The 57671-nt window shown below is 72.9% G+C and carries 47 protein-coding genes and 1 pseudogene (2 of these 48 cut by a window edge); 29 read left to right on the top strand and 19 right to left on the bottom strand.

Annotation, left to right across the window (positions count from 1 at the left end; translation table 11 throughout):
- Positions 1-206, bottom strand: the start of a protein-coding gene (locus SCA03_RS05645; protein WP_141275236.1) for a lipase family protein. The gene continues 1036 nt to the left of window position 1, outside the view; 206 of the gene's 1242 nt are visible here — the first part of the coding sequence; its start codon is at positions 204-206; the stop codon falls past the left edge of the window.
- A 230-nt stretch (positions 207-436) separates the two neighbouring features.
- On the opposite strand from SCA03_RS05645, the gene SCA03_RS05650 reads away from it, so the two are divergent.
- On the top strand, positions 437-1000 hold the full coding sequence (locus tag SCA03_RS05650; RefSeq protein WP_030880359.1) for a GNAT family N-acetyltransferase: 564 nt from the start codon (positions 437-439) through the stop codon (positions 998-1000).
- A 13-nt stretch (positions 1001-1013) separates the two neighbouring features.
- Here the strand turns inward: SCA03_RS05650 and SCA03_RS05655 are convergent, their stop codons facing one another.
- The gene (locus SCA03_RS05655; RefSeq protein ID WP_371863895.1) at positions 1014-1184 is read right to left on the bottom strand and encodes a DUF397 domain-containing protein; all 171 of its coding nucleotides are present in this window, start codon (positions 1182-1184) and stop codon (positions 1014-1016) included.
- Positions 1185-1224: 40 nt separating this feature from the next.
- Positions 1225-2082, bottom strand: a complete 858-nt coding sequence (locus SCA03_RS05660) for a helix-turn-helix domain-containing protein (protein WP_086815097.1) — start codon at positions 2080-2082, stop codon at positions 1225-1227.
- Positions 2083-2202: 120 nt separating this feature from the next.
- Between SCA03_RS05660 and SCA03_RS34990 the strand changes: the two genes are divergently transcribed.
- Complete coding sequence (locus SCA03_RS34990) at positions 2203-2379, top strand: hypothetical protein (RefSeq protein WP_169729621.1); 177 nt, start codon at positions 2203-2205, stop codon at positions 2377-2379.
- 211 nt (positions 2380-2590) lie between these two features.
- Here the strand turns inward: SCA03_RS34990 and SCA03_RS05665 are convergent, their stop codons facing one another.
- The 6 genes from SCA03_RS05665 to SCA03_RS05690 form a co-directional block, all read right to left on the bottom strand.
- Entirely contained in the window at positions 2591-3544 is a 954-nt protein-coding gene (locus tag SCA03_RS05665; protein WP_170298145.1) for a TauD/TfdA dioxygenase family protein, read from the bottom strand.
- Positions 3545-4005: 461 nt separating this feature from the next.
- Positions 4006-4596, bottom strand: a complete 591-nt coding sequence (locus SCA03_RS05670) for a thioesterase family protein (protein ID WP_030880353.1) — start codon at positions 4594-4596, stop codon at positions 4006-4008.
- On the bottom strand, positions 4593-5588 hold the full coding sequence (locus SCA03_RS05675) for a 3-hydroxyacyl-CoA dehydrogenase NAD-binding domain-containing protein (protein ID WP_030880352.1): 996 nt from the start codon (positions 5586-5588) through the stop codon (positions 4593-4595). The genes SCA03_RS05670 and SCA03_RS05675 overlap by 4 nt, the downstream gene beginning before the upstream one ends.
- Positions 5589-5855: 267 nt before the next feature.
- Positions 5856-6749, bottom strand: coding sequence for a beta-keto acid cleavage family enzyme (locus tag SCA03_RS05680; protein WP_030880351.1), 894 nt, complete (start codon positions 6747-6749; stop codon positions 5856-5858).
- 241 nt (positions 6750-6990) lie between these two features.
- Entirely contained in the window at positions 6991-8154 is a 1164-nt protein-coding gene (locus tag SCA03_RS05685) for a TetR/AcrR family transcriptional regulator (RefSeq protein ID WP_141275237.1), read from the bottom strand.
- Between the two features lie 258 nt (positions 8155-8412).
- Positions 8413-9363, bottom strand: coding sequence for a MurR/RpiR family transcriptional regulator (locus SCA03_RS05690; protein WP_141275238.1), 951 nt, complete (start codon positions 9361-9363; stop codon positions 8413-8415).
- 109 nt (positions 9364-9472) lie between these two features.
- Here SCA03_RS05690 and SCA03_RS05695 point away from each other — a divergent pair, with 109 nt between their 5' ends.
- The 6 genes from SCA03_RS05695 (at position 9473) to SCA03_RS05720 (ending at position 16624) form a co-directional block, all read left to right on the top strand.
- Entirely contained in the window at positions 9473-10786 is a 1314-nt protein-coding gene (locus SCA03_RS05695) for a C45 family autoproteolytic acyltransferase/hydrolase (protein WP_107429188.1), read from the top strand.
- A gap of 82 nt (positions 10787-10868) precedes the next feature.
- Positions 10869-12617, top strand: coding sequence for an ABC transporter substrate-binding protein (locus SCA03_RS05700; protein ID WP_141275239.1), 1749 nt, complete (start codon positions 10869-10871; stop codon positions 12615-12617).
- Positions 12618-12623: 6 nt separating this feature from the next.
- On the top strand, positions 12624-13574 hold the full coding sequence (locus tag SCA03_RS05705) for an ABC transporter permease (RefSeq protein WP_030880345.1): 951 nt from the start codon (positions 12624-12626) through the stop codon (positions 13572-13574).
- Entirely contained in the window at positions 13571-14449 is an 879-nt protein-coding gene (locus tag SCA03_RS05710; protein ID WP_030880343.1) for an ABC transporter permease, read from the top strand. Before SCA03_RS05705 ends, SCA03_RS05710 begins: the two co-directional genes overlap by 4 nt.
- A gap of 64 nt (positions 14450-14513) precedes the next feature.
- Positions 14514-15761: an ABC transporter ATP-binding protein gene (locus SCA03_RS05715; protein ID WP_107429182.1), complete on the top strand. Its 1248-nt coding sequence runs from the start codon at positions 14514-14516 to the stop codon at positions 15759-15761.
- Positions 15758-16624 (top strand): ABC transporter ATP-binding protein, encoded by an 867-nt coding sequence (locus SCA03_RS05720; protein ID WP_030880338.1) that lies wholly within the window; start codon positions 15758-15760, stop codon positions 16622-16624. The genes SCA03_RS05715 and SCA03_RS05720 overlap by 4 nt, the downstream gene beginning before the upstream one ends.
- A gap of 273 nt (positions 16625-16897) precedes the next feature.
- On the opposite strand, the gene SCA03_RS05725 is transcribed toward SCA03_RS05720, so the two are convergent.
- The 4 genes from SCA03_RS05725 to SCA03_RS05740 all read right to left on the bottom strand — a co-directional run bounded on the left by SCA03_RS05725 (position 16898) and on the right by SCA03_RS05740 (position 22305).
- A complete protein-coding gene (locus tag SCA03_RS05725; protein ID WP_308697580.1) occupies positions 16898-17626 on the bottom strand; it encodes a DUF5701 family protein in 729 nt (242 codons plus the stop codon).
- A gap of 260 nt (positions 17627-17886) precedes the next feature.
- Positions 17887-19383 (bottom strand): MFS transporter, encoded by a 1497-nt coding sequence (locus SCA03_RS05730; RefSeq protein ID WP_230988506.1) that lies wholly within the window; start codon positions 19381-19383, stop codon positions 17887-17889.
- Positions 19384-19925: 542 nt separating this feature from the next.
- Entirely contained in the window at positions 19926-21275 is a 1350-nt protein-coding gene (locus tag SCA03_RS05735) for an MFS transporter (protein WP_030880330.1), read from the bottom strand.
- Between the two features lie 142 nt (positions 21276-21417).
- The gene (locus SCA03_RS05740; RefSeq protein WP_086815424.1) at positions 21418-22305 is read right to left on the bottom strand and encodes a DeoR/GlpR family DNA-binding transcription regulator; all 888 of its coding nucleotides are present in this window, start codon (positions 22303-22305) and stop codon (positions 21418-21420) included.
- A 253-nt stretch (positions 22306-22558) separates the two neighbouring features.
- Here SCA03_RS05740 and SCA03_RS05745 point away from each other — a divergent pair, with 253 nt between their 5' ends.
- The 5 genes from SCA03_RS05745 (at position 22559) to SCA03_RS05765 (ending at position 28254) form a co-directional block, all read left to right on the top strand.
- Positions 22559-23230, top strand: coding sequence for an HAD family hydrolase (locus SCA03_RS05745; protein ID WP_030880322.1), 672 nt, complete (start codon positions 22559-22561; stop codon positions 23228-23230).
- A 17-nt stretch (positions 23231-23247) separates the two neighbouring features.
- Positions 23248-24309 carry a 2-hydroxyacid dehydrogenase gene (locus SCA03_RS05750; protein WP_086815425.1) on the top strand — a complete coding sequence of 354 codons (1062 nt, stop codon included), beginning with the start codon at positions 23248-23250 and terminating at the stop codon, positions 24307-24309.
- Positions 24306-25766: an FGGY-family carbohydrate kinase gene (locus SCA03_RS05755; RefSeq protein ID WP_086815423.1), complete on the top strand. Its 1461-nt coding sequence runs from the start codon at positions 24306-24308 to the stop codon at positions 25764-25766. Before SCA03_RS05750 ends, SCA03_RS05755 begins: the two co-directional genes overlap by 4 nt.
- A gap of 130 nt (positions 25767-25896) precedes the next feature.
- The gene (locus SCA03_RS05760; RefSeq protein WP_086815422.1) at positions 25897-27633 is read left to right on the top strand and encodes a dihydroxyacetone kinase family protein; all 1737 of its coding nucleotides are present in this window, start codon (positions 25897-25899) and stop codon (positions 27631-27633) included.
- 90 nt (positions 27634-27723) lie between these two features.
- Complete coding sequence (locus SCA03_RS05765; RefSeq protein WP_086815421.1) at positions 27724-28254, top strand: RpiB/LacA/LacB family sugar-phosphate isomerase; 531 nt, start codon at positions 27724-27726, stop codon at positions 28252-28254.
- A 48-nt stretch (positions 28255-28302) separates the two neighbouring features.
- Here SCA03_RS05765 and SCA03_RS05770 read toward each other — a convergent pair whose 3' ends face one another.
- From SCA03_RS05770 to SCA03_RS05780, 3 genes and pseudogenes are all read right to left on the bottom strand, one after another.
- A complete protein-coding gene (locus SCA03_RS05770) occupies positions 28303-29445 on the bottom strand; it encodes a tetratricopeptide repeat protein (RefSeq protein ID WP_086815420.1) in 1143 nt (380 codons plus the stop codon).
- Positions 29442-30791 (bottom strand): annotated as a pseudogene (locus SCA03_RS05775) (ATP-binding protein). The gene SCA03_RS05770 and the pseudogene SCA03_RS05775 overlap by 4 nt, the downstream one beginning before the upstream one ends.
- Positions 30792-30959: 168 nt before the next feature.
- Entirely contained in the window at positions 30960-31163 is a 204-nt protein-coding gene (locus SCA03_RS05780) for a cold-shock protein (protein ID WP_030880301.1), read from the bottom strand.
- Positions 31164-31651: 488 nt separating this feature from the next.
- On the opposite strand from SCA03_RS05780, the gene SCA03_RS05785 reads away from it, so the two are divergent.
- The 7 genes from SCA03_RS05785 to SCA03_RS05815 all read left to right on the top strand — a co-directional run bounded on the left by SCA03_RS05785 (position 31652) and on the right by SCA03_RS05815 (position 43629).
- Positions 31652-32512 (top strand): menaquinone biosynthetic enzyme MqnA/MqnD family protein, encoded by an 861-nt coding sequence (locus tag SCA03_RS05785; protein WP_030880298.1) that lies wholly within the window; start codon positions 31652-31654, stop codon positions 32510-32512.
- Positions 32513-32670: 158 nt separating this feature from the next.
- Positions 32671-34503: a serine/threonine-protein kinase gene (locus SCA03_RS05790; protein WP_086814902.1), complete on the top strand. Its 1833-nt coding sequence runs from the start codon at positions 32671-32673 to the stop codon at positions 34501-34503.
- Between the two features lie 110 nt (positions 34504-34613).
- Positions 34614-35825, top strand: a complete 1212-nt coding sequence (mqnC, locus tag SCA03_RS05795) for a cyclic dehypoxanthinyl futalosine synthase (protein WP_030880292.1) — start codon at positions 34614-34616, stop codon at positions 35823-35825.
- Between the two features lie 58 nt (positions 35826-35883).
- The gene (locus tag SCA03_RS05800) at positions 35884-36579 is read left to right on the top strand and encodes a demethylmenaquinone methyltransferase (RefSeq protein ID WP_030880290.1); all 696 of its coding nucleotides are present in this window, start codon (positions 35884-35886) and stop codon (positions 36577-36579) included.
- Between the two features lie 526 nt (positions 36580-37105).
- Positions 37106-38722, top strand: a complete 1617-nt coding sequence (locus tag SCA03_RS05805; RefSeq protein ID WP_141275240.1) for a hypothetical protein — start codon at positions 37106-37108, stop codon at positions 38720-38722.
- A 223-nt stretch (positions 38723-38945) separates the two neighbouring features.
- Positions 38946-40241: a geranylgeranyl reductase family protein gene (locus tag SCA03_RS05810; protein ID WP_086817882.1), complete on the top strand. Its 1296-nt coding sequence runs from the start codon at positions 38946-38948 to the stop codon at positions 40239-40241.
- A gap of 328 nt (positions 40242-40569) precedes the next feature.
- Positions 40570-43629 (top strand): Tn3 family transposase, encoded by a 3060-nt coding sequence (locus SCA03_RS05815; protein ID WP_030892139.1) that lies wholly within the window; start codon positions 40570-40572, stop codon positions 43627-43629.
- Between the two features lie 229 nt (positions 43630-43858).
- Here SCA03_RS05815 and SCA03_RS05820 read toward each other — a convergent pair whose 3' ends face one another.
- The 3 genes from SCA03_RS05820 to SCA03_RS05830 all read right to left on the bottom strand — a co-directional run bounded on the left by SCA03_RS05820 (position 43859) and on the right by SCA03_RS05830 (position 47132).
- The gene (locus SCA03_RS05820; RefSeq protein WP_030892136.1) at positions 43859-44734 is read right to left on the bottom strand and encodes an AraC family transcriptional regulator; all 876 of its coding nucleotides are present in this window, start codon (positions 44732-44734) and stop codon (positions 43859-43861) included.
- A 252-nt stretch (positions 44735-44986) separates the two neighbouring features.
- Positions 44987-45961 carry a tyrosine-type recombinase/integrase gene (locus SCA03_RS05825; protein ID WP_030892133.1) on the bottom strand — a complete coding sequence of 325 codons (975 nt, stop codon included), beginning with the start codon at positions 45959-45961 and terminating at the stop codon, positions 44987-44989.
- Between the two features lie 349 nt (positions 45962-46310).
- Positions 46311-47132 carry a C40 family peptidase gene (locus SCA03_RS05830; protein WP_030880281.1) on the bottom strand — a complete coding sequence of 274 codons (822 nt, stop codon included), beginning with the start codon at positions 47130-47132 and terminating at the stop codon, positions 46311-46313.
- An 867-nt stretch (positions 47133-47999) separates the two neighbouring features.
- Here SCA03_RS05830 and SCA03_RS05835 point away from each other — a divergent pair.
- The 9 genes in view from SCA03_RS05835 to nuoI are tightly spaced (at most 14 nt apart) and all read left to right on the top strand, a layout consistent with a single transcriptional unit that may run on beyond the window.
- Entirely contained in the window at positions 48000-48359 is a 360-nt protein-coding gene (locus tag SCA03_RS05835) for an NADH-quinone oxidoreductase subunit A (RefSeq protein ID WP_030880278.1), read from the top strand.
- Positions 48360-48373: 14 nt separating this feature from the next.
- A complete protein-coding gene (locus SCA03_RS05840) occupies positions 48374-48928 on the top strand; it encodes a NuoB/complex I 20 kDa subunit family protein (protein ID WP_030880276.1) in 555 nt (184 codons plus the stop codon).
- Positions 48925-49656 carry an NADH-quinone oxidoreductase subunit C gene (locus tag SCA03_RS05845; protein ID WP_030894014.1) on the top strand — a complete coding sequence of 244 codons (732 nt, stop codon included), beginning with the start codon at positions 48925-48927 and terminating at the stop codon, positions 49654-49656. The genes SCA03_RS05840 and SCA03_RS05845 overlap by 4 nt, the downstream gene beginning before the upstream one ends.
- Positions 49656-50996 carry an NADH-quinone oxidoreductase subunit D gene (locus SCA03_RS05850; protein ID WP_030880269.1) on the top strand — a complete coding sequence of 447 codons (1341 nt, stop codon included), beginning with the start codon at positions 49656-49658 and terminating at the stop codon, positions 50994-50996. The genes SCA03_RS05845 and SCA03_RS05850 overlap by 1 nt, the downstream gene beginning before the upstream one ends.
- Positions 50993-51748 (top strand): NADH-quinone oxidoreductase subunit NuoE, encoded by a 756-nt coding sequence (gene nuoE, locus SCA03_RS05855; protein ID WP_051846896.1) that lies wholly within the window; start codon positions 50993-50995, stop codon positions 51746-51748. The genes SCA03_RS05850 and nuoE overlap by 4 nt, the downstream gene beginning before the upstream one ends.
- Entirely contained in the window at positions 51748-53136 is a 1389-nt protein-coding gene (gene nuoF / locus SCA03_RS05860; protein ID WP_086816786.1) for an NADH-quinone oxidoreductase subunit NuoF, read from the top strand. The genes nuoE and nuoF overlap by 1 nt, the downstream gene beginning before the upstream one ends.
- Positions 53133-55661, top strand: coding sequence for an NADH-quinone oxidoreductase subunit G (locus SCA03_RS05865; RefSeq protein ID WP_030880262.1), 2529 nt, complete (start codon positions 53133-53135; stop codon positions 55659-55661). The genes nuoF and SCA03_RS05865 overlap by 4 nt, the downstream gene beginning before the upstream one ends.
- Positions 55658-57022 (top strand): NADH-quinone oxidoreductase subunit NuoH, encoded by a 1365-nt coding sequence (nuoH, locus tag SCA03_RS05870; protein WP_030880261.1) that lies wholly within the window; start codon positions 55658-55660, stop codon positions 57020-57022. The genes SCA03_RS05865 and nuoH overlap by 4 nt, the downstream gene beginning before the upstream one ends.
- A gap of 2 nt (positions 57023-57024) precedes the next feature.
- Positions 57025-57671, top strand: the 5' portion of a protein-coding gene (gene nuoI / locus SCA03_RS05875; RefSeq protein ID WP_030880256.1) for an NADH-quinone oxidoreductase subunit NuoI. 25 nt of this gene lie beyond the right edge of the window; the window shows 647 of its 672 coding nt (coding positions 1-647); it begins with the start codon at positions 57025-57027; the stop codon falls past the right edge of the window.

Consider the following 57671-nt stretch of genomic DNA (forward strand, 5'->3'; position numbering starts at 1 on the left):
GTGCTGGGCTCCGCCGTCACGATGTCGCCCGGGTTCTGCTCCTGGCCTTCCGGCGCCGCCTGGGCGCCGCCCGGTGCGAGCGCGAGGGCCGACAGCGACAGCGCCGCGACGGCCAGGAAGGCCCCCGCCCGGCCGCGCGCCCGGGAGTGACCCGATCTGTGCGTCCGCCGCGCCCCGCCCGGCGGTAACGGAGATACCGATCGCATGCGACTCTCCCAACTCTCCTGTGTGCAGGGGTGGTTGAGGAGCAACGTACTGACGCGTCAGTAGCTCCGGCCATGGGGCGGACGCGCCCTTTTCCGGCCATGTTCGCGCGTCGTCCCCGCGCCCGTGCGGGCCGAGTGTGCCGTCCCCCGAAATCGTGTAGGACCGGGAAACCGTTCGTGCGAGGATCCCTCCGCACGTGTGAACGGGTGAACAAGGCTGGAGGCTGAGGATGTTCGCGATTTCCCTGGGGGACGACGGCGCCGAACTGCGGCCGCTCGAACCGAGCCACGCGGAGGAGTACCTGGCCCACATCGAGCGCGGCCGGGAGTACCTCGGCCGGTACATCGGGCTCGCCGACGCGGCGAAGGATCTCGACTCCGCCCGCGCCTTCCTCCAGTCGTACGCCGAGAAGGCCGCGAGCGACACCGGCCGGATCTACGGCATCTGGACGGACGGAAAGCTCGTCGGCGGTGTGCTGTTCCGGACGATGGACGTGCCGCAGGCGGTCGCCGAGGCGGGCTGCTGGCTGGAGCCCGCCGCCGTCGGGCGCGGACTGGTGACCCGTGCCGCCCGCGTCATCATCGACTGGGCCGTCGAGGAGCGGGGCATCCACCGCGTGGAGTGGCTGGTGGCCGCCGCCAACACCCCGAGCATCGCCGTCGCCCGGCGGCTCGGGATGACCAGGGAAGGGGTCCTGCGGGAATACCGCATCCACCACGGCGCACGCTTCGACGTGGAGATCTGGTCCGTCCTCGCCCCCGAATGGCGCGCCCACCGCGACCAGCTGTCCTGACGCGCCCGTCCGCCTACCGCTTCAACTCAGCGAGGAAGGTGCCCCACGCCGCCCGGGAAAACCCCGGCGTGGGCCCACCCTCCACCTTGCTGTCCCGCACGAACACGTCCGCCTCCACGGGGATGGCGACCTCGACGCAGTTGCCGCCGTCGGCATTGCTGTAGCTGGACTTCCGCCACGCCACCTCGACACAGTTGCCGCCTTGCGCGTTGCTGTGGCTGGACCTACGCCAGTTCGTGGTTCTCGGCTCGATGGGCATGCGTCGTTTCCTCCAAGGCGCGCTGAATGTAGGCGAGGGATTCCCGCGGCGAGAGTGATGCATCGCGCAACGGATCGTAGGACAGTCGTAGTTCGGCGACTTCGTTCGGCGCATCCACCCAGCTCGCGGTGTGGCTGCTCTCCTGGTAGGCCAGGTTGGTGCCGTCCGGCTGCCACAGGAGCATCAGATTCCCGCCGGTGAGGTCGTGGAGTCCGGCCGTGAACGGCAGAAGTTGGACCGTGACGTTCCACAGCCTTGCCACCTGCTCAAGGTGGACGAGTTGTTCGTGCCACACCTCCGGTGACGGGCGCCGGGCGAAGCACGCCTCGTCGAGCACGGTGCGGTAGTGGACCGCAGGTCCCTCACCAGTGACCCGGCCCTGGCGAGCGATGCGGCGCTTGAGCTGTTGCTCCAGCTCGTCCGGGTCCCAGTGCGGTGCCGTCCGGAGAACGGTGTCGGCATACGCCTCGGTCTGGAGCAGTCCAGGCATGACAGCTGACGCGTACTCGTGTAGGACGATGGCGCCTTCCTCCAGACTGATGTACGCCCGGTACCTCTCGCGGATGCCCTCTTCCTTGGCCAGGGCGAGCAGCATGCTCAGTTGGTCGCCGGTCCCGTAGAGCGCGTCCAGCTTTCCGATCACGTACTCGGAGCACAGCTTGGTCCCCTGCTCCAGTTTGTGGAGATCGGCACGGTCGTAACCGATCTTCAGGGCGAGCTGGGCGTACGAGAGTCCCTTTGCCTTGCGGAGCTCCGCGAGCTTTCGGGTGAGCAGCCCGAGCGCGGTGGGCTTCCGCTTCTTGCAGTTCGGCCGTGACGGCATCCGCGAGCTCCTGTAGGCAAACGCGAAAAGGACTACAGCTACTGCCTGTTCACAGTAGTAGGCGGAATGCAGGGTGAGTAGCCGTCCAAGTACGAACGGTGACCAAGAAGGGACGGCCTCATGCTGCTGCAACCCACCCCCACGCCCCCTCCCCGCTGGCCGGAACCCGTCGACGGGGGCTCCCCGTGCGCGGCATACGCGCAGGAGCGGCGGACGGCGTACGAGGCGCGGGACTACAGCGCGGCCACGGACGCGAACGTGCGGCTGACCCGGCACAAGCGGGAGGTGCACCGGTGAGCGGCGAGTGGCACGCGATGGTCTGCCCGAAGGCGCCGCACGACATGGTGCCGTTCGGGGGCAGCGGGCACATCTTCCACTGCCCGGTGCACGGCGTACTGGCGATCGTCCGCCGGGGCGGCGGAGACAGCGGTCGGCCCGCGCCGGGCCGTTCCCCGGAGTCGGGGAGCGGCGCTCGGCGCGGGCCGGAGCCGGACGGTGGGGCCGGCCGTCAGAACGGGCGGTCGCCGACGACGGCGACCCGCTCGGCGACACGGCGCTGCCCGGCGTAGTCGAACAGCGCGTAGTGCTGGGTGGCCCGGTTGTCCCAGAAGGCGATGTCACCGGGCTGCCAGGCGAACCGCACCTGGTACTCCGGGACATGCGCCTGCCGGGTGAGGAACGCGAGCAGGCGGTCGCTCTCGTCGCGGTCCATCCCGACGATGTGCGTGGTGAACGAGGTGTTCACGAACAGCATCTTGCGGCCGGACTCGGGGTGCGTCCGCACGACCGGGTGCTGCACGGGCGGGAACTGGTCCTGGAGTTCCAGCAGCTTCTCGCGCGGGGTGAAGCGGTCGAAGCCGGGGATGAAGTCGTGCACGGCCACGGCACCGTCGATGCGCTGCTTCACCTCGTCGGGGAGGTTGTCGTACGCGGCGGCCATGTCGGCCCACATGGTGTGGCCGCCGATCGGCGGCACCTCCCGCAGCTGCAACACCGCGCCCATGGCGGGGCGTTCACGGAAGGTGACATCGGTGTGCCACACGTTCTCGTAGGTGGGGCGGCTGCCCGCCGCTCCCTTCTCGAAGCGGACGATCTCGTCGCTCGCGCCGCGTGCCAGCAGCGGGTTGGTCTCCAGCTCGCCCCAGTGGCGGGCGAACGCGGCCTGCTGCTCGGGGGAGAGGTTCGCCCCGCGGAAGAAGAGGACCTTCCACTCCAGCAGGGCCCGGTTGATCTCCTCGCGGACGGCCAGGGCGAGCGGCCTGGACAGGTCGGCGCCGCGGATCTCGGCGCCGATCACGCTCGTCTGCGGCGTGACCTCGATGTGCTCGTACGGGCGCTCCTCCCAGCCTTCGGGGAAGGGGCGGAGGACGCGGACGCCCTCGTACATGCCGCCCTGCGGAACGCGGGCGTCACGGAGGGTAGTTGACTGTGTGGTGGTGGGGTTGTCGGCGGTGATGCTCATGGGGTCCTCACGATCGGTCCGGTGGTACGGAGTCGTCCTGGCACCACGGCACGGTGGGGTGCGGGCCCGCGGGCGCTGCTGCGCCGGGCGGGGCGCGGTGGCCCACGCGTCACGGTTGTCAGGTGATGAGTACGTGCTGCTGCCCCGGGAGGCGCCTCGCGCATACGGGGCGAAGGCGGAAACAGAGGCCGGCGGCAGCTAGAGACCGGATCGCTCGCACCCGCGCCGCCAGGGGACGCCGTGGCGTCCGAGCGGAGAGGTGGAGTGCGCGACCATGCGCCCATTTTGAGAGAACGTGCGTGCGTCGTCAATGTGGCGGACATCGCCCCGCGCGGGCACCCGGGAGGGGCTCGGGCGCCGCCGCGCGGGGCGATGACCTGCGGGGGCGGCACCGTCGTTGCGGGGACGGTGCCGCCGGGCCCGGCACCTCGGGGGTACCGGGCGACTGGGGGCGCGGGGCGTCAGACCCGGGGCACGGGCCCGATCGCACGCCCCGCCCAGGAGGGCGGTTCCTCGCTGAGCGCGGCGAGCCGCTCGTGCACCTCGTCGGGGAACGGCAGGCCGCCGTCCGGGCCGACGTGCAGTGCGAACAGCTCCGTCGTGGCGACGGGCGCCGCGTCCTCGGGCACGCTGCCCGCACCGGCCGTCCCGTCGGCTGCGGCGGCCTCTTCCTCGGCCTCCGGCCGCGTGCCCGCGAACATCTCGTGCGCGAACCGCAGTTTCCTGCCGTCCACGCCGAGGATCCGGGTGCGCAGGACGAGCGGGGTGCCCACGGACACCTCGCGCAGATACCGCACATGCGCCTCGACGGTGTAGAGCGAACAGCCGGTGTCCTCGCGGTAGACCGGGCCGAGGCCGACCTCGTCCATCATCGCGTCCGTGGCGTGCCCGAACACGAGGACGTAGAACGCCTCGCTCATATGGCCGTTGTAGTCGATCCACTCCGGCTGGACGGTCCGGTGGAAGTCCGGCAGCCGCCCGGGGGCCTCCGCCGCGGCCTGGGCGCCGTCGCTCGTGGCCGTCCCCGTGCGCTCGTTGGTGCCCGCGCTCATGCCGCGTCGCCCCGCTGCGCGTCCTTCTGGCCGGGGAGGCGGCCGGTGGCCCGGAGGACGTCGATCACGCCCTGGTCGCGCTCCGCCACCAGATCGGCGATCGACCGGCCCGCCGCGGCCTCGTCACAGCCGTCGACCATCGCGTCCCGCAGTGCCTTGTCCAGCTCCGGGGCCTCCAGCCGGGTCCACGGCGACTTCAGCGACGGACCGAAGTGGTCGAGCATGTGCCCCATGCCGCCCTCGCCGCCGGCCAGCGCGAACGTCAGGCACGGGCCCATGAACGCCCAGCGCAGCCCGGGCCCCTCGGTGATCGAGTCGTCGATCTCCTTCACCGTGGCCTCGCCGTTGGCGACCATGTGCAGCGCCTCGCGCCACAGCGCCTCCTGGAGGCGGTTGGCGATGAAGCCCGGCAGCTCGCGGTCCATCGTGATCACGGACTTGCCGGCCACCTCGTAGAACCGCGAGGCCCACGCGACGGCGTCCGCGGCGGTCCGCTCCCCGCCGGCGACCTCCACCAGCGGAATCAGATACGGGGGGTTGAACGGGTGCCCGACCAGCAGCCGCGAGGGGTCGGCCGCCTCGGTCTGCATGTCCGTCATCGGGTAGCCCGACGTGGAAGAGGCGATCACCACACCCGCGGGCGTGGCCGCGTCCAGCTGCGCCAGCAGCGAGCGCTTCAGCTCCAGCTTCTCGGGGGCGCTCTCCTGGACGAACTGCGCCTCGGCGCACGCCTCTTCAAGGCTCGGCGCCACGGTGAGCCGGTCGCGGGAGGCGCCCTCCGCGAGGCCGAGCTGGGTGAGCGCGGGCCAGGCGGCGTCGACCAGCCGGCGGAGCTTGGCCTCGCCGTCGGGTGCCGGGTCCCAGGCGGTCACGTCGTAACCGCGCGCCAGGAACTGCGCGACCCAGCCGCCGCCGATCACACCGGCCCCGATACAGGTGACGCGGCGGACGTCCTCGGGGGCGACGGGGTGCACGGAATCGGTTGTCGTCATGGGAAACCTCTGTGGGGGAGTCGTCGGAGGGGAGCGCCGGGGCCCGCGGCACGTCGGTCGTGCGGGGCGGGCCCCGGCGGTACGGCTCACACGCGCGTGTTGTGCCGGTGCGCGGTACGGCTCACGCACGGATGGGCCGGTGCGCCGATGCGCCGTACGGCTCACGCACGGGGTGCGCCGACGCGCGGTACGGCTCGCGCGTGGGATCGGCGGACGGCCTGTGCGCGGGGCGTCCCGTGCGCGGGGCCGCTTGCGCGTGGGGTCCGCTTACGCGCGGGGCTTCAGACCGAGGCGGACGCGGGCCTCGTCGGGCGTCGCCACGGAGGCGCCCAGCGACTCGGTGATCTGCACGGCGCGCTCGGTGAGCTGGCCGTTGGTGGCCTTGACCCCCTTGCTGAGGTACAGGTTGTCCTCCAGGCCGACCCGCACGTTCCCGCCGAGCAGGATGGACTGCGCCACCCACGGCATCTGCATCCGGCCCAGCGCGAAGCTGGCCCACTGCGCGCCCTCGGGCAGGAAGTTGACCATGGACTGGAGCACACCCGGGTCGGCGGGCGCGCCCCACGGAATGCCCATGCACAGCTGGAACACGGACGGGTCGTCCAGCAGCCCCTCCGACTGGAGCTGCTTGGCGAACCACAGCTGACCGGTGTCGAAGATCTCCAACTCGGGCCGCACACCCAGCTCCTGGATGCGCTTGGCGCCCTTCCTGAGCATCTCCGGCGTGGAGATGTAGAGGTTGTCACCGAAGTTGAGCGAGCCGCAGTCCAGGGTGCAGATGTCCGGGAGCAGGTCCTCGACGTGCGGCAGCCGGTCCAGCCCGCCGACCAGGTCGGTGCCGGGCTGTGCGCCCTTCTCCAGCGGCTGGTCGGCGTCGAGCACCAGGTCACCGCCCATACCGGCGGTCAGGTTGATGACGACGTCCGTCCCGGTCTCCTTGATCCGCTCGACGACCTCGCGGTACAGCTTCGGGTCGCGCGAGGGGTCGCCCGTCTCGGGGTCGCGGACATGGATGTGGACGACGGCCGCGCCCGCCTCGGCGGCCTCCACGGCGGAAGCGGCTATCTGCTGCGGCGTGACGGGCACGTGCGGGCTGCGGCCGACCGTGTCCCCGGCGCCGGTCAGAGCGCAGGTGACGATGACGCTGTCGTTCATGGGCATGCGGAACCTCCGTGCAGAGGGGTGGGGTTACGGGATGGGAGAGGTATGTGTCGGTTCGTCCCGGGCGTGCGGGCGTGCCGATGTGCCCGGCGTGCGGGTGCTGTGTGCAGGTGTGCGGGGCGCTTCGGGCTCGGTGTGCGGGGTGCTTCTGCCCGGCGTGCGGGTGTGGTGTGCGGGGGCGGGTGCGTTTGTGCGGGCGCGGTCGGCTCGGCTCGGGCCCGGTGGCCGGGCGGGTGGTCGGTCAGTCCGTCGGGGCCGGGGCCGGGGCCGGGGCCGGGGACGCGGCCGCGGCGGGGGTCGTGGTGGCCGCCTCGGCGGTGACCGGGGTCGTGGTCGTCGCCTCGGCGGTGACCGGGGCCGTCGTCCCAGCCGTGGGCGGGGCCAGCTCGGCGGAGACATAGGCGAGCAGCGCCTCGTGCATCGCGTCCGGGCCGGTGCCGTCCGGGTCGTCCGGGGTACTGGCCAGCACCTGGGTGGCGAGGCCGTCGATGAGGGCGGTCAGCCGCAGCGCCGCGAACTCCGGGTCGACCGGCCGGAAGACGCCCTGGGCGATGCCGCGCCGGATGACCTCCGCGACCGTCGTCCGCCACTGCCGGTAGTAGTCGACGTGCAGCCGGCCGATCGCCGTCGACCGGGCCGCCTCCGCCCACAGATCGAGCCACACCCGCCACTGGCGGCGCTGCTGCTCGCTGCGGGGCGTCTGCAACGCGATCAGCTCGCGCAGCTCGGCGGCCGCGTCCTCGGCGCCCGCCTCCCGGATCCGGGCCGCCCGGCTCGCGGTGTCCTCGTCCATGCACCAGCGGACCGACGCCTCCAGCAGCTCGGCGCGACCCGGGAAGTGGTAGTGGATCGCTGCCGTGCTGGTGGCGCAGGCGGTGGCGATGTCGGCGACGCGGACCGCGTGGAAGCCGCGCTCGGCGATCAGGCGGACCGTCTCGCGGACGATCTGGAGGGGGCGGCCCGCGGACGGGGGCGCGGCCGGGGCCGTGGCCGGGCCGCCGGATGCGGTGGGCCCCGCGGGCCCGGTGGCTCCGGCGAGCCCGCGGGGCTGTCTGTCCGTGCCGCCGGGGCCGCGGCCGCCCGCGTCGGTGTCCGTGCCCGTGCCCGTTTCCGTGGGGATGCCGGAATCCGGCTGGGTTTCCGGGGCGCGGGAGCCCAGCAGCCAACCCGGGTCGACCTCGCCCGCGTCCGCGATCCGGGCCAGTTCGGCCACGGTGAAGCGGCGGGTGCCGCTCAGCGAGCGGGACAGCTTCGACGGGTCCATCACGATCCGTCGGGCGAATTCGCGCTGGCTGCACCCGGCGGCCTCCACCACGGCGCGGACCCGGGACGCGACCTCGCCGGTCTCGTCGTCGGGCCTGCGGCCGGGGGTGGCTGCGCTCTTGGGGTCGGCCTCGTGCTGCATGGGGACCACCGTATGACGCTGTTGAGGTCATCGCAATGCCTGGGTTGGATTGCGCCTGGTTTCCTCCCGTTGTGTACAGGTATTTCCTGGGTGTTGCGATCCTGACTGGCGCATCAGTCAGTGCCTCATGTGGTGCCTCTTGTGGCGCCTCTCCCTCTTGTTTTCCGGGTTTCCGTCCGTGGTGGTGCCTTGCGCTGTGGCTGGCGCCCCCGTGCGGTTGTCGTCCCTCTTGCGGTCGGTTCGTTTTTCGGGTTCAGGTCATTTTTTTCGGGAGGTTCGGCGTGTGGGGGTGGGGCGGGGGTCGAGCAACTGTTCGCGGAGGGTGGTGAGTTGGTGGGAGGTGTCGACGGCTCGGGGCTCGTCCAGGGTGGTGAGGGCGAGGAGCAGTGCGTCGGCGACGACCAGGCCGGTCAGGCCCTCGGCGGTGATGCCGGTGGGGGTGTGCGGGGCGGTGATCACGACCTCCACGCGGTCGGCGAAGGCGTCCCCCAGCTCGTCGGTGACGAACACGACCTTGGCGCCGACGGCCCGGGCCCGCTCCACCAGGACGGTGAACTCCGTCAGCGCCCGGCCCGGCTGGAAGACGACGACCGCGTCCCCGCGCCCGATGGCCAGCAGTTCGTCGGCGAACGCGAAGCCCGTGGCGCCGAGGAAGCGGGAGCGGCGCCCGGTGCGGGCCAGTGCCAGCGCCAGGTGCCGGGCGGCGGTCTCGGAGGCGGCGATGCCGTAGCAGAACACCTCGCCGGCCTCGGCGAGCACGCTCACCGCTCGCTGGAACGTCTCCCCGTCGGTGAGTCTGCGGCAGTGCTCCAGCCGCTCCTGCGCCTCGGTGAAGACGTCGTTCCAGATGCCGCTCAGGTCGTGCCCGACGTGTGCGATGCGCTGCTGGAGGCGCACCTCGGGCGCGACGGCCGTGGTGAAGTCCGCCGCCAACTCGCGCTTGAGGGCCGGGAGTCCGGTGTAGCCGAGGCGCTGGAGGGCGCGGACGACCGTGGCGTTGCTGGTGCCGCTGGCCGAGCCCAGTTCCTGTGCGCTGGCGAACAGCAGGCCCTGCGAGGGGGTGTTCGTCAGGTACTGCGCCACGGCCCGTTCCGCGCCGGAGAGTTCCTCCCAGGAGCCCCGCACGGCGGCACGCAGCCGCTCGGCGCCCCCGGCGTCCTCCTCGGGTGCGTCGCGGTCCGGGGTCACCTGTTCTTCTGAATCCGCCATTACAGCCATTGACTTCCGTGTGAGGTGGATTACGATCCGTTCAACGCGTTCCAACGAGTCCGCGTCACGTAATGGATGTTACAGCAGGCGGGCCGCCGCGAGGAGTGACATGGCGACGAGTACGACGCAGCAGGAGGGGCAGCACCCGGAGCCCGGGCTTCCGCAACAGGCCCCGCGGGGGCCGGAGTCGGGCGCTCACGGGGGAGGCGAGCCCGCTCGGGTGCTGCCGGTCGTCGAGATCTCCGGTACGCCCGCGGAGCGCGGCCGGCAGTACGGGGAGGCGGCGCGCGGCAGGATCCACGCCGCCATGGCGTACTACGAGGCCGCGTTCGGCGCCTCCGCCGGGCTGACGTGGCCGCAGGTGACCGCCCGTGCGGCCCGCTGGCTGGAGCCGGTGCGGGAGTACGCCCCGCATCTGGCCGAGGAGATGGCGGGCATCGCCGAGGGCGCCGGGCTCGGCCTGCTCGATGTGCTGGCGCTCAACGCCCGGGGCGAGGTGCTGTACGACAAGTCGTTCGCCGCCATGGGTGAGGGTGTCGGGACGGGGGACGCCGGGCCGGGAGACGCGTCCGCCTCGGATTCCCCCACCGCACCGGCGGAGGACGAACTCCCGGACGGCTGCACCTCGTTCGCGCTCTTCGGCCCGGCGAGCGGGGACGGCCATGTGTACGCGGGCCAGAACTGGGACTGGCGGGCGGGTGTCGCCGACACCCTGGTGCTGCTGCGTGTGGTCCAGCCGCCCGCGCCCACGCTGATCATGCAGGTCGAGGCGGGCCAGATCGGCCGGCAGGGCGCCAACTCGGCGGGGATCGCGCTGAACGCCAACGGTCTGGGCGGCCGGTTCGACGAGCGGATCGGGCTGCCGCAGACGGTCGTGCGGCGCAGCGTGCTCGATCAGTCCTCGGTGACGGACGCGCTGGACGTGCTGTGCCGGGCCCGGGCCCATATCGCCAGCAATGCCCTGGTCACCTGCCGCGAGGGCTTCGCGATCGATCTGGAGACGACCCCGGCGGGGCACGGCTGGATGTATCCGACCGACGGCCTGCTGGTGCACGGCAACCACTACCAGGCCGGTGTCCCCGCCCCGCTGGCCGCCGGCGGGTACCGGCCGCTGTCCGCGGACTCCCTGGTGCGGGTGCCCCGCGCCGAGCAGGGGCTGCGCGCGGTGCGCGGGGCGCGCGGGCCGCAGGAGTCCCGGGCGCTCATCCGCCGCGCCATGTCCGACCACCTGGGCCACCCCGAGGGCCTGTGCACCCACCCCGACCCCCGCACGCCCGAGGTGAAGCACTGGATGACGCTCATCTCCTCCCTGGCCGACCTGACCACGGGCGACTACTACGCCACACCCGGCACCCCCTGCGCGCACGCCTACCAGCACGCCCCCTGGAACCTCTACGACGGCCCGCACGCCCCGGCGGGCTGAATCCCGGCCCCGCCGTCCCGGCCGCCCGCCGGTCCCGTCGTCCCCGAACGTGAGGCAGACCGACCTTCAGGAGAGCACCGCCATGCGACCGTCCCGCACCCCGCCGGGCCGAGGCCCCACGGCCCGGCCCCGCGTCCGGCCACCCGTCCCGCCGCGCCCCCGCTCCCCGCGTGCCCGTGCCCGCGCGGCTCTCGCCGTGTTCGCCGTCCTCGCGCTCGCCGCCGTGACCGCCTGCGCCGGTGCGCCCGCGCTGGGCCCGGGCGGGCCCGGCCGCGCGGGCGATCTCCCGCTGAAGGCGACGACGCCGAAGGCCGGGCGGCCGGTGGACACGGCGCGCTGGCTGCTGGAGGACGAACCTGCCTCGCTCGATCTCGACACCCAGGGCAGCAGCGCCGGCCGGATCGTCCTCACCAACGTCTGCGAGCGGCTGTACCAGTTGCGGCCGGACATGTCGGTGAAGCCGTGGCTGGTCACCCGGGAGTCCCGGCCGGACCCCACCACGCTGGTCCTCGGCCTGCGCAAGGGCGTCACCTTCCACGACGGCTCGCCCATGACCGCCGGGGACGTGCTGTGGAGCCTGAAGCGGCACGCCGACCCGGACATGGAGCAGGCGGACGAGTTCGAGAACGTCCGGAAGATGTCGGTCACCGGGCGGCACGAGATCACGGTCGAGTTCCGCAGGCCGGACGCCCTGTTCACCAAGGCGCTCGCCGGGGACGCGGGGCTGGTCTACGACCGGGAGGCGGTGCGGCGGGCCGGCAAGGACTTCGGCACCGCCGGGCAGCGGGACGCCTGTTCGGGTCCGTACCGGCTGACGAACTGGCGGTCCGGGGACTCGATCACCATCGAGCGGTACGCCGGGTACCACGGGCGCAAACCCCTCACCCGCCGGGTCGAGTTCCGCTGGGCCACCGACAGCGCACTGGTCAACGCGATGACGACCGGGGCGGCGGACGGGGTGTACGCGGAGTCGCCCAACACGGCGGCGGCCCTCTACGGCAAGAAGAAGCTCACCCAGTACTACGGCCCCAGCACCTCCACCCTCACCCTGATCCCCACCGAGCGCGGCGGGCTGGCGGATCCCTCGGTCCGCAAGGCCCTCTCGCTGGCGCTGGACCGCAAGGGGATCGCCCGGTCCGGGTACGGCGGCTTGGTGGAGCCGTGGGCGGCCAACGTCGGCTCCGGCGCCTGGGGTTACGAACGGCCGGTCTTCGCCGCCGCGCAGCGCAAGCTCGCCTCCCTCGCCCCCGAGCGTCCGGACGCGGAGGATCTGGCCCGGGCGAAGAAGCTGGTCAAACAGGCGTCCAAGGCTCCGCAGGAGCCGGTGGTGATCGGCACCGACGCGAGCCAGGGCCGCACCGTGGTGGCCAACGCGGTGCGCGCCGCACTCCAGCGCATCGGGCTCAGAGGACAGATCAAAACGGTGCCCACGGCCCAGTTCGAGGAGTTCTACAGCTCGCCGGAGGCCCGCTCGGACATCGATGTGCTGGTCGGCGACTGGTACATCTCCAAGAGCGATCCGCTCGGCTTCTACGACAACGGTCTCTCGAAGAGCCCCAACAACTGGGTCGGCTTCCGCGACAGAAGTTACGACGCGGCCCTCACCAAGGCCCAGCGCACCCTGGACGACGCCCGGCGGGCGCGGCTGACGGTCGCCGCACAACGGGAGTTCGCCGAGGCGGCGGTGTGGATCCCGGTGGCCCAGGTGCCCTCGGTGCTGGTGCTGCGCGGGGATCTGACGGGCCCGCCCGCCTCGATGGCCTATCTCTACTACCCCTGGGCCGCGGACCTCGGCAGACAGCCGGCGTCCCGCCCGGGAACGGGGGAGTGAGCGCACATGCTCGGCAGACTGCTGCGCCGCCTGGCGGGACTGGTCGCCACGCTGTTCGCGGCCTCCTTCGTGATCTTCGCCGCGGTGTATGCCGCGCCCGGCGATCCCGCGGTCTTCCTCGCCGGCGGCCGCGACAAGCTCACCCCGGAGAAGCTCGCCGCCGTCCGCGAGCAGTACCACCTGGACGAACCCCTGGTCGTCCAGTACGGCCGCTGGCTGTGGGACTGCCTGCACGGCGACCTCGGCCGCTCCTTCAAGTACACCGACCAGGTGGCGGATCTGCTCACCTCCCGGCTGCCGACCACGCTGGAGCTGGTCGCCTACGCGACGGTGCTGTTCGTGGTGTTCGGCGTGGGCGCGGGCATCGTCGCCGCGGTCCGGCGCGGCTGGGCGGACCAGGCCGTGGTCGGCGGCACCACGCTCGCCGCTTCCGTGCCGAACTTCGTCGCCGCGATCGGCCTGGTGGCACTGTTCGGGGTGCGCCTGGGCTGGTTCCCGGTCACCGGGCAGGGCTCCGGCTTCACGGGCACGCTGCACCATCTGACGCTGCCCGCCGTGTCGTTGGCGCTCGGCGCGCTGGCGGTCATCAGCCGGGTCACCCGCCAGTCGATGCTGGACGCGGCGGCATCGGACCATGTGGCGGCGGCCCGTGCCTCCGGCGTCCCCGAACGCACGCTCGTGCGGCGGCATGTGCTGCGCAACGCGCTCGGGCCGATCGTCACCATGTGCGGGCTGGTCACGGCGGGAATGCTGGCGGGAACCGTGGTGGTGGAGACGGCGTTCGGGCTCAGCGGCGTCGGCTCCCTGCTGGTCAACGCCATCAACACGCACGACTTCCCCGTCGCGCAGGCGGTGCTGCTGCTGATGGTCACCGGATACGTCGTCGTCACCAACCTCGTGGATCTCGTGCATCCGCTGCTCGATCCACGGGTGCGCGCGGAAAGGAGCGCGGCATGACCGGTCCCACCGCACCGGCACTCCCGGCCGCCCGGACGCGGCTGCGGGTCCGCGGCACCGTCCCGGCCGGCGGACTGCCCCTCGGGGTCCGCCTGGGCGCGGGGTTCCTCGCCCTCGTCGTGCTCGCCGCCGTCCTGGCGCCGCTGATCGCGCCCTATCCGCCCGACGCCATCGATCTGGACGCCTCCCTCGCGGGCACCGGCCACGCCCACTGGCTGGGCACGGACGCCTCCGGCCAGGACCTCCTGTCCCGGGTGCTGCACGGGGCGCGCACGAGCCTGGTCGCGCCGCTGCTGCTGCTCGCGCTGGCGGCACTGCTCGGCGTCACGCTGGGCACCCTGGCGGCCTGGCGCGGCGGCTGGGTGGACACGCTGGTCTCCCGGCTGACGGATGTGATGTACGCCTTCCCCGGGCTGCTGTTCGTCGTGCTGATCATCGCCGTCTTCGGTGCCGGGATGACGACCTCGGTGCTGGCGCTCGCGCTCGCCTACGCGCCGACGATCGCCAAGTACACCCGCAGTGTGGCCCTCGCGGAACGCACCAAGCCGTATGTGGACGCCTACCGCGTCCAGGGCATGGGAGGCGCGCGGATCTGCGCCTTCCATCTGGTGCCGAACCTGTCCCGGGCGGTCGTCGGCTATCTGGTGGTGCTCTTCGGCGAGGCGCTGATGAGCCTGGCCACGCTCAGCTATCTCGGTTTCGGCGCCCAGCCGCCCAGTTCGGACTGGGGCCTGATGGTGCAGGAGGGGCAGGCGGCCGTGGTGCAGGGGGCGCCGCTGCCCGCGCTGGTGCCCGGTACGGCCATCGCCGCCGTGGTGGTGGCGTTCAACATCGTCGGCGTCTGGGCCGCCGACCGGCTCGGCAGCAGGAGGTGACGTCATGACGGACACACACGGGCACCGTCCGGCGGCCGGGGCACAACCGGCGGCCGGGGCACGGATGCCGTCGGCCCGCGCCGAGCAGCCCGGCGCGGAACCGGCCCCGGCAGGATCGGCCGCGGCGGAACCGGAGGCGGCGGCCCGGGGTGCTTCGGGCGGTGCGGAGCCGCTGCTCGACATCGTGGGCCTGGGCCTCGAACTGCCGGGAGCCGCCCGCCCGTTGCTGGCGGACGTCTCGCTGCGGGTGCGGCCCGGGGAGGTGGTCGGCCTGGTGGGGGAGTCGGGCTCCGGCAAGTCGACGACGGCCAAGGCGGCGCTGGCCCTGTTCCCGGACGGCGCGCGGCCCACCGGCGAGGTCCGGGTGGCCGGAACCGATGTGCTGGCACTGCGCGGTGAGGCGCTGCGAGCGCACCGGGCGCGCACGGTCGCGATGGTGCACCAGGATCCGCGCGCCGCGCTCAACCCGGTGCGCCGCGTCGGCGACTTCCTCACCGAACGCCTCGCGCTCGCGGGCTTCGCGGGAAACCGGGCGGCGGTGCGGGGGCGCGCGGTCGAGCTGCTCGCCGAGGTCGGCCTGCCCGACCCGGCCCGTCGGCTGCGGCAGCGTCCGCACGAGCTGTCCGGCGGCATGCTGCAACGGGTCGTCATCGCCGGGGCGTTGGCGGTCGGCCCCCGCCTCCTGCTGGCCGACGAGGCGACGAGCGCGCTGGACGTCACCACCCAGGCCGAGATCCTCGATCTGCTGCGCACGGTGCGCCGCGAGCACGGCACGGGCCTGCTGTTCATCACCCACGATCTCCAGCTGGCGGCGGCGTACTGCGACCGGGTGCTGGTGATGTACGCGGGCCGCCTCGTCGAACACCGCCCGGCCGAGGCCCTGTTCACCGATCCGCGGCATCCCTACACCCGTGGCCTGCTGGAGTGCTCGCCCACGCTGGACGAGGCCGCGGCGGGGGTCCGCCCGATCCCCGGGCGCCCGCCGTCCCTCGCGGACGCCTTCCCCGGCTGCCCGTTCACGGCCCGCTGCCCGGGCGCGGAACCGGAGTGCGAGCGGTGGCAGCCGCGTCCCGTCCCCCTGCCCGGGGACGGCATGGCCGCCTGCCGCCGCCTGGCCGAGTACGAGCCGGACGGCGCGGAGAGCGGCGGCGCGGACGCCGGTACGGACGCCCGGGGCGCGGCGGCCGGTGCCGAGGGGGTGGAGAGGGCGGGAGCGGATCCGTCTCCCGGCCCGGTGGCGGTGAGCGCACCGGCACGGCGCGACGCGGCGCCGGGCCCGGTGTCCGGGACGACGGAAGGAGGCGCGGGATGACGGCGCACGGGCCGGTCGCGGGGCCGGAGGCCGCCGGGGGCGCACCCCCGGTGCTGACGGTGGACGCGCTGAGCAAGACGTATCCGCTGCCCGGCGGCGGTCGGCTCACCGCCGCCGACGCCATCGGGTTCACGGTGCCGCGGGGCGGCTCCCTCGGCATCGTCGGCGAATCGGGCTCGGGGAAGACGACGGTGGCGCGGATGCTCGTCGGTCTGGTCCGCCCGGACGCCGGCACGGTCACGGTCGACGGCCGGGCGCGCCCCGCGCGGCCCGCGCGCGGCCGGGCGGCGCGGCTGGCCAGGGCGCGGGAGATCCAGATGGTCTTCCAGGATCCGTATGTCTCGCTGGATCCGCGGTTGACGGGCCGGCAGTGCCTGCTGACGGCGCTGCGGCTGCACGGCGCGTCGGGCGCCGCGGCGGAGGAGAAGGCGGAGCGGCTGCTCGGGCAGGTCGGGCTCGGGTCCCGCGAGGGGGCGGCCCGGCCGCACGCGCTCTCCGGCGGCCAGCGTCAACGCCTCGCCATCGCACGCGCGTTGGCGGTGGAGCCCCGGGTGCTGGTGCTGGACGAGGCGGTGGCGGCGCTGGACGTCTCCATCCAGGCGCAGATCCTCCAGTTGCTGGGGGAGGTGCGCCGGGAGACGGGTGTGGCGCTCGTGTTCGTCAGCCACGATCTGGCCGTCGTCCGGCACATCACCGAGGCGACGCTGGTGATGCGGCGCGGCACGGTGGTCGAGCAGGGCCCGACCCGCAGCGTGCTGGCCGCTCCCGTGACGCCCTACACCCGGGCCCTGTTGGCCGCCGTCCCCCGCCCCGGCTGGGACCCGGCGGCGGCCCTCCGAGCCGCCGCCCCGGACACACCATGACCGGCCCGGACCTTGTGTCCCCCCCCTGACCGTGAGCGCCTGGCTTCGTGATTGCCCGGACGCACCGTGACCGCCCGGCCTCGTGACCGCCCGGACACACCGTGCGCCCGGCCTCGTGACCGCCCGGACGCACCGTGCGCCCGGCCTCGTGACCGGCCCGGCCTCGTGCCCGCTCCGGCATCACGATCGCCCCGCCCCGTAAGCGGCCCGACGTGGGCCGGGGCCCGGCCGGTGGGTGCGCCGGGCCCCGACTGCCGTACGGCCGGGCCCGGTTCAGGCCGCCACGCGGGTGGCCGCCGAGGCCATGCCCAGCCAGGAGTGCGGATTGCCCTCCCAGCACCAGCCCAGCTTGGGGGCGCGTTCGCTGATCCAGAGGGCCGGGACGCGGCGGTCGCCGCACCGGGAGGCGCCCAGGGAGAAGCACCGGTTCTTGGCGAGGGCGCCGGGGAAGTGGGTGACGAAGGCCAGTCCCTCCTCGATGGTGAGCGGGGTCCGGCCGCGTTCGGCGAGCGTGGTCAGCGCACCGCGGGGCACGGCTCCGCAGAACTCCTCACCGCGGTCGGCGTCGAGCAGGAGGTAGGCGGCGGCGGGCGGCTCGGTCTTCTCGACGGGGACGAACTTCTCCAACGCCCCTTCCTCGTAGTGCCGGTCGATGACGCCGGGCTTCCGCCCGCCGCTCAGTCGCAGCAGCGGGACCGTCTCCTCCACGGGGGCCAGCTCCCGGGTGACGACGAGGAGGAACGGGGCGTGCCCCGTCGTCTCGTCGCCGGGGTCGCCGGTCTCCCGCAGCCCCGGCGCGTGCCGCGCGACGTCCTCGACGACGTCGCGCAGGGGGTGCACCAGGGCGGAGAACTCCTCCTCGGTCCGTCCGGAGAGGGCCGGAAAGCCCTGTGTCAGCAGGGTGTTGAGCTGTCGGTCGAACTCACGCGTGGCTTCGGTGACGTTCAGGGGGTCTCCTCCCGCGCGGCCTCGACGGCCGTTCCGCTCCCGCTCCCGGTGCAGGTGTCGGCATCGGTTCGGGTTCCGTTCCCGGCTCTTCCCCGGGCTCTCTTCTTACGTCGGCGGTAAAAATAAGCACGGGCCCCCGTGGCGTCAAGAGAAATATACGTCCGGTGTAAGGAGGGCGGCTCGACTCGTCCGGAGCCCGCCCGGTCCCCGCCGTCCGCGGCGCGCCCCAGCCCCGTTCCGCCCCGCCCCGGGCCCGTCCCGGCGCGGGACCGGAACGGGCAGGGGCGAGGCGGTGAGACAGGGGGGGCAGGCGGTCAGCTGTGCACGGCGTCGGCGTCGGCGTCCGGGTCCGTACCGGTGGGGGCGGCGGACCGGCCGACGGCCCGCATGCAGAGGGCCACGAGCGGGACCGCCGCGAGGACACCGACCGTGGCCCAGGTGAACGCCGTCCGGTACCCGGCGGCCGAGCCGGCCGAGGAGCCGGCGGCGGGGGCGAGGGCGGCGCCGACGAGGACGGCCAGGCCGAGGGAGCCGCCGAGCTGGTCGACGGAGCGCTGGACGCCGGAGGCGAGCCCGGCGTCCTCCTCGGTGACCCCGTGCAGGGCGGCGTTCTGGAGGGCGATCAGTCCGAGCCCCATCCCGACGGCCATGGCGAGCATGCCGGGCACGAGGTCGGTCCACAGCTCGCCCTCGTCGGGCAGCAGCGCCAGCCAGCCGCCGCCGGCCGCTGCACACAGCAGCCCGGTGACGGCCGTCCCGCGCAGCCCGAGCACCGGCACGATCCGGCCGACGACCGAGACGCTGAGCAACAGGGCCGCGCAGAACGGGAGATACGCGAGCCCGGCGTGCAGCGGGCTCATGTCGAGCACCCGCTGCATATAGAGGGTGGCCAGGAAGAAGGTGGTGGACAGCGCGGCGCTCAGCAGGACGGTGGCGGCGTTGGCGGCCGTCCGGGTGCGGTGGGCGAAGAACCGCAGCGGCACCAGGGGCTGCGGCGAGCGGGCCTGGGCCAGGGCGAACAGGGCGAGCGCCGCGAGCCCGCCGGCCAGCGGCAGCAGCACTCCGGCGGAGCCCCAGCCGTGGTCGGCGGCGCGCAGGACGCCGTACACCAGCGCGAGCGGTCCCACGGTGAGGAGCCCGGCCGAGGGGAGGCCGAGGCGCCGGCCGCGGGGGAGGGCCCGCGCCTCGCCCGGGTCCGCTGCCGGGTGCCGCGGGTCGGCCGGGACGACGAGCGGGGTCAGCAGGAGCACGGCGGCGGTGAGCGGGACGTTGACGAAGAAGATCCAGCGCCAGTGCAGCAGTTCGGTCAGCACACCGGACAGCAGGACGCCGCCGACCAGGCCGAGGCTGGAGATGCCGCCCCACACGCCCAACGCACGGGCGCGGTCGGCGGGTTCGGGGAAGAGCAGCGCGATGAGCGCCATCGCGGCGGGTGCGGCCAGCGCCTCGCCGGCACCCTGGCCGAACCGGGCGGCGAGCAGCACGGCCGTGCCGTCGGCGACCCCGGCCAGCAGCGAGGAGGCGCCGAACAGCAGGGCGCCGAGGAGGAACATCCGGCGCCGGCCGAACAGGTCGCCGAGGCGGCCACCGAGCAGCAGGAGGCCGCCCCCGGCGAGCATGTAGCCGGTGACGACCCAGGTCAGGGCGGCGGGGTCGGCGTCGAGGTCGGCGCCCATGGACGGCAGCGCCACATTGACGACGGTCACGTCGAGTGCGATCAGGCACTGGAGGACGGACAGCACGGCGAGCGCGTACCAGCGGTGTGCGGGCGCGCGCAGGCCGGAGGAGGGTACAGAGGACGAGGAAGGCACGGAAGGACTCCCGGAACCGTGAGTGCCGGCCGGAGCCCGGAGCGGGCGGGGCCGGTGAAGTGGACGGGGCAAGCACCTGACGACCCGCGTACGGCGGGTCGGAGCACGCCTGCGGCACCGCGTCCGCGCAGGGGTGCGCGGGCAGCGCGCGCGGATGTGCGCGGGCTGCGGACGGCGGTGCCGGAGCGCCGCGGAGTCAGTCCGTGACGGCGACGGCAGCTGTGGCGGCGCTTGCCATGGGAGCCCTTCCTGATCGGCCGGCGGTGTCCGCTGCCGCCGGGGCGGGAGCGGGGCCGGAAGTGCGGGTGCGGCGGCGGTACTTGGCCGCCGCCGGTCGGCGGGGCGAGTGTACGGACGCGGCCGTGGCTCCCGCAATCCGCCCGTGCGCTGCGGGTCCGTCGCCGGGGTGGGCGGCCCGTCCGGCGGGGTGCGGTCCCCGACGCACCAGCGCCCCGTCGGCCGCTGGCGGACCAGTCGGCCGACGGGGCGTCCGGCGACCCGCACGAGGCGGGAGGGGAGCCGGGTCGATAAGACGCGGGGGATCAGGCGGGGGTCGGGGCGGCGTCGGTGCCCTTCTCCAGGCTCCGGCCGGACGGGCCGGGGGAGTCCGGGGCGCCCGGGCCGCTCTTCTCCTCGGGCATCTTGAGGAAGAAGGTCAGCACGAGGGCGACCAGGTACAGCGCGAGGAAGACGATCGTCACGCCGCCCGCGCCGACCAGCGGCAGGAAGAGGCTGGCGATGGCGGGGCCGACGAAGGTCGCGCCGCCCGCGCCCAGGTTGAGCAGGGCCATCGCGCCGCCCTTGTTCTCCGGGGCCATGTTGGGGATGAGCGCGGAGATCGGCACGAAGCCGGCGAGGGTGGCGCCGTAGAGCATGCCGGCGAGCACCGCGACCCAGTAGTAGTCCGGGCCGAGCCACGTGGGCACGAAGTACAGGACCGTGACGCTGATCGCGCAGCCGAGGGCGCCGAAGGTCGCGATGGTGGTGCGCCAGCCGATCCGGTCGGAGATGGCGCCGAAGAAGAGATTGAAGAAGATGTTGGTGCCGTAGATGATCGCCAGCAGCTGGAGCCACTTGTCGGTGCCGAAGCCGACGTCGTCGGAGAAGATCCGCGGCAGGTAGACCAGCATGCCGAACTCGGGCGCCGTGTTGATGACCCGCACCAGGCAGCCGACGAGGACGCGGGGGTGCGTCCAGATGATCGAGACGCTCTCGTAGAGGCTCTGCCCGGTGGTGACCTCCGGCGCGGCCAGCCGCTCGCCGCCCTCCCGCTTCTTCGCGCCGAGCAGGGCGATGCCGCCGCCGACGAGGATGAGCCCGAGCGCGCTCCACAGGGTCCCCATGTGCCCGATGCCGGGGATGGTGAAGCTGGACCACAGCGAGCCGAGCGTGGGCAGACCGCCGGTGAAGGCGAAGTAGAACCAGCCGACGGCGGTGCCGAGGCGTGCCTTGGGCGCGGTGCCGGTGATCCAGACGAGGAAGCCGAAGGCGAACAGCGGGTAGCCGAAGCCGCGGATGCCGTAGAAGACGAGCATCAGCGCGTAGTTCTCGGTGCCGAGCGCGAACAGCAGGTAGAGCGCGTCGAAGACGGCCCAGATGGCCAGGCCCACCCACATCACCTTGCGCGGGCCCCACACCTGGGAGAGCGCGCCGGAGAACCAGGAGGCGAGCATCACGGCGATGCCGTAGACGGTGATGACGTAGCCCGCCTTCACGTCGGTGCCGGCGCCGTGGTCGGCCATGTACGGCGAGATGAAGCCGCTCTCCACGCCGTCGCCGATCATGAACAGCAGGACGCCGATGTACCCGAGCAACAGGGGCTTCGGGATTCCTATCCGGTCGAGCAGTCCTCTCCCGCCGGCTGTGCCCAGCGCCGTCGCTTGGTCCGGCATCACGGCCTCCACTCCGAGGTAACCACTTGGTGCACCGGAGATACTCAGCCGCTCCGCAATAAATATCAAGAGGGATGTTAAAGATAACCGCGTCTCGTGTTAAACCACGAGAGGAGGCCGCGGGCCGGCGCACCGGCCGTGATCAGCTCTTCTCCGCCCCGGCGGCCCCGGCGGCCCCGGCGGCCCCCGGCTCCCGGCCGGAATCCGCGGCGGAGCGGGGACGCTGCCGCCCGCCCGCCTCGCCGGCGACCCGCACATCGGTCAGCTTCCGCATCTCGGCCAGGACGTCCTCGTCCACCGGGCCGGTCAGCACCACGTGGTCGAAGCTGTCCACGGGCTCCAGCCGGTGCAGCGCGCTGCGGCCGACCTTGCTGTGGTCCATCATCAGCACGCTCACCGAGCCGGCCTCGCACATGGCCCGCTTGAGCGCGACCATCTCCTGCTCCTGGTGGTAGGTCATCGCACCCGTCATCGCCGAGGTCGACACCAGCGTCAGGTCCACCGAGAAGCTGCTCACCATCTCCAGGGCCGACAGGCCGATCCAGGAGTCGTGGGTGCGCGAGTACTCGCCGCCGACGCCGATCAGCCGGATGTCCTCGGCGGCCCGCAACTCCTCGGTGATCAACCGGTAGTTGGTGACCACCGTGAGCGGTCCGACCTGCGGCAGCTGACGGGCGAGGGCGAGCGCGGTGGTCGAGTCGTCCAGCATCAGCGACATCCCCGGCGTGACGAACCGCAGCGCCGCGCGCGCCAGCGCGTTCTTCTCGCCGGAGTGCGCGTGCAGCCGGAAGTCGGAGCTGGACTCGAACACGGTGGACGGCTGGGCCGAGACCCCGCCGTGGTACTTGCGCAGAATGCCGCGGTCGGCCAGCTCGGCGATGTCCCGGTGCACCGTCATGAGGCTCACGCCGGTCAGCTCGGTGAGTTCCGCCACGGAGGCGTCCCCCTGCGCCAGCACGTGGTCGACGATCAGTTGCTGGCGCTTCTGGCGCGTGACGCGGCCCTGCCGCCCCGATTCCTGGGAGCTCATACGGCCATCCTGCACCGTGCCCGGGGCGCTGTGTGCGGCGGACCGGGACGAGACTCCCATCAGCACTGTTGCGGGTACCACCACACTCGTGACAGATAACAACACCGGTGTTAAATTCACAGAGACCGCGACGGAAGCGATCCCCGGAACCCCGGGCCCGGTGCCGGGCAGCACCGTGCAGGGGCACGGTCCGTGGGCCGGGGGCGTGATCGGATGAACCGCGCGCGGGCGTAGATACGAAGGGGTACCGGCCGTGGCCGAAGCAGTGGTGTTTGACATGGACGGAGTGCTCGTCGAGAGCGAGCATCTCTGGGAGGGCCTGTGGACCGCGTTCGCCGCCGACCGCGGCAAGCAGTGGGGCCCCGAACAGACCCGGAGCTGCCAGGGCATGAGCGCCCCCGAGTGGGCGGCGTTCCTCACCGACTTCGCACAGGGCGGTGACAGCGCCGAGGATACCGAGCGCACCGTCGTCGACGGCATGATCAAGGCGCTGGAGGACGGCGAGATCGATCTGCTGTCCGGCGCCCGGGAGATGGTCACCGAGGCCGCCGCGCTCGGCCCCATCGCGCTGGCCTCGTCCGCGCCGCGCCGGGTCATCGACGCCGTCCTCGCCCACCACGGTGTCGACCACCACTTCAAGGCCACCGTCTCCTCCGCCGAGGTGCCGCGCGGCAAGCCCAGCCCGGACGTCTACCTCGCCGCCGCGCAGAAGCTCGGCGTGCCGGCGGCCCGCTGCCTGGCCGTCGAGGACTCCAGCAACGGGCTGCGGGCCGCCGCCGCTGCCGGGATGACGGTCGTCGCCATCCCCAACCCCACCTACCCGCCGGCCGAGGACGCCCTCGCCGGCGCCGCGTACGCCGCGGACAACCACGACGACGTGCGCCGCTACCTGCTCTCCCAGCTCAAGGAAGGTGACCGGGCGTGACCACGGCCAAGGAACCGATCAAGGTCCTCGCGTCGGGCGACCACTTCATCGCCCCCCAGCTCTTCGTCGACGCGCTGAAGTCCGCCGCCCCGGAGCTGGAGTTCGACTTCCGCACCCAGACGACCCCCTGGCCGCTGGAGCCGTTCGGCCCCGTCGGCAACGTCAAGGAGGCCAGCGGCACCGAGGAGCAGCTGCTCGAAGCGCTCGGTGACGCGGAGATCGCGCTGGTCCAGATGGCGCCGTTCACCGCCGACGTCATCCGCGAGGCGCCGAACCTCAAGCTGATCGGTGTCGCCCGCGGCGGCCCCGTCAACGTCGACGTGGAGGCCGCGACCGCCGCCGGCATCCCCGTCACCTTCACCCCCGGCCGGAACGCCGCTGCCGCCGCCGAGTTCGCCATCGGGCTGATGCTCGCCGCGCTGCGCCGCATCCCCTCCTCGGACGCCGAGTTGAAGAAGGGCACCTGGCGCGGCGACTACTACGCCATCGAGAACGCCGGCATCGAGCTGGACGGCACCACCGTCGGCCTCGTCGGCTACGGCGCCATCGGCTCCATCGTCGCCCGGGTGCTGCGTGCCTTCGGCTCGCACGTCCTGGTCGCCGACCCCTACACCGACCCCGCCAAGGCCGAGGCCGACGGTGTCGAACTCGTCGCGCTGGAGGAGCTGTTGCGCCGCAGCTCCGTCGTCAGCCTGCACGCCCGGGTGACGCCCGAGACCCGGCACATGCTGAACGCCGACAACCTCAAGCTGCTGCCGGAAGGCGCCGTGCTGGTCAACTCCGCGCGCGGTGAACTGATGGACTACGGCCCGCTGCCCGAGATGCTGCGCACCGGCCGGCTCGGCGCCCTCGCGCTGGACGTCTACGACGTCGAACCGCCGCCCGCCGACTGGCCGCTGCGCCAGGCGCCCAACGTCATCACCACCCCGCACCTGGCGGGCGCCACCCGGCAGACCGCCGACCGGGCCGCCGCCATCACCGCGGCCCAGGCCGCCGCGTTCCTGCGCGGTGAGCGTCCGCAGTTCGTCACCAACCCCGAGGCGCTCCCGGGAGCGGACGGGGCAGGACGGCCGTCATGATCGTCGGGGTCGACGTCGGCACCTCGGTCACCAAGGCCCAGCTGATCGCGCGGGACGGGCGCACCTCGCCCGCGCACGAGGCCCGCAGCACCGTCTACACGCTGCCGGGCAACCGCGTCGAGCAGGACATGGACGAGGTGGTGGCCACCGTCGTCACCGTCGTTCGGGCCGCCGTCGCCGACGCCGCCGACCTCTGCCCGGACGAGCCCGTCGAGGCGCTCGCGCTCACCGGCCAGGGCGACGGGCTCTGGCTGCGGGACGCCGAGGGGCGCCCCGTCGGCCGGGCCCTGTCCTGGATGGACGGGCGGGCCGCGCCCGTCCTCGACCGGTGGCTGCGGGACGGCACGGCCGCCAAGGTGCACGCGCGCACCGGCGCCGGCATGTTCCCCGGCGCCGCCGGCCCCCTCCTCGCCCACCTCGCCGAGCACGAGCCGGAGCGCCTGGAGCGCGCCGACGTCGCCGGGTACTGCGTCGACACCATCGCGCAGCGCTTCACCGGCGAGCGCACCGTCGACGCCTCCGACGCCTCCGTGCCGTTCCTCGACGTGACCTCCCGTGCCTACGACGAGACCGCGCTGGAGCTGTGCGGGCTCACCCGCTGGCGGCATCTGCTCGCCGAGCCCGCGCCGCCCGGCGCCCTCGGCCGGCTGCTGCCCGAGGCCGCAGCCGAGCTGGGGCTGCCCGCCGGACTCTCCGTCTCCGCTGGGCCGTTCGACATCCCCGCCTGCGGTTTCGGCGCCGGTCTGGAGGAGCCCGGGCAGGGCAACCTCATCATCGGCACCACCCTCGCCTGCCAGGTGCTGAGCACCGACCCGGCGCCTGCGGACAACGGCGAGGCCGCCGGCATGGTGCTGGCCACCCCGCGCGAGGGCCGCTACCTCAAGGTCATGCCCGCCATGATCGGCACCGCCGGTCTGGACTGGCTGCTGAAGATGCTGGGCGTACGCATCGAGGAGCTGGACGCACTGCTCGCCCAGTCGCCCTACGGGGCGGGCGGGGTGACGGCGCTGCCGTTCCTGTCCACCAGCGGGGAGCGCGCACCCTTCGTGGACGCGCGGGCGCGTGGACGGCTCGACGGGCTCTCACCGTTGACGTCGCGCGCCGATCTCGTCCGGGCACTGTGCGAATCGGTCGCCTACTCGGCGCGGCACTGCCTGGAGACGCTCGGCGCCTCCGGGGAGATCACCGCCTCCGGCGGCGGCGCACGCTCCGGCGAGTGGGGCCGGATCTTCGCCGGTGTCCTCGGCCGGGACGTGCACGTGCGGGAGGACGCCGTCGGCATCCGCGGTGCCGCGCGGGTGGCCTGGGAGGCGCTCGGCGTCGGCATCGACACCGCTGCGCCCGGCTGGCGGGCCGCCGCCCGCACCGTCCGGGCCGACGCGGAGGCCGTCGCCCACTACCAGGACGGCTACGCCCGCTACCTCCGCGACCTCACCGCGGCCCGCGCGGGCTGGTGAACCCCTCCGTGCCCCGCCCCGGCCCGGGTGGAGAGCCCGTCCGGCGCCGGGCCGGCGCTCCGGCGACGGCCCCGGACGGCAGGGCGCGGGGCAGATCGACATACGCGTGCCAGACGCTGGAGCTGAGCTCATGACCAGGTTGTTCAACGACCCGTCCACCTTCACCGAAGACATGATCGCCGGCTTCGCCGCCGCGCACGCCGAGCACGTCCGCGAGGTCCCCGGCGGGGTCGTGCGTGCCCACCGCCCGGCCCGCCCGAAGGTCGCCGTCCTCACCGGCGGCGGCTCCGGCCACTACCCGGCGTTCTGCGGCGTCGTCGGCCCCGGTTTCGCCGACGGCTCGGTCATCGGCAACGTGTTCACCTCGCCGAGCGCGGCCCAGGCGCGCTCCGTCGCCGTCGAGGCCGACAGCGGCGCCGGCGTGCTGTTCATGTTCGGCAACTACGCCGGCGACGTGATGAACTTCGGCCTGGCCGCCCGGCAGTTGACCGACGAGGGCATACCCGCGAAGACCTTCGCCGTGACGGACGACATCGCCAGCGCGCCCGCCGAGGACACGAGCAAGCGGCGCGGCATCGCGGGCGGCTTCACCGTCTACAAGACGGCGTCGGCCGCGGCGGAGGAGGGCGCCTCGCTGGACGAGGTCGTCCGCGTCGCCGAGCACACCAACGCCCGCACCCGCACCCTCGGCGTCGCCTTCGCCGGCTGCACGCTGCCGGGCCACCGTGAGCCGCTGTTCACCGTCCCCGAGGGCCGGCTGGGCCTCGGCCTGGGCATCCACGGCGAGCCCGGGGTCAGCGAGAGCGATCTGGCGACCGCCGACGAGCTGGCCCGCACCCTCGTCGAGGGCCTGCTGGCGGAACGGCCCGAGGGCGCGGGCAGCCGCGTCGCGGTCCTCCTCAACGGCCTCGGCGCCACCAAGTACGAGGAGCTGTACGTGCTGTGGGGCTCCGTCGCCCGGCTGCTGGCCGAGGCGGGCCTGGAGCCGGTACGGCCCGAGGTGGGCGAGCTGGTCACCTCGCTGGACATGGCCGGCTGCTCGCTGACGCTGACCTGGCTGGACGACGAGCTGGAGCGGCTGTGGCTCGCCCCGGCCGACAGCCCCGCCTTCCGCCGCGGCGAGGTCGCCGCGGCCACCGGACCGGCCGCGGCGGCACGGGACACCCCCGAGCCTCGTGCCGCCGCGGCTGCCGCGCCCGCGCCGGTCGCCACCGGTACGGCCCGGCGCACGGCCGCCGCCGCCGTCACGGCGCTGCGCGCGGCCCACACCGTCCTGCACGAGCAGGAGGAGGCGCTCGGCAAGCTCGACGCCATCGCCGGGGACGGCGACCACGGCCGCGGCATGTGCAAGGGCGTGGACGCCGCGCTCGCCGCCGCCGAGAAGGCGCACACCGCCGAGTCCGCGCCGGCCGCGCTGCTCGGTGCCGCCGGCGACGCCTGGGCGGCGGAGGCGGGCGGCACCTCCGGTGCGCTGTGGGGCGCGGGGCTGCGTGCCTTCGGCTCCGCACTGCCCGACGACCGCGCGCCCGAGCCGGCGGAGCTGGCGGCCGGTGCACAGGCGGCGCTGGAGGCCGTCACCGGGCTGGGCGGCGCGGAACCGGGCGACAAGACGCTGGTCGACGCGCTGCACCCGTTCGTCACGGCCTTCGTCCGGGACACCGGTGCGGGCGGGTCCGCTGCCGCCGCCTTCGCCGCCGCCGCGCGGGAGGCGCGTACGGCGGCCGAGACCACGGCGCAGCTGCGGCCCCGGCTCGGCCGGGCCCGCCCGCTGGCGGAGCGCAGCGTCGGCACCCCGGACCCGGGCGCCACCTCGCTCGCCACGGTCCTGAACACCGTCGCCGACGCCCTCGGCACGGCCGGTTCCTGAGCGCCCGCCGCCGCATCCGACCCGAGCGACCGGCCCCGGTCCCGGACCGGTCCTCCGCACCCTCGTCCTCGTCCTGGAGGAAGCACCCCGATGAGCAGCACCACGGCACCCCGCCCGTTCCGGATCGTCGTCGGCAGCGACGACGCCGGTCTCGACTACAAGGAAGCACTGAAGAAGGACCTCGCGGCCGACCCCCGCGTCGCCGAGGTGACCGACGTCGGCGTCGTGCCGGAAGGCACAGCGGGAACAGCAGGCACAGCAGCGGAGGGAGCCGCGCCCGCCCCGGCCGACACCGCCTACCCGCACGTCGCCGTCGAGGCCGCGCGCCGCGTCGCCGAGGGCAAGGCGGACCGCGCGCTGCTGATCTGCGGCACCGGCCTCGGCGTCGCGATCAGCGCGAACAAGGTGCCGGGCATCCGCGCCGTGACCGCGCACGACAGCTACTCCGTGCAGCGCTCGGTCCTCAGCAACGACGCCCAGGTGCTGTGCTTCGGCCAGCGCGTCATCGGCCTGGAGCTGGCCCGCACCCTGCTCGACGAGTGGCTCGACCAGCACTTCGACGCCTCGTCGCCGTCCGCCCGCAAGGTCGCCGCCATCAGCGGCTACGAGCAGGGCTGCTGACACCCGGCCCGCCGCGGGCGGCCCGCCCGGGACCGCCCGCGGCCGGCGTCAGCCGTACAGGTCGTACCGGCCGCGCTCCAGCAGCACCTTCCGCCGGGCGTGGTCCGCGTACATGACGACGAGGTTCACCGCCCAGCCCGCGTGCACGAGCGTCTGCACCACCGCGCGGTCCGTCCAGCCGACCGCCACCACGGCCACCGCGCACAGCACACACCACGCGGCGCTCAGCGGTGCCGAACGCGCCAGCCACGAGCGGGCGCACAGCGCACGCATCCCGCGCCAGGCGCCACGCGGCAGCCGGCGCCAGGCGATGAGCAGCGACACGGCCCAGATACCGGCGATCCACGCCAGCCCGTAGAGCCGCGTGCCCCACTCCACCGGCAGTTCCCGCGGATCGTCCCCCGTGGGGAACGCCCGCGCGGCGACGGCGGCCACCACCAGGCACAGCAGCGCGATCCAGCGGGCGCGGCGCAGCAGCCGGTGGTAGCCGACGTCGAGATTGTGGCGCGCCACCTCGTCGTCCGGAGCGCCGGCCAGCAGACCGGAGCCCGCCGAGATGACGTCGGTGAGCCGCGCGTCGCCCAACTCCTCCTGGATGTCCACCAGATCGGCCCGGGCCCCCGCGTCCGCCGGGTCCAGCCGCAGCACCTCCGTCAACGCCTGCGCGGCCTCCCGGCGGTGGCCGCGCATGTGCTGGATGAGCGAGATCTGCCGGTACACCTTCGGCTCGTCCGGAGCGAGCCGGAGCGCCTCGCGCACCGCCTCCGCCGCCTCGTCCAGCTGCCTGCGGATGCCCTCCTCGGAGCGGTCGCCCGGCAGCCGGCGCAGTGCCTCGGACAGCGTCCAGTGCGTCGTCCACGACTCCGGGTCGGCGCGCACCGCCTCGCGCGCGGCCGTCAGCGCCTCCGGAAGCCGCCGCTCCCGCAGCAGCGCCGACGTCAACAGCCGGTACCCCCAGCCCAGTTCGGGCCGCAGCCGGACGAGCTGCGAGGCCGCCTCGACGGCGCCCGGGCCGTCCTCCAGATCGAGCCGGCAGCGGGCCAGATGGCCCCACGCCACAGCGTCCCCGGGCTCCTCGGCGAGCCGCTGCCCGAGCAGACCCGCCGCCTGCTGTGCGTACCCGGCCGCCAGCAGCGCGTCGGCCTTGGCCGCGATCTCCTCCCCGTGCGGGGCAGCGGGCACGGCGCTCACAGCATCTTCCTCCGCTTGAGGTACGCCAGCAGATCGTCGTACGTCCCGCCCTCGTTGGCGTACAGGGCCACGTTCCGCGCCGAGGCGAACCACGCCTCGGTGGACGGGCGCAGCTCCTTGGCCGCGGCGAGGAGATCGGGCATACCGATCATGCGGGGCTCGCCGCTGCGCACGGAGTCCATCAGGGCACGCTCCGAGGCGCTCTCGCACAGGTGGGCGAGGTCGGCCCCGGAGAACCCGTCGGTCCGGCGCGCCAGCTTCGCCAGGTCGACACCGGCCACGGGCCGCTCCCGCAGGTGGTAGTGGAGCACGGCCTGCCGCGCCGGTTCGTCCGGCGGCAGCACCAGCAGCGTGCGGTCCAGCCGCCCCGGCCTGCGCAGCGCGGAGTCCACATCCCAGGGATGGTTGGTGGCGGCCAGCACGAACACGCCCTCGTTGTCCTGGCTGACCCCGTCCAGCTCGGTCAGCAGCTGGTTGACGGTGGTACGCAGGCCGTTGTGCCGCATCCGGCTGCGCTTGCCGCCGAGCGCGTCCAGCTCGTCGAGGAAGACCACACAAGGGGCGTTCCGCCGGGCCGTGTTGAAGATGGCGGAGAGGTTCCGTTCGGACGCGCCGATCCACATGTCCAGCACATCGCTCAGCCCGATGCTGAGAAAGCTCGCGCCCAGCTCACCGGCGACCGCGCGGGCCAGGAAGGTCTTCCCGCAGCCGGGCGGCCCGTACAGCAGCAGCCCGCCGCGCAGGCTCTTGCCGTACAGCTTGCGCAGCTCCGGATTGCGCAGCGGCGCGAGGAACGCGGCCTCCAGCCGGTCCTTGACCTCCTGCATGCCCCCGACGTCCGCCAGCCGCAGCCCGTCGGGCCGCTCGACGTCCCACGCCGCGGGACCCTCCCCGCCGTCCCCGGCGTCCCCGGCACCCCCCGCGCTGTCGGCCGGCAGCGGCCGGTGCCGCCCGTCCCCGCCCGCGTCCTGCCCCTGGACGAACGGGGGTTGGACGATCCCCGCCACCTCGCCCTCGGCCTTGTGTCAGTCGAACCCGGCCGCCGGCCCCTGCGGCTGCCCGTCGGACGGCTGCCACTGCTCGGGGGCGGCGGCGGGCGCGGGCGCCGCCGCCGGTGCGGGGTCGGGGGTGTGGCCGCCCTGCCCGCCCATGGCGCGGCCCATCAGCGCCCGGGCCTCCTCGCTGTCCGGCTCGCGCTGGAGCGCGGCGGCGACTTCGACGACGGCCTCGCCGGAGCGCCCCGCGTCGAGCAGGAGCTGGGCCAGATGGAGGCGGAGCGGCACATCGTCCGGGGAGGCTGCGACGGCGCCTCGCAGGCTGTTGAGGAGAGGGGACTCATCGGGCATGGCGTTCACTCTAAGAGGCGACGCCGAGGGCCCGCGCCCGGCAGCGGTCCGGGCAGCAGATGCGGAAGAGGGGGACGCAGGGGAGCGGGGCAAAAGGCAGGAGCCCCCGCTCGGTCGCGGGGGCTCCTTGGGTACTGCGTGAGTCGGTGGGTGGTGCGTGTCTCGCGATTACTGCGCGGTGACGTTCTCCGCCTGCGGACCCTTCGGGCCCTGCGTGACGTCGAAGCTCACGATCTGGTTCTCTTCCAGGGAGCGGAAGCCGGACGCGTTGATCGCGGAGTAGTGAACGAAGACATCGGGACCGCCGCCGTCCTGGGCGATGAATCCGAAGCCCTTTTCGGCGTTGAACCACTTGACGGTTCCGGTGGCCATAAGCCCTCCTTGGGCCTATAAGGGTGTCCCTGCTCCCAGTCACCACGGAGCATCGCTCCGGAAGAGCCTGAAAACGAACAAGAGCCCGCGGTTACATGCTCCGCAGGCTCTGTACTGCAAGGGAAACCAAACTGCAACTTGCGTCGAGCCTAGCACGCTGGGTGCCCACCTGGAAGGTCTCGCGATCTTCCCACCCGTCTCCCCACCCACCGCCCCATGGCTACGGCGGGATGGTCACGTGGAGGTGGGGGCCGGGGGAGGCGAGGGGCAGGGGCGGAGCAACTGTGTAGCGCCACCCACCACCCCATGGCTACGGCGGGATGGTCATGTGGAGGTGGGGGCCGGGAGAGGCGAGGGGCAGGGGCGGAGCAACTGTGTAGCGCCCCGCCCCATGGGTACGGCGGGATGGTCAGGGGAGAGGGAGGAGGTGCGTACGGCGGGGCGACCGGGGAGAGGCGGGGGTGACGGGCGGGAGTAACCTCGCGAACGTGACACCTCAAGACGACAGCCCCAGGTCCCGCCCCCGGGTGGGGCACATCCAGTTTCTCAACTGCCTGCCCCTCTACTGGGGCCTCGTGCACACGCACTCCCTGCTCGATCTGAACCTGACCCGGGACACCCCGGAGAAGCTCAGCGAGATGGTGGTGGACGGCCGGCTGGACATCGGGCCCGTGACCTGCGTCGAGTACCTGCGGAACGCGGACGAGCTGGTCGCGTTCCCGGACATCGCGGTGGGCTGCGACGGCAACGTCATGTCGTGCGAGATCGTCTCCCGGGTGCCGCTCGACCAGCTCGACGGTGCCCGCGTCGCGCTGGGCTCCACCTCGCGCACCTCGGTCCGGCTGGCGCAGCTGCTGCTCGCGGAGCGCTACGGGGTGCAGCCGGAGTACTACACCTGCCCGCCCGATCTGGAGCAGATGATGAAGGAGGCGGACGCCGCCGTCGTCATCGGCGACGTCGGGCTCCGGGCGTATCTGCGGGATCTGCCGGAGGAGGGGCTGGAGGTCCACGACCTCGGCCGGCTGTGGAAGGAGTGGACGGGCCTTCCGTTCGTCTTCGCGATCTGGGCCGTGCGCCGGGACTTCCTCCAGGAGCACCCGGAGACCGCCCGCGAGGTGCACCGCGCCTTCCTGGCCTCCCGCGACCTGGCGCTGGCCGAGGTCGGCAAGGTGGCGGAGCACGCGGCGCGCTACGAGGTGTTCGAACCGGCCGTGCTGGAACGGTACTTCACCACCCTGGACTTCCGGTTCGGCGAGCGTCAGCTGGAGGGCGTCACCGAGTTCGCCCGGCGCACCGGGGACAGCACCGGGTTCCCGCCCGACGTACGGGTGGAGCTGCTCCGCCCCTGACGGCACCGCGCCGCCGTACCCTCCCGTCCGCCGTCGGGCCCGGCGCCCTGACGGACCGGCGCGGGCCCCGCCGTCCGGGCCTCTGCCCGAGCCCGTGGTCCGGGCCCGTGCGGGCCTAAGCTGGGGCGGCCGAGTCGGGAGAGTGGGGGACGGCGCGTATGCATCCGCTGGAGCCGGAGGATCCGCAGACGCTGGGGGAATACCGGCTGCTGCGCCGACTGGGGTCCGGCGGCATGGGCCGGGTGTATCTGGCGCGCTCCCGGGGTGGCCGGACCGTGGCGGTGAAGGTCGTCCATCCGCACTTCGCGGTGGACGAGCAGTTCCGTGGCCGGTTCCGGCGCGAGGTGGTCTCGGCGCGGCAGGTCGGCGGCGACTGGACGGCGCCCGTGCTGGACGCCGACACCGAGGGCCCGGTGCCGTGGGTGGCCACGGGGTATGTGGCGGGCCCCTCGCTGACACAGGCCGTCGAGGAGCACGGACCGCTGCCCGAGCCGTCGGTGCGCGCGATGGGCGCGGGGCTGGCGGAGGCGTTGCGGCAGGTGCACGGCCTGGGGCTGGTGCACCGGGATGTGAAGCCGTCCAACGTGCTGTTGGCGGTGGACGGCCCACGCCTGATCGACTTCGGGATCGCCCGGGCCACGGAGGGCTCGGCCTCGCTGACCTCCACCGGGGTCTCGATCGGCTCGCCCGGCTACATGTCGCCCGAGCAGGTGCTGGGCAGACCCGTGGACGGCGCCACCGACGTGTTCGCGCTCGGCGCGGTGCTGGCGTACGCGGCGACCGGCGGCGCGCCCTTCCCCGGCGACAGCTCCGCCGCGCTGCTGTACCGCATCGTCCACGAGGAGCCCGAACTCGACGGCATGGGCGGGCCGTTGCGCGAGCTGGTGGAGCGCTGTCTGGCCAAGGACCCGGAGGCGCGGCCGGATCCGCGGCGGGTCGCGACCGAGCTGGCGGGCGGGGAGCCGGGGGTCGCCGCGCTGGTGCGCGGCGGCTGGCTGCCGGCGCCGATCGTGGAGCAGCTGGGCAGACGCGCGGTCGAACTGCTCGATCTGGAGCCGGAGGCCCGCGACGTCTCGGGGCCCGTGCCGTTCACCAGCCCGTCCGAGGGGCCGGGGCCGGGGCCGCGGACGGGCCCGGCGGCCGTCGGGGGCACCGCCGGTCCCTTCGCGCACACGGGACCGCACGGGAGCGCGGGACCGCACGCGCACGCGAACGCGGACACGCACACGGGCGCGGGCGGCGGTGCGGGCGGCGGGGAGGCGGGGCCCGGTCAGGGGCGGCCCGCCGGTTTCGGTCCGCCCGACCCGTCGTACGGCCGCACCGGTGCCGCCGAAGGCGGCGATTCCGGTGGTGGTCGCGGCGTCGGTGTCGTCGTGCGGCGCGGCACCGGGGGTGGTGCCGGTCCAGGTGCCGGTTCAGGGGCCGGGGCGGACGGAGGGACGGCCGGGCGGCGGCGGGTGAGCTGCACGCTGGTGCTGACGCTCGCCTGCGTGGTGGCCGCCGCGCTGCTGGGCACCTACGTCCTCGGTGTGCTGGGCGTGCTGCCCGGCACCGGCGGCGAACGGGACAACAGCGCCGACCCGTCGGCCTCGCACAGCGCCCGGCCCGGGGACCGCCCCACGAACCGGCCGTCGGACGGCGCCCGCGCGACGGTGCCCGAGAAGTTCCTCGGCGACTGGCGCGGCGACCTCACCACGGACAAGGGCCTCCCGGGCGGCACGCTGACGATCACGTTCCGCGGCGGCGGCAAGGGCGATGTCGTCGCGACGGGCAAGGTCTCCATGGCCGGTACGGCGTGCGGCGGCGAGTGGCGGCTGCTGTCGGCGACGGACCGGGCGCTGCGGGTGGAGGCGTCCAAGACGACGGATTCCCCGCTGTGCACCGAGGGCGACGAGGAGACCTTCACGCTGCGCGCGGACGGCTCCCTGCGCTACGAGTCCGCCAACGAGGCGAGCGGCAACGCCGCGGGGACGCTCCGGAAGGCCGGCTGAGGCGCTGGCGTACGCTGGTCGGACGCCGCTGTGCGCCGCCCGGCCGGACGGTCCGTGCGGCGGGAGAGACAGATGAGCGACCTGATGTGCGACTTTGGGAGGGACGCCCGGTGACTGCGTACGCGTCGGATGGCGACCTGCAGCCCGTACTCGACCGCGCCGCCGCCGGCGGACGCATCACCCCCGAGGAAGCGCTCGATCTGTACCGCTTCGCCCCGCTCCACGCGCTGGGCGCCGCGGCCGACAGCGCCCGGCGCCGCCGCTACGCGGGCACCGAGCACATCGCGACGTACATCATCGAGCGGAACATCAACTACACCAACTCCTGCGTGACGGCGTGCAAGTTCTGCGCCTTCTACGCCTCGCCCAAGAGCGACAAGGTGTGGATCCGCGACCTCGACGACATCCTGCGCCGCTGTGCCGAGACCGTCGAACTGGGCGGCACGCAGATCATGTTCCAGGGCGGCCACCACCCGGACTTCGGTGTGGAGTACTACGAGGAGCACTTCGCCGCCATCAAGAAGGCGTTCCCCCAGCTGGTCATCCACTCCCTGGGGGCCAGTGAGGTCGAGCACATGGCGCGGATCTCCGGTGTCGGACCCGAGGAGGCGATCCGCCGGATCCACGCCGCCGGTCTCGACTCGTTCGCCGGCGCGGGCGCCGAACTCCTGCCGGCCCGGCCGCGCAAGGCCATCGCCCCGCTGAAGGAGTCCGGCGAACGCTGGCTGGAGATCATGGAGATCGCGCACGGCCTGGGCGTCGAGTCGACGTCCACGATGCTGATGGGCACCGGCGAGACCAACGCCGAGCGCATCGAGCACCTGCGCATGATCCGGGACGTACAGGACCGCACCGGCGGATTCCGGGCGTTCATCCCGTACACGTACCAGCCGGAGAACAACCATCTGAAGGGCCGCACGCAGGCCACGCTCTTCGAGTATCTGCGCATGATCGCGATCGCGCGGATCTTCCTCGACAACGTCGCGCACATCCAGGGCTCCTGGCTGACCACCGGCAAGGAGGTCGGCCAGCTGTCGCTGCACTACGGCGCCGACGACCTCGGCTCGGTGATGCTGGAGGAGAACGTCGTCTCCTCCGCCGGCGCGCGGCACCGCTCCAACCGGATGGAGCTGATCGAGCTGATCCGCGCCGCGGGCCGGGTGCCGGCGCAGCGCGCGACGACGTACGAACACCTCGTCGTGCACGACGACCCGGCGAACGACCCCGTCGACGACAAGGTCGTCTCCCATCTCTCGTCCACGGCTCTGGACGCCGCGCGGGCCGCCGCCGGCCAAGAGCTGCCGCTCGTCGACGCACGCTGAGGCAGGCTCGGCCGCCGCACTCCGGCAGGCCCCGAACAGGAACGGAAGCACCCGGCTCGTGACCCGCGCATCCCTGGACAAGCAGCCGCACGAGGTCGCCACCATGTTCGACGACGTGGCGGCGAAGTACGACCTCACCAACGATGTGCTCTCGCTCGGCCAGACGCGGCTGTGGCGCAGGGCCGTCGCCCGTTCCGTGGCCGCCCGGCCCGGGGAGCGCGTGCTCGATCTCGCGGCCGGCACCGGCACGTCCTCGCTGCCGTTCGTGGACGACGGCGCCTTCACCGTGCCGTGCGACTTCTCGCAGGGCATGCTCGCCGAGGGCAAGCGGCGCCACGCCTGGATGCCGTTCGTCGCCGGCGACGCGACCCGGCTGCCGTTCGCCGACGACAGCTTCGACGCCGTCACCCTCTCCTTCGGGCTGCGCAACGTGCAGGACACGGACGCCGCGCTGGCCGAGCTGTACCGGGTGACCAAGCCGCGCGGCCGGGTGCTGATCTGCGAGTTCAGCCATCCGACGTGGGCGCCCTTCCGCACCGTCTACACCGGCTATCTGATGCGTGCCCTGCCGCCGGTGGCGCGCGCGGTCAGCAGCAGCCCCGACGCGTACGTCTACCTCGCCGAGTCCATCCGCGACTGGCCGGACCAGCCGGCCCTCGCCGCCCGGCTCCAGGACGCCGGATGGGTCCGGGTCGCCTGGCGCAACCTCACCGGCGGCATCGTCGCGCTGCACCGGGGCTTCAAGCCCGCCTGACGGACGTCCGGTTCGCGGGCGCCGGCGCGGCGGGCGGCGCGTTCCGTCGGCGCCGCGCCCTCCCGGTGCGCGTTGCGCTTGGGTAACTCCCCTTCCCCGGCGGCCCGTTCACGGAAGACTGGACAGCGGTACACGCGTCCTCTTCCGCAGTACACGCCTCCTTTTCCGTGCGTGTGCCCGCGGCGTCCGCGCGTACCGTTGTCCCGCGCCGTGCCCGCCCGTGCCTCTTCACCGTCTCCGGAGCCTCATGTCGTCGCCCTGCCCGCACTGCGGTACGAGCTCGCCCGCCGAGGCCCGCTTCTGCATGTCCTGCGGTGCCGCCCGTCCCGTGCCCCCGCCCGCGGTCCCGGCCCCACCGACGGGGCCCGCCCCGGCCGGACCTCCCCCGGCAGAACCGCCCCTGACAGGGCCTCCCCCGGCAGGGCCTCCCTCGGCAGGTCCTCCCTCGGCGGGGCCTCCACCTTCCGTGCCCCCGCCCGCCGCGCCGTCGGCCCCGCCCCCGCCGCCGGTTCCGCCCGGCCGGCCGGTGCCCGGCCAGCCGGCGCCGGCCGTCCCGCCCGGGCCGCCGCCGGGTGCGCCCCCGCCGCCGGCCGCGCCGCCGAGCCGTCCGCCGTCGGCCGCCGGGCTGTTCCTCTCCCGGACCTTCACCGGTGACTGGGCCGGGGCGCTCCGGGTGGCGGTGTGGCCGACGGCCCTGCTGTTCGTGCTGGCCTGCGGGCTGGGCATCTGGTCGCATCCGGACGTCGACGAGCTGGAGATCGGCTGGGGCACCCGGATGCGGGTCGCGTTGGCGGTGCTGCTGCGCGGCATCGGCGGCGGGCTCAGCCTCTCCTCGGGCGGCGGCTCGCTCGCGCCGGAGGGCGACGGGCCGGACAGCGGCTGGGGCGAGGGCGTGACCGGGGCCGGGGTCACCGGCCACATCACCGTCTCCTGGATCCCGCTGCTCGCCACCGCGGTGTGGCTCGCCGCGCTGATCCTCGCCGCCGGACGGGCACGGCGCCGGCTCGCGGGCGCGCCCGCGACCGCCGGCCCGGAGGCGGCGCTGCGCATCGGACTGCTGTGCGCCGTGGGCGCGTTCGCGCTCGCGCTGTACGCCCAGCCCTCCTACGAGGGCGCCGAGCTGGACTCCTCGCCCGGACTCACGCTGCTGTGGGCGTTCCTGCTCGGCACGGTCACCGCGGGCCTGGTGCTCTCGCGCGGCGCGCTGGACGCGTACCTCGCGGCCCGCCGCTCGCCCGGGCCGCGGATCGCGCTGGGTGCGCTGCGGACGGCGCTGCTGGCGCTGGTGCTCGTGCTGGCCCTGGCCTCCGTCGTCACCTGGCTCGTCGCCGTCGTGACCGAGGAGGACGCGGACGGCGGTCTGCTGGCCGCCTCGCTCGGACTGCTGCCGAACCTGGGCGCGCTGGGGCTGGCGTTCGCCTGGGGCGCCCCGCTGGAGGGGCGGTGGAGCTCCACCGTGGGCGGCGGCACCGGACACCATTCCGCCGGCTACGGCGAACTCCTCGACGCACACGGGGCGTGGGCTGTCGTCGGCACCCTCGCGGGAGGGCTCGTCTGCGCGCTGATCCTCGGGCTGCTGACCGCGCGGCGCGCAGCCGATCAGCGGGAACGGCTGCTGACCGGCGCCTTCTTCGTGGGCGCCGTGCTCCTGCTGGTCCAGCTGGCCGGGCTCGGCTTCACGATGGACTTCGTGCGGGGCGACGGGGGCGGCTCGGCCGGTGGCTACGGCGACACGGGAGGCACCGAGTCCGTCCGGGCCTCCTTCGAACTGGCGGCGGGCGGGGCCGAACTCCTGCTGTTCGCCCTGCTGTGGTCGTTCGGCGGCGTGCTGCTGGCCCCCTACCTCCTCGCCCCCTTCCGCGGACGCCGCACACCGCCGGCCCCGGACCCGTACACCGTTCCGTACCCCGGCGGCCCGAACGTCGGCCCGTACACCGGTGGCCCGTACCCGGGGCCGTACTCCGGCAGCCCGTACTCCGCCCCGGCCGGTGGCCCGTACCCGGCGCCGTACGGAGACGGTCACAGATACGGGCGGGGGCAGGGACAGAGTCAGGGCCAGGGACACAGCCAGGGCCAGGGCCAGGGACCGGGGCCGGGCGGGACGCCGGGGCCGGGCGACGGGGGCGTGCCGCCGCCACGCTGACGGCAGGGCGGGCCGGACGCGGGCGGACGCGGGTGGGACGCGGGCCGGGCACAGGGGGAACGCAGGCCGGGCGCAGGCGGAACGCGGGCCGGGCGCGGCGCGGGCGTCGGGCGGTGCCGGGCCGTGGGCGGGCCCGGGCCGCCGCCCCGGAGACGGTGCCGTCCCGAACGCCCGCATAGACTGGCGCGGACAGCCATCCCCCAGCCAGCACGCGGGAGTCCTCGTGGCCGACACCGACGCGAAGCCAGCCTCCGAGCGGACCGCCGATGTGATCGTCGTCGGAGCGGGGCCCGCCGGTTCCGCCACCGCCTACCACCTCGCCCGCAGCGGTCTGGACGTTCTGCTGCTGGAGAAGACGGCGTTCCCGCGGGAGAAGGTGTGCGGCGACGGGCTCACCCCGCGCGCCACCAAGCAGCTCGTCGCGATGGGCATCGACATCTCCGAGGAGGCCGGCTGGCTGCGCAACAAGGGCCTGCGCATCATCGGCGGCGGTCAGCGTCTCCAGCTCGACTGGCCGGAGCTGGCCAGCTACCCCGACTACGGACTCGTCCGCAAGCGCGACGACTTCGACGAGCAGCTCGCCCGGCAGGCGCAGAAGGCGGGCGCCCGGCTGTACGAGCGGTGCAACGTCTCCGAGCCCGTGCTGGACGAGCGCACCGGGCACATCACCGGCGTGCACGCCAAGCTCGGCGAGGAGAAGACACCGGTTACCTTCCACGCGCCGGTCGTCGTCGCCGCCGACGGCAACTCCACGCGGCTGTCCCTGAAGATGGGCCTGCACCGCCGGGAGGACCGCCCCATGGGCGTCGCGGTGCGCACCTACTTCACCTCGCCCCGGCACGACGACGACTATCTGGAGTCCTGGCTGGAGCTGTGGGACCGGCGCGGCTCGCAGGACAGGCTGCTGCCCGGCTACGGCTGGATCTTCGGCATGGGGGACGGCACCTCCAACGTCGGCCTGGGCGTGCTCAACACCTCCGCCTCGTTCAAGGAGCTGGACTGGCGCGAGATCCTCAAGGCGTGGTGCGCCTCCATGCCCGAGGAGTGGGGCTATGCGCCCGACAACATGACGGGCCCGATCCGCGGCGCCGCGCTCCCGATGGCCTTCAACCGGCAGCCGCACTACACCCGCGGGCTGCTGCTGGTCGGTGACGCCGGCGGCCTCGTCAACCCGTTCAACGGCGAGGGCATCGCCTACGCCATGGAGTCCGGCGTCATCGCCGCCGAGACGATCGTCCAGGCGCACGCGCGTGCCACCCGCGCCCAGCGGGAGCTGGCGCTCCAGCGCTACCCGAAGGTGCTCAAGGACACCTACGGCGGCTACTACACGATGGGCCGCGCCTTCGTGAAGCTCATCGGCAATCCGAAGGTCATGAAGCTGGCGACCGAACGGGGCCTGACGCACCCGCTCCTGATGCGCTTCACCCTGAAGATGCTCGCCAACCTCACCGACCCCACCGGCGGTGACGCGATGGACCGCATCATCAACGGCCTGGCCAAGGTCGCCCCGCGCGCCTGAGGAACCGGCTGCGCCGGAGGAGCCCACGCGCGCACGGGGCGGGCCGGGGCCCGGCCGGACCCCGGCCCCCGGAGCCGCCCCCGTCCCCGCAGGGCAGAGACAGCCCCCCCCACAGCGCGGGACAGATCCTTACGGCACGAGACTTACGGCACGAGACAGCCCCCTGTACGGCAACAGCCCTCTACGGCAACAGCCCTGTACGGGGCTTGAGGAACATCGGAACGGAATCCGGCGCTAAGCCCGCTCGGGGCGCGAGAGGGCTTTGACCTGGGGAACTTGGGCGGCTGATCTTCGGCAGTCGTATTGATCGACTGTCTGGAGGTTCGGGGTGCCGGTTGAGTTTCTGACGGATGAGCAGGCGGCTGCGTACGCGGCGTACAGCGGGGCGCCGTCCCGCGCGGAGCTGGAGCGGTTTTTCTTCCTGGACGACGCGGACCGGGAGTTGATCGAGGGCAAGCGGCGGGCGCACAACCGGCTCGGCTTCGCGGTGCAGCTCACGACCGTCCGCTATCTCGGGGTGTTCCCGGACGACCCGGCCGATGTGCCGGCGGAGGTCGCGGACTACCTCGCCGAGCAGCTCGGCATCGCGGACGCGTCGGTGCTGAAGGCGTACGGGGAGCGGGAGAACACGCGCCTGGCTCACGTGCGAGAGCTGCGCCGCGGGCTGGAGTACACCGAGTTCGCCGAGCGGGAGGCCGAGCTGCGGTCCTGGGTGGATGCGCGGGCCTGGACCACGGGCGAGGGGCCGAAGGCGTTGTTCGATGCGGCGGTGAGCTGGCTGCGTGAGCGGCGGGTGCTGCTTCCCGGTGTGACGACGCTGACGCGGCTGGTCGCCTCGGTGCGGGAGGCGGCGAACCACCGGTTGTGGGAGACGCTGTACGGATTGCTGAACGTCGGGCAGCGGGCGGTGCTGGACTCCCTGCTGACGGTGCCGCCCGGTGAGCGGGTCTCCGAGCTGGACCGGCTGCGGCGCGGTCCGGTGCGCATCTCCGGGCCGCAGATGAAATGGGCGCTTCAGCGGGCCCGCGAGATCGCCGAGTTGGGGATGGGCGAGCTGGACGTCTCCGCGATCCCGCCGCGTCGGCTGGCGGAGCTGTCCCGGTACGGGGTGGACGGCAAGGCGTCTCTGCTGCGGCGGCACGGCGACTCGCGGCGGCTGGCGACGCTGCTGGCCACCACTGTGTACCTGACGAGCCGGGCGGTGGACGACGCGCTGGATCTGCTGGAGGTGCTGATCGCCACCAAGCTGCTGGCCAGGGCGGAGCGGGAGACGGCCAAGGAGAAGCTGAAGACGCTGCCGCAGGTCGAGCGGGCCTCGGCGAAGCTGGCCACCGCGTTCCAGGTCGTGCTGGAGACCACTTCCGAGCAGGTCGATGTCGGCACCGGCGAGGTGACGGGGCCGAAGGTGGAGACGGTGGCCGCGATGTGGGAGCAGATCGAGGCGGTGGTGCCGCGCGAGGAACTGGCCGCCGCGATCGCCGCCCTCTTCGAGCTGACACCGCCGCTGGACTCGGACGCGGACGAGGCATGGCGGGCGATGCTGGTGAGCCGCTTCGGCACCGTGCGGCCGTTCCTCAAGCTGCTGGTGGAGGTTGTGGACTTCGGTGCCACGCCGGAGGGGATGCCGGTGCTGAAGGCGCTGAAGTCCCTGCCGGGAATGATGGGCCGCAAGAAGGTCGGCCCGGCCGAGATCGACACCGGCCTGCTGGTCGGGTCGTGGCGGCGGCTGGTGCTCTCGGCGCCGCACCTGGAGCCGGGCACGGTGGACTGGAAGGCGTACACGTTCTGCGTTCTGGAGTCCTTTCACCGGATGCTGCGGAGCAAGCAGGTGTTCGCGCGCAACTCCTCGAAGTGGGGCGACCCGCGGGCGAAGCTGCTGGACGGGGCGGCGTGGGAGCAGGCCAAGCCCACCGTGCTGGCCTCCCTCGGTCTGCCCGAGCACGCCGACGAACACCTTCAGGCTCGGGCTGCGCTACTGGACGGCACCTACCGGGAGGTCGCAACGCGGGTGCCGGAGAACTCGCAGGTCGTCTTCGACGACGACGGGCGGCTGCACTTCGCCGCGCTGGAGCCGGAGCCCGAGCCCGCTTCACTGCTGGACCTGCGCGCCGCGGTGGGTGCGATGCTGCCGCGCGTGGACCTGCCCGAGGTGCTGCTGGAGGTCTTCTCCTGGACCGGCGCCGACCAGGCGTTCACCTCGGTCACCGGCGGTGAGGCGCGCTTGCGGGACCTGCACGTGACGATCGCCGCGCTGCTGGTCGCCCACGGCTGCAACGTCGGCTACACCCCCGTGATCGGCGGCGTCGACGCGCTGAAGTACGGGCGGCTCTCCCACGTGGACCAGACGTATCTGCGGCTGGCGACCTATCGGGCGGCGAACGCAGCGCTGATCGACTACCAGGCGTCTATCCCGCTCGCGCAGGCGTGGGGCGGCGGGCTGGTGGCCTCGGTGGACGGGATGCGGTTCGTGGTGCCGGTGCCCAGTGTGTACGCCCGCCCCAACCCCCGGTACTGGCCCACGCGGCGGGGCGGGGCTACGTGGTTGAACATGCTCAACGACCAGGCCGCGGGGCTGGGCGGGAAGGTAGTGGCCGGCACCCCGCGCGACTCGCTGTACGTGCTGGATGTGCTCTACGACCGCGACGGCGGACGGCGCCCCGAGATGATCGTCACCGACACCGCGAGCTACAGCGACATCGTCTTCGGGCTGCTCACCCTCGCCGGATACACCTACGCCCCACAGCTCGCCGACCTGCCCGACCAGAAGATGTGGCGCATCGACCGCACCGCCGACTACGGCGCCTTCACCGACGCCGCCCGCGGCCGGATCGACCTCGCAAGGGTCGAACGCCACTGGGAGGACATCCTGCGGATCATCGGTTCCATCCACACCGGCGCCGTCCGCGCCTACGACGTCATCCGGATGCTCTCGCGCGACGGCCGCCCCACCCCGCTCGGCGGCGCGATCGCCCACTACGGCCGGATCTCCAAGACCCTGCACATCCTCCGCCTGGCCGACGAGCCCGGCTACCGCCGCCAGATCAAGGTGCAGGCCAACCTCCAGGAAGGCCGCCACGCGCTCGCGCGGAAGATCTTCCACGGCAAGAACGGGCAGCTCTACCAGCGCTACCAGGACGGCATGGAAGACCAGATCGGCGCGCTCGGCCTGGTCCTCAACGCCGTCGTCCTGTTCAACACCCGGTACATGGACGCCGCCGTCACCCAGCTCCGTACGGACGGCTTCGACGTGCGCGACGAGGACGTCGCCCGCCTCTCGCCGTTCACCCGGCACCACATCAACATGCTCGGCCGGTACTCCTTCCAGCTTCCCGACCTGCCCGGCGGCCTGCGCCCGCTGCGTGACCCGGACGCCGTCGAGGAAGGATGAGCCCGGCTGTCAGTGGGCGGCGACAGCGTGAGTGCTGGCCGCCGCACGTCGGGCCCGACTCCGAGCTGCACCCGCCCTCTGTCCTCGGTCGCCTCTCCTCGGCGTGAGCAAGGATACGGCGGCTCGGAGTCGGGCTGACGTGTGGCGGCCCGACTCCCACGGTAGACCCGCCCGTTTCAGGGCAAGCGGCGGCGGATCCCGGGGTGCCGGGACCCTGCCGCTGCTCGTGTCACTCGGCTTCGGCCTCGACCGGGAGCCAGAGCTCGCAGGTGGCGGTGCTGAAGTCCTCGGCGCGCTCCAGGACGGCGACGATCGAGGGGCCGGGGCGCAGCCGCCACGGGTTGGACGGGAACCACTCGGTGGCGGTCGCTGCCCACGTCGTCTGCAGGGCGTCCGGGTGTGGGCCGCTGGTGCGGAAGACCGCCCACATGCCGCCCGGCACCTCGATGACGTCGAGGTCGTCGGGCGCCGGAGTGTCCCGGCCCTGGGCGACTCCGTGCAGATAGGTCAGCTCCGTGCCCTCCCGGCTGTCGGGGTCGGCGTCGTCGCAGACCTGCAGCAGGCCCGCGGGCTCCGTGGTGCTGAGCCCCTTCAGGCGCGCGTGCTCCTCCTGCGGCAGCGAGGCGATGTGTTCCTGGATGTGGGGGTTGACGCCCACGTGGATGAGAGGGACCCGGGCCGCGTGCCCGACCAGGCGGAACGCGGGGCGGTCGACGATGCGGGTGTCCATGGGGGTGCTCCCTTCGACGGTCAGGCGGAACCTGAGCTGCGGTTGTGATCGCAGGGGGCCTCCGTCCCGGCGCACGTCACCGGGCCCGGCGCCGTGCACCGCCCGGAACGCGCGGCCGAACGCCTCGCTGGAGCCGTAGCCGTGCCGGACGGCGATGCTCAGCAGGTCCTCGTCGCCCCGGACGATGTCGGCCGCGGCCACGGTCATCCGGCGCCGCCGCACGTACTCCGACAGCGGCATGCCGGCGAGCGAGGAGAACATCCGGCGCAGGTGGTACTCGGTGGTGCCGAGCATCGCGGCCAGCGCGCGGACGTCGAGCTGCTCGGTGAGCTGCTCCTCGACCACGTCGACGAGTTGGTTGAGTGCCGAGATCATGAGCCTCCCTTTCGACTCCCACCCTGGCCGGGGGCGCTGTGGCCGCGCCCGATCGTTGCGGTCCGGTTCGATCACGGCGCGGCCCCCATCGTCGCGGACACCCTCGGCCACCACGAGGGTCCGCCTCGCCGGTGGCCGCCCGGCCCGTGGTGTGTGGTCCGCGAGCTGCTGGACGGCAACACCGGCCGCCTGGTGCCCACACTGAACTGCCAGCCGTGTGTCAGCTCCTCGCCCCTGGACGAGGACGGCCCTTCAGCGGCGGGCGTCGCCGGGCGCGAGCAGGCTGGTGAGGTCGGAGAGCGCCTCGGGCGAGGGCTTGAAGTAGCGGCGGACGTTCTCCGGCTTCTTGTGCCGGGACTTCGCCATGAGCATCGGCAGGCTCGCGCCGTTCTCTCCGAGGTGGGTGAGGCCGGAGTGCCGGTATTCGTGCAGGTCCCAGCCCGTGCCCGGCCCGGCGAGGGCGGTGTGCTCATCCAGCAGTGCGCGGGCCTGGCCGTACGAGAGGCGGGCCAGTCCGGTGTCCGGGCAGACGTCGCGGGCGCTGAGGACCTTGCCGGGGCCGGGGCGGCGGTGGGTGGTGAAGACCGGGCCGCGCGTGCGGCCCTTGATCAGCCGGGGCAGGAGCCTGGCAGTCCCGGCGTCCCAGTACACGGTCTCCAGCACGAAGTCCTCGCGCACCGCACCGCGGCGGCGCGTACGCGGCTGGGCGCCCTTCGCTTTCACCGGGGCCCGGCGCCCGGCCAAGTCCAGTTCCTCGATGTTGACTTCGAGGATCTCCTCCGAGCGCGCGCAGGTCTCATACAGCATCCGCCACAGCGTCTTCTCCCGCAGGTGCACCTCGCGCCGCGCGATCAGCCGGTCGATCGCCATCTTCGAGCGGGCCGGGGTCTCCGACTCCGGCGGCGGCATCCGCTTCGCCCAGGCCGGCACCTGCGGCCCGTCGTACCCGCGCTCGGCACACCAGCCCAGCCACGAGAGCACCGCCGCCCGCCGCGCGTTCCAGGTATTGACCGACGCCTCGCCCCACAGCAATTCCAGAGCCCCGCCCACGTCGTCGTCCGCGACCGCCGCCAACGGGCGACCCTCGCCGAGCCGTTCGGCGGTCTTGCCGACCCCGATCCCGTAGTTGCGGACCGTGTTCGGGTTGCCGAGCGAATCCAGGAACGCGTCCGCCGCGGTCCTCACGGTCATCGCCTTCCCGGCGGGCAGTTGCACGACGGTGGGCACGGTCTCTCCCTTGACGCAGATAACGGGGTCGCTTCGCGCACGGCCCCGCAGACGTCACCGCAGGTCGTGATCAACGATGGCGCAGATAATAGGGCGTTATCCGTGGGATGACTTCAGACGGGTCCGGCGGCCGACGATCCGTCAGCCGCCCACCAGGGCCGATCGAGGCTTAGCGCCGGTTTCCGTTCCGATGTTCCTCAAGCCCCTGTACGGCATGCGAGAGGCCCCCACCGCGGTCGCGATGGGGGCCTCTCGTACGGCCGTCGTCGGCTGCGTCAGCGGCGCCGATGGTGCCGGCGGTGCCGACTGCGTCAGCGGTGCCGACTGCGTCAGCGGTGCCGGCTGTGACTCACAGGACGCGGACGGCTCCGGTGGGCTGGTCGTAGCTCATGGGGCGCTCCACGATGCCGGTGGAGGAGTTCTGGGCGCCGATGAACTTGCCGCCGCCGACGTACACCGCCACGTGGTAGGCGCTGCCGGCGCTGCCCCAGTAGAGGATGTCGCCCGGCTGCACGTTGTCCAGGGAGACGGGGGTGCCCGCCGTGGACTGCGGCTGGGAGGTGCGCGGCAGGTCGATGCCGACCTGCTTGAAGGCCGCGCTCGTCAGGCCGGAGCAGTCGTAGGCGGAGGGGCCGGTGGCACCGAGCACATAGGACTTGCCGACCTGCGCCCGCAGGAAGTTGAGGACGGTGGCCACATTGCCGCCCTGGGGCTTGGAGGCGGTCTCGCTGGCGGGAGCGGACGCGGTGCTGAGGGAGGAGCGCTCGGCGGAGCGGGACGCCCGCTGCGCGGCGGCCTCGGCCTTCTTCTTCGCCTCGGCCTTGCGCTTGGCCTCGGCGCGGGCCTTGGCCTCGGCCTTCTCCTTGTTCTCCTGGGCCTGCTCCTTGGCCTTGGTCGCCGCGGCGTCCTTGGCCTCCTGGAGCTGGTACTGCTGAGCCGAAGCCTGCATCGACTCGGCCGCGCGGGAGGTGGAGCTCTCCAGATCGCCGGAGAGCGTCGGCATCTCCACGGTCTCGGCCGGCGCGCTCTTGTCGGACGCGAGGGCCGGGGCCGCCGCCGCGGTGAGGGCGATGGTGCCCATCACGCCGCCCGTGACGCCCGCACGCAGTGCCGTGTTCATCTTGCGGGAGCGGGGCTTCCGGTGGCTGGGTATCTGAGCTTTCGGGGACATGAGGGAATGCCTAGCAGGCGCCGAACCCTCGGCTCAACAAACGTGCGATGCGCCACAGTCGACGCGTACACGGCTGGTTGAGACCTCAAGGAGCCACGCACGGAGCCCCGGAGAGCATGATCGATTCCCAACTACGGGGCCGAGACCTGGTACTTGTCCGCTATGCCGGAATTTATGTCACGGCGATATCACGGCAGCAAGCGACCGCGCAAAGAAGTCAGTGGCTGCCGCGATTTCCTGTGGCGCAGCTCACGTGAACCCCGGGCAACTCGACGAGTGAACCGGGCATTGATGCCCAATCAGACATCTCGAAGGTCACAGCCGGGACTCGCTCGCGTCGCACTCGCGTCCTGATGCCCCGTCAGCGCCGACCGGGGTCGACGGGGTCGACGGGTCCGACGGGACGGCCCGGGTCCGCCGGGGTCCCAGGGGGGTGCCGTCTCTGCCGGATCCGTCGGTTCCGTCTGGTCCGCCCCGCTTGTGCCGGCCTTCACTACCGCACGAGCACGCGCTCGCCCCTATAGCACCGGACGGCGTCCAGCGCGAATTTGCCTCAGTGGACCGTTGCTTGATACAGCGATCGGCTTCCAGCGGCTCTGAACTCCTGTGAATGTCACCAGCGGTGATCATCTATGGGCTTTGCGTATGAAGATCGACGGTAATCCGACCGGATGATCCACCGTCAGGTGGTGGAGATCACAAAGCAGTTGCTGTACCCCGTGTCGCAGATCACAGAGGCCCGGGCTTAAGATGCCTGCGAACAGGGCTTGTGAACTGCCTCACATAGGAGCGATCTTTCGTGGGAGCGCACAGCGGCCCAGCGGTCTGCCGGCAGTCGGAGTCGACGCCTGGAAGGAGACGGGAGCGGTGAACGTCTACACACCAATCCTCGTACTGGGAGCCCTCGCAGCGGCATTCACGGTGTTCTCCGTGGTGGTCGCCTCGGCCGTCGGGCCCAAGCGTTACAACCGGGCGAAGCTCGAAGCCTACGAGTGCGGCATCGAGCCCACGCCGCAGCCGGCCGGGGGCGGCCGCTTCCCGGTGAAGTACTACCTGACGGCGATGCTCTTCATCATCTTCGACATCGAGATCGTCTTTCTCTACCCGTGGGCCGTGCACTTCGACTCCCTCGGGATGTTCGGGCTCGTCGAAATGCTGATCTTCGTCGCCCTCATCGGTATCGCGTACGCCTACGACTGGCGGCGCGGCGGCCTGGAATGGGACTAGAGGCGGGGTGAGCCATGGGACTTGAAGAGAAGCTGCCGAGCGGATTTCTGCTGAGCACCGTCGAGAAGCTGGCGGGGGCGGCGCGCAAATCGTCGATGTTCCCCGCGACCTTCGGACTCGCCTGCTGCGCCATCGAGATGATGACGACGGGCGCCGGGCGCTACGACCTCGCCCGGTTCGGGATGGAGGTCTTCCGCGGCTCCCCGCGGCAGGCCGACCTCATGATCGTGGCGGGCCGGGTCAGCCAGAAGATGGCCCCGGTGCTGCGGCAGGTCTACGACCAGATGCCGAACCCGAAGTGGGTCATCTCCATGGGCGTGTGCGCCTCGACGGGCGGCATGTTCAACAACTACGCGATCGTGCAGGGCGTCGACCACGTCGTCCCCGTCGACATCTATCTGCCCGGCTGTCCGCCGCGCCCGGAGATGCTGATGGACGCCATCCTCAAGCTGCACGAGCAGATCCTCCACTCCAAGCTCGGCGTCAATCAGGAGGAGGCGGCCCGCGCGGCGGAGGAAGCGGCCATGAAGGCGGTTCCGACGATCGAGGTGAAGGGGCTGCTGCGATGACCGAGGCCAACGGCAACCACCCCGGCGGCGACGAGGCCGCCGGCTCCCTCCCCGCACAGCAGGAGCCGGGCGAGATCATCGGGGTCAGGCGCGGGATGTTCGGCGCGAACAACGGGGGCGACACCTCGGGTTACGGCGGGCTGGTGCGCACCGTCCGGCTGCCGGGCGCGTCCTCCAGGCCGTACGGCGGCTGGTTCGACGAGGTCGCCGACGAGCTGGAGGGGGCGCTGGAGGAACAGGGCTTCGTCCCGGAGAACGTCATCGACAAGACGGTCGTCGACCGCGGCGAGCTGACGTTCCACATCCAGCGCGAGTTCCTGCCCGTGGCGGCGCGGACGCTGCGGGACGATCCGGCGCTCCGCTTCGAGCTGTGCACCGGCGTCAGCGGGGTGCACTTCCCCGAGGATCGGGGGCGCGAGCTGCACGCCGTCTACCACCTGCGATCGATCACCCACAACCGGCTGATCCGGCTGGAGGTCACCGCGCCGGACGCGGACCCGCATGTGCCCTCGATCGTCGACGTGTACCCGACGAACGACTGGCACGAGCGCGAGACCTACGACTTCTTCGGCCTGATCTTCGACGGCCATCCGGCGCTGACGCGGATCATGATGCCGGACGACTGGCAGGGCTTCCCGCAGCGCAAGGACTACCCGCTCGGCGGCATCCCCGTCGAGTACAAGGGCGCCCAGATTCCCGCTCCCGACCAGCGGAGGTCGTACTCCTGATGTCCGACACCCAAGCGACGACACACGCGACCGCCGGTATCCGGGAGACGACCGAGGGCACCGTCTACGACGTCACCGGCGGCGACTGGGACGAGATCGCGAAGGCCGTCACGAGCAGCGACGACGAGCGCATCATCGTCAACATGGGCCCCCAACACCCGTCCACGCACGGGGTGTTGCGGCTCATCCTGGAGATCGACGGCGAGACGGTCACCGAGGCCAGGGCCGGTATCGGCTATCTGCACACCGGTATCGAGAAGAACCTGGAGTTCCGCACGTGGACGCAGGGCACCACCTTCGTCACGCGCATGGACTATCTGACGCCGTTCTTCAACGAGGCGGCCTACTGCCTGGCCGTCGAGAAGCTGCTCGGCATCGAGGACGACATCCCGGAGCGCGCCAAGATCATCCGGGTGCTGCTGATGGAGCTGAACCGGCTCTCCTCGCATCTGGTGGCCATCGCCACCGGCGGCATGGAGCTGGGCGCCACCACCGTGATGATCTTCGGCTTCCGGGACCGCGAACACTGCCTGGACCTCTACGAGTTGATCACCGGGCTGCGGATGAACCACGCCTTCATCCGGCCCGGCGGGCTCGCCCAGGACCTGCCGCCGGGCGCGGTGGACGCGCTGCGCGAGTTCGTGAAGAAGATGCGCAAGAACCTGCCCGAGTACGACGCGCTGTGCACCGGCAACCCCGTCTTCAAGGCCCGGCTCCAGGACGTCGGCTATCTCGATCTGGCCGGCTGCATGGCGCTCGGCGCGACGGGGCCCGTGCTGCGCTCGGCCGGGCTCCCGCACGATCTGCGCAAGGCGCAGCCCTACAGCGGCTACGAGACCTACGACTTCGAGGTGCCGACGGTCGACACCTGCGACTCCTACGGCCGCTTCCTGCTGCGGCTCGAGGAGATGCGCCAGTCGCTGCGGATCATCGAGCAGTGCGTGGACCGGCTGGAGCCGGGGCCCGTGATGGTCGGCGACAAGAAGATCGCCTGGCCCGCCCAACTGGCCCTCGGGCCGGACGGTCTGGGCAACTCGCTCGACCACATCAAGAACATCATGGGCACCTCCATGGAGGCGCTCATCCACCACTTCAAGCTCGTCACGGAGGGCTTCCGGGTGCCGCCCGGCCAGGCGTACACGGCGGTGGAGTCCCCCAAGGGCGAGCTGGGGGTGCATGTGGTCAGCGACGGCGGGACCCGCCCCTACCGGGTGCACTTCCGCGACCCCTCGTTCACCAACCTTCAGGCCATGGCGGCGATGTGCGAGGGCGGTCAGGTCGCCGACGTCATCGTCGCCGTCGCGTCACTCGACCCCGTGATGGGAGGCGTCGACCGATGAGCGGACAGCCGACCGAGGCCGTCGACATCGGCATCCCGCAGATGCCCGCACCGGACTACCCCGCCGAGGTGCGCGAGCGCCTGGAGCGGGACGCCCGGGAGATCATCGGCCGCTACCCCGACAGCCGTTCGGCCCTGCTGCCGCTGCTGCACCTCGTGCAGGCGGAGGAGGGGTACGTCACCGCGACCGGCCAGCGGTTCTGTGCGGAGATGCTCGACCTGTCCACGGCTGAGGTGAACGGTGTCGCGACCTTCTACACGATGTACCGCCGCAAGCCCTCCGGCGACTACCAGGTCGGGGTGTGCACCAACACCCTGTGCGCGGTGATGGGCGGCGACGCCATCCACGAGCGGCTGCGCGACCACCTCGGCGTGGGCGACGGGGAGACGACGCCGGACGGCAAGGTCACCCTGGAGCACGTCGAGTGCAACGCGGCCTGCGACTTCGCGCCCGTCGTGATGGTCAACTGGGAGTTCTTCGACAACCAGACGCCGGAGAGCGCCTGCGCCCTCGTCGACGATCTGCGCGCCGGGCGGCAGGTGGCCCCCACCCGCGGGGCCCCGCTGTGCACCTTCCAGGAGACGGCGCGCATCCTCGCCGGCTTCCCCGACGAGCGGCGCGACGCCGTCGACGCCTCCGGCAGCGCCGGGCCCGCCTCGCTGGCCGGGCTGCGGCTGGCCAAGGGCGAGACCCCGCCCGGGCCCGGCGTCGTCTCGCCCCGCAGCGCAGCGGCCGACGAGGAGGGGGAGTGATGACGGTGGCGGCCGACAACGGCGGGGCCTCCCGCCGCGACGACGACGCCCGGCACGCGGCGGAGAAGCTGCTCCACCCGGTGCTCTCCGCGCACTGGGACGAGCCCGACTCCTACTCCCTGGACGCCTATCGGCGGCACGAGGGCTACGCGGCGGTGCCCAAGGCGCTGGCGATGGACCCCGACGACCTCATCGCCTACGTCAAGGAGGCCGGGCTGCGCGGGCGCGGCGGCGCGGGCTTCCCGACGGGCATGAAGTGGCAGTTCATCCCGCAGGGCGACGGCAAGCCGCACTATCTCGTCGTCAACGCGGACGAGTCGGAACCGGGAACCTGCAAGGACATCCCCCTTCTCTTCGCCAATCCGCACGCCCTCATCGAGGGCATCATCATCGCCTGCCACGCCATCCGCTCCGCACACGCGTTCATCTATCTGCGCGGTGAGGTCGTGCCCGTGCTGCGCCGGCTGCACGAGGCCGTCCGCGAGGCGTACGCCGCCGGGTTCCTCGGCAAGGACGCGCTCGGGCCCGGCAAGGACCTGGAGCTGACCGTGCACGCCGGGGCGGGCGCGTACATCTGCGGTGAGGAGACCGCGCTGCTCGACTCGCTGGAGGGCCGCCGCGGGCAGCCCCGGCTGCGCCCCCCTTTCCCGGCCGTAGCCGGCCTGTACGCGTGTCCCACAGTGGTGAACAACGTCGAATCCATCGCGTCGGTTCCCGCGCTCGTGCTGCACGGCAAGGACTGGTTCCGCTCGATGGGCAGCGAGAAGTCGCCCGGCTTCACGCTGTACTCGCTCAGCGGGCACGTCGCCAGGCCCGGCCAGTACGAGGGACCGCTCGGGCTCACCCTGCGCCAACTGCTGGAGATGAGCGGCGGGATGCGCCCCGGGCACCGGCTGAAGTTCTGGACGCCGGGCGGCTCGTCCACGCCGATGCTCACCGACGAACACCTGGACGTGCCGCTGGACTACGAGGGCGTCGGCGAGGCCGGCTCGATGCTCGGCACCAAGGCGCTCCAGTGCTTCGACGAGACGACCTGCGTCGTGCGGGCCGTCACCCGGTGGACCGAGTTCTACGCGCACGAGTCCTGCGGCAAGTGCACACCCTGCCGCGAAGGCACCTACTGGCTCGTCCAGTTGCTGCGCGACATCGACGCGGGCAAGGCGCACGCCGCCGATCTGGAGAAGATCGCGGACATCGCCGACAACATCAACGGCAAGTCCTTCTGCGCCCTGGGTGACGGGGCCGCAGCGCCGATCGCCTCCTCGCTGAAGTTCTTCCGCGAGGAGTACGAGGCCCATCTCTGCGGCCGCGGCTGCCCCTTCGACCCCGCGAAGTCCACCGCATGGGCCGACAAGCCGAACTCCGCTCACCTGGAGGTGAACGCGTGACCGTCACCACCCCTGCCTCCTCCGGCGGAGGCGAGGCGGCGGTGCCGCCGGAAGACCTGGTCTCGCTGACCATCGACGGAGCGCAGATCAGCGTGCCGAAGGGCACGCTCGTCATCCGCGCCGCCGAACAGCTCGGCATCGAGATCCCGCGCTTCTGCGACCACCCGCTCCTCGACCCGGCCGGCGCCTGCCGCCAGTGCATCGTCGAAGTCGAGGGCCAGCGCAAGCCGATGGCCTCCTGCACCATCCAGTGCACCGACGGCATGGTGGTGCGCACCCATCTGACCTCGGACGTGGCGAGCAAGGCCCAGCGCGGGGTGATGGAGCTGCTGCTCATCAACCACCCGCTGGACTGCCCCGTCTGCGACAAGGGCGGCGAGTGCCCGTTGCAGAACCAGGCCATGTCGCACGGCGACGCCGACTCGCGCTTCGAGGGCAAGAAGCGCACCTACGAGAAGCCCGTCGCCATCTCCCAGCAGGTGCTGCTGGACCGCGAGCGGTGTGTGCTGTGCGCGCGCTGCACCCGGTTCTCCGAGCAGATCGCCGGGGACCCGATGATCGACCTGATCGAGCGCGGCGCGCTCCAGCAGGTCGGCACCGGCGAGGGCGATCCGTTCGAGTCGTACTTCTCCGGCAACACCATCCAGATCTGCCCGGTGGGCGCCCTCACCTCGGCCGCCTACCGGTTCCGCTCCCGCCCCTTCGACCTCGTCTCCTCGCCGTCGGTGTGCGAGCACTGCTCCGGTGGCTGCGCGGTCCGCACCGACCACCGGCGCGGCAAGGTGATGCGCCGGATGGCCGCCGAGGACCCGCAGGTCAACGAGGAGTGGATCTGCGACAAGGGCCGCTTCGCGTTCCGCTACGCGCAGCGGCCCGACCGGTTCACCGGCCCCCAGGTACGCGGCGACGACGGACAGTTGCGGCCCGCGAGCTGGCCCGAGGCGCTGGCCGCTGCGGCCCGCGGCCTCGCGCCCGCGCGCGGCCGGGCCGGGGTGCTCACCGGCGGCCGGATCACCGTCGAGGACGCCTACGCCTACGCGAAGTTCGCACGGGTCGCGCTGCGCACCAACGACATCGACTTCCGCGCCCGGCACCACTCCGCCGAGGAGGCCGACTTCCTCGCCGCGCACATCGCCGGCCACGGCCTGGACCTGGACGGCAACGGCGCCGGCGGCCGGGGAGCGGCGGTCAGCTACTCCGCGCTGGAGGCGGCCCCGGCCGTGCTGCTCGTCGGCTTCGAGGCCGAGGAGGAGGCGCCGGGGGTCTTCCTGCGGCTGCGCAAGGCGTGGCGCAAGCACGGCCAGCGCACCTTCGCGCTCGCCACGCACGCCACCCGGGGCCTGGAGAAGGCGGGCGGCACCCTGCTGCCGGCCGCGCCCGGCACCGAGACGGACTGGCTGGACGCGCTGGCCGGCGGTGTCGGCCTGGACGCGGTCGGGGAGCGGGCCGCCGAGGCGCTGCGTGCCGAGGGCTCGGTGATCGTCGTCGGGGAGCGGCTCGCCGCCGTGCCGGGCGGCTTCACCGCCGTCGTGCGCACGGCGACGGCCACCGGCGCCCGGCTGGTGTGGGTGCCGCGCCGGGCCGGCGAGCGGGGCGCGATCGAGGCCGGGGCGCTGCCGGGGCTGCTGCCCGGGGCGCGGCCGGCGGACGACGGGCGGGCCCGCGAGGAGGTCGCCAGGGCCTGGGGCGTGGCCGAACTGCCGTCCGCTCCGGGCCGGGACACCTCGCAGATCATCGAGGCGGCGGTGGCCGGCGAGCTGTCCGCGCTCGTCGTCGGCGGTGTGGGCGTCGAGGACCTGCCCGACCCGCGGCGGGCCGAGGAGGCGCTGCGTGCCGTGGACTTCGTCGTCAGCCTGGAGCTGCGGCCCAGCGCGGTGACCGCGCACGCGGACGTGGTGCTGCCGGTCTCCGCGGTGGCCGAGAAGGCCGGCACCTTCCTCAACTGGGAGGGCCGCGCGCGGATGTTCGAGCCGGCGCTGCGCCCGGCGCAGATGACCCGCCGGCACGTCCAGCCCGACACCCGGGTGCTGCACATGCTCGCCGACGCGCTCGACGTCCACCTCGGGCTGCCCGATGTGCGCACGGTGCGCGGCGAGCTGGACCGGCTCGGGTACTGGGCCGGCTCACCGGCGGCCTTCCCCGTCACCGTCGGCCGGCAGCTGCCGCAGCCCGGCGCCGGTGAGGCCGTGCTGGCCGGGCACCGGCTGCTGCTGGACCGCGGCCGGCTCCAGGAGGGCGACGAGGCGCTGGCCGGCACCCGGCATCCGGCGCTCGCCCGGCTGTCCGCCGCGACGGCCGCCGAGGCGGGCGTCGCGGACGGCGAACTGCTCACCGTCAGCGGCCCGTCGGGCCGGGTGCGGCTGCCGCTGCGGATCACCGAGATGCCGGACCGGGTGGTGTGGCTGCCGCTGAACTCCGTCGGTGACGGCGTCACCGCCGACACCGGGGCCCGGGTGGGCGATCTGGTGCGTATCGCGAGCAGCGCCGCCGAACCGCAGGAGACCACCGAGGAGGTGGGCGCGTGAACGCCGCCCTGGGGCAGCTCGCCGCCGAGGATCTGTCCGTGTTCGGCACGGACCCGTGGTGGCTGATCGCGATCAAGGCCGTCTTCTGCTTCGCCTTCCTGATGGGCACGGTGATCCTCTCCATCGTCATGGAGCGGAAGATCGTCGGCTGGATGCAGCTGCGCATCGGCCCCAACCGGCACGGCCCCTGGGGGATGCTCCAGTCGCTGGCCGACGCCATCAAGCTGATGCTCAAGGAAGACATCGTCGTCAAGGGCAGCGACAAGTTCGTCTATCTGCTCGCCCCGATCGTCGGTGCGGTGCCCGCCTTCATGGCGATCGCGGTCATCCCGTTCGGCCCGGCGGGCAACGAGATCTCGGTCTTCGGGACGCGGACGGCGATGCAGCTCACCGACATGCCCGTCGCGGTCCTCTACATCCTGGCCACCTCGTCCATCGCCGCGTACGGCGTGGTGCTGGCCGGCTGGTCGTCGGGTTCGACGTACCCGCTGCTGGGCGGCGTGCGGGCCACGGCCCAGGTGATCAGCTACGAGATCGCGATGGGCCTGAGCCTGGCCGCGGTCTTCCTCTACTCCGGGTCCATGTCGACCTCGGCGATCGTCGGTGAGCAGGCGAGCGGCTGGTTCGCCTGGCTGCTGCCGGTCTCCTTCCTGATCTACCTCGTCTCGATGGTCGGCGAGGCGCACCGCGCGCCGTTCGACATGCCGGAGTCCGAGGGCGACCTGGTCGCGGGCTTCCAGACGGAGTACAGCTCCATCAAGTTCGCGATGTTCATGCTCACCGAGTACATCCACGTGGTGACCGTCTCGGCGCTGGGCGTGACCCTGTTCCTGGGCGGCTGGCGGGCGCCCGCGCCGATCTCCACCGTGTGGGCGGGCGCCAACCACGGCTGGTGGCCGCTGCTGTGGTTCTCCGCGAAGCTCGCCGTGCTCATCTTCTTCTTCATCTGGATCCGCGGCACCCTGCCCCGGGTGCGCTACGACCAGTTCATGAAGCTGGGCTGGAAGGTGCTCATCCCGATCGCGCTGGTGTGGCTGATGCTCGTCGCCACCGTCCGCGCGATGCGCAACGAGGGATGGAACTACAGCGAGGTCGTCTACTGGGTCGCCGGCGTCGTGCTGGCGCTGCTGCTGATCACCTTCCTCGTGGATTCCTTCCGCGGCCGCAAGGAGGAGCCGGACGACCCCGGGGGCGCGGCCGCCGACCAGCCGTTCGACCCGATGGCGGGCGGCTTCCCGGTGCCCCCGCTGCCCGGCCAGACGCTGCCACCCGTACCCCGGCGGCCCTCGCGCGCCGGCCGCGGGCGGGAGCCGGTCGGCGCCGGAACCAGCGAAGGAACGAGCGAGAGGGAGGGGGCCTGACAATGCCCGAGAACCCCGTGGCCGGCTTCGGCTTGACCTTCAAGGACATGTTCAAGAAGCGGCTGACCGAGCAGTACCCCGAGCACAAGAAGCCCACGGCGCCCCGCTTCCACGGCCGTCACCAGCTCAACCGGCACCCCGACGGGCTGGAGAAGTGCGTCGGCTGCGAACTGTGCGCCTGGGCCTGCCCGGCCGACGCCATCTACGTCGAGGGCGCGGACAACACCGAGGAGGAGCGCTACTCGCCCGGCGAGCGCTACGGCCGCGTCTACCAGATCAACTATCTGCGCTGCATCCTGTGCGGCCTGTGCATCGAGGCGTGCCCCACCAGGGCGCTGACGATGACGAACGAGTACGAACTGGCCGACTCCAGCCGCGACTCGCTGATCTACACCAAGGAGCAGCTCCTCGCCGGCCTGGAGGAGGGCATGGTCGACTCCCCGCACGCCATCTATCCGGGCATGACGGAGAAGGACTACTACCGGGGCCTGGTCACCGAGGCGGCGCCGGGCACCGTGCCGCAGACCCCGCGGGACACCGAGGACCCGCAGGAGTCCGCCGCCACGTTCGGCCCGGAGGAGCCCGCCGCCTCCGCGGCCGCCACCGCGCGTTCCGCGGCCGGCGGCGACATGACGCACGGTGTCGAGAC

The organism is Streptomyces cacaoi (assembly GCF_006539165.1).
GTDB classification, from domain to species: Bacteria; Actinomycetota; Actinomycetes; order Streptomycetales; family Streptomycetaceae; genus Streptomyces; species Streptomyces cacaoi.

Excerpts from the sequence above, each read along its gene's own strand:
- SCA03_RS05650 (WP_030880359.1), top strand. The coding sequence starts at position 437 with ATGTTCGCGATTTCCCTGGGGGACGACGGCGCCGAACTGCGGCCGCTC.
- SCA03_RS05660 (WP_086815097.1), bottom strand. The coding sequence starts at position 2,082 with ATGCCGTCACGGCCGAACTGCAAGAAGCGGAAGCCCACCGCGCTCGGG.
- SCA03_RS34990 (WP_169729621.1), top strand. The coding sequence starts at position 2,203 with ATGCTGCTGCAACCCACCCCCACGCCCCCTCCCCGCTGGCCGGAACCC.
- SCA03_RS05665 (WP_170298145.1), bottom strand. The coding sequence starts at position 3,544 with ATGAGCATCACCGCCGACAACCCCACCACCACACAGTCAACTACCCTC.
- SCA03_RS05670 (WP_030880353.1), bottom strand. The coding sequence starts at position 4,596 with ATGAGCGCGGGCACCAACGAGCGCACGGGGACGGCCACGAGCGACGGC.
- SCA03_RS05675 (WP_030880352.1), bottom strand. The coding sequence starts at position 5,588 with ATGACGACAACCGATTCCGTGCACCCCGTCGCCCCCGAGGACGTCCGC.
- SCA03_RS05680 (WP_030880351.1), bottom strand. The coding sequence starts at position 6,749 with ATGCCCATGAACGACAGCGTCATCGTCACCTGCGCTCTGACCGGCGCC.
- SCA03_RS05685 (WP_141275237.1), bottom strand. The coding sequence starts at position 8,154 with ATGCAGCACGAGGCCGACCCCAAGAGCGCAGCCACCCCCGGCCGCAGG.
- SCA03_RS05690 (WP_141275238.1), bottom strand. The coding sequence starts at position 9,363 with ATGGCGGATTCAGAAGAACAGGTGACCCCGGACCGCGACGCACCCGAG.
- SCA03_RS05695 (WP_107429188.1), top strand. The coding sequence starts at position 9,473 with ATGGCGACGAGTACGACGCAGCAGGAGGGGCAGCACCCGGAGCCCGGG.
- SCA03_RS05700 (WP_141275239.1), top strand. The coding sequence starts at position 10,869 with ATGCGACCGTCCCGCACCCCGCCGGGCCGAGGCCCCACGGCCCGGCCC.
- SCA03_RS05705 (WP_030880345.1), top strand. The coding sequence starts at position 12,624 with ATGCTCGGCAGACTGCTGCGCCGCCTGGCGGGACTGGTCGCCACGCTG.
- SCA03_RS05710 (WP_030880343.1), top strand. The coding sequence starts at position 13,571 with ATGACCGGTCCCACCGCACCGGCACTCCCGGCCGCCCGGACGCGGCTG.
- SCA03_RS05715 (WP_107429182.1), top strand. The coding sequence starts at position 14,514 with ATGCCGTCGGCCCGCGCCGAGCAGCCCGGCGCGGAACCGGCCCCGGCA.
- SCA03_RS05720 (WP_030880338.1), top strand. The coding sequence starts at position 15,758 with ATGACGGCGCACGGGCCGGTCGCGGGGCCGGAGGCCGCCGGGGGCGCA.
- SCA03_RS05735 (WP_030880330.1), bottom strand. The coding sequence starts at position 21,275 with ATGCCGGACCAAGCGACGGCGCTGGGCACAGCCGGCGGGAGAGGACTG.
- SCA03_RS05740 (WP_086815424.1), bottom strand. The coding sequence starts at position 22,305 with ATGAGCTCCCAGGAATCGGGGCGGCAGGGCCGCGTCACGCGCCAGAAG.
- SCA03_RS05755 (WP_086815423.1), top strand. The coding sequence starts at position 24,306 with ATGATCGTCGGGGTCGACGTCGGCACCTCGGTCACCAAGGCCCAGCTG.
- SCA03_RS05760 (WP_086815422.1), top strand. The coding sequence starts at position 25,897 with ATGACCAGGTTGTTCAACGACCCGTCCACCTTCACCGAAGACATGATC.
- SCA03_RS05765 (WP_086815421.1), top strand. The coding sequence starts at position 27,724 with ATGAGCAGCACCACGGCACCCCGCCCGTTCCGGATCGTCGTCGGCAGC.
- SCA03_RS05780 (WP_030880301.1), bottom strand. The coding sequence starts at position 31,163 with ATGGCCACCGGAACCGTCAAGTGGTTCAACGCCGAAAAGGGCTTCGGA.
- SCA03_RS05790 (WP_086814902.1), top strand. The coding sequence starts at position 32,671 with ATGCATCCGCTGGAGCCGGAGGATCCGCAGACGCTGGGGGAATACCGG.
- SCA03_RS05820 (WP_030892136.1), bottom strand. The coding sequence starts at position 44,734 with ATGATCTCGGCACTCAACCAACTCGTCGACGTGGTCGAGGAGCAGCTC.
- SCA03_RS05830 (WP_030880281.1), bottom strand. The coding sequence starts at position 47,132 with ATGTCCCCGAAAGCTCAGATACCCAGCCACCGGAAGCCCCGCTCCCGC.
- SCA03_RS05840 (WP_030880276.1), top strand. The coding sequence starts at position 48,374 with ATGGGACTTGAAGAGAAGCTGCCGAGCGGATTTCTGCTGAGCACCGTC.
- SCA03_RS05845 (WP_030894014.1), top strand. The coding sequence starts at position 48,925 with ATGACCGAGGCCAACGGCAACCACCCCGGCGGCGACGAGGCCGCCGGC.
- SCA03_RS05850 (WP_030880269.1), top strand. The coding sequence starts at position 49,656 with ATGTCCGACACCCAAGCGACGACACACGCGACCGCCGGTATCCGGGAG.
- nuoE (WP_051846896.1), top strand. The coding sequence starts at position 50,993 with ATGAGCGGACAGCCGACCGAGGCCGTCGACATCGGCATCCCGCAGATG.
- nuoF (WP_086816786.1), top strand. The coding sequence starts at position 51,748 with ATGACGGTGGCGGCCGACAACGGCGGGGCCTCCCGCCGCGACGACGAC.